Source organism: Nannocystis pusilla (assembly GCF_026626665.1).
In the GTDB taxonomy this organism is placed as follows: domain Bacteria; phylum Myxococcota_A; class Polyangia; order Nannocystales; family Nannocystaceae; genus Nannocystis; species Nannocystis pusilla.
The window spans coordinates 5,144,605-5,201,470 of sequence record NZ_JAPNKE010000002.1 but is presented as its reverse complement, the minus strand read 5'-3'; the positions used below and the strand labels follow the sequence as shown (position 1 = coordinate 5,201,470).

Sequence of the window (56,866 nt, the reverse complement as noted above, 5' to 3'; positions counted from 1 at the left end):
GTCGCGCCCCGCTCCGTCGTCGAGCCGACGTGCGGGGTCGGGAACCTGCTCGTGGCCGCGCTGAAGGCGTTCCCGGACGTGCGGGCGGCCCACGGGATGGAGGTCCACGAGGCGTACGTGGGCGCAGCGAGGAGCAGGATCGCCGCGCTCGGTGCGAGCGAACGAGCCAGGGTCGAGCGCGCGAATTTCTTCGAAAAGGACTGGCCTTCGTTCATCGCCGGCCTGCCGGAGCCGATCCTGCTGGTGGGCAATCCGCCCTGGGTGACGAGCGCCGACCTCGGTACCCTGAAGAGCCACAACATCCCGGAGAAGACCAACTTCCACGGACGCGCGGGGCTCGATGCGATCACCGGCAAGAGCAACTTCGACATCTCCGAGTGGATGCTCGTCAAGCTCATGACGTGGCTCGCGGGACGGCGGGCGACGATCGCCATGCTGTGCAAGACGGCCGTCGCGCGCAAGGTGCTGCTGTTCGGGTGGCAGCGCGGATTCGAGATAGGGACCGCGGCGATGTACCGGATCGACAGCGCGAAGCAATTCGGCGCCGGCGTGGACGCGTGCCTGTTCGTGTGCGAGATCGGGGAGGCGTCGGGGCGGCAGGTCTGCGCCGTGTTCCCGTCGCTTGGGGCGACGAGCCCGTCGGGGTCGTTCGGCTATCGGGATGGCGCACTGGTCGCGGACACTGTGCTGTACGACCGCTGGAAGTCATTGATAGGTGAGTCGCACCACAAGTGGCGATCGGGCGTGAAGCACGACTGCGCCGCGGTGATGGAGCTGGCCCGATCCGGGGACGGGCGGCTCGTCGACGGCGAAGGGGTGCGCGTCGACATCGAGGGGCGGTTCTTGTATCCGATGCTGAAGAGCTCGGACGTGGCCCGCGAGGGGGAGCCGGTGCCGCGGCGCTGGATGATCGTCACGCAGACGTCCGTGGGCGAGGACACGGCTGCGATCGCAACGTCGGCGCCGAAGACCTGGGCGTACCTGAGCCGGCACAGGGCCCGGTTCGAGCGGCGCGCGAGCTCGATCTACAAGGGCAAGCCGGCCTTCTCGGTGTTCGGCGTGGGCGACTACACGTTCTCGCCGTGGAAGGTCGCGATCTCGGGGCTGTACAAGAAGCTGGACTTCAAGGTGATAGGTCCGTTCGCGGGGAAGCCCGTCGTGCTGGACGACACCTGTTACTTCTTGCCCTGCGCCTCCGAGGCCGAGGCGCGGCTGCTGGGTCGACTGCTGGGGTCGTCGCAGGCGCAGGAGTTCTTCTCGGCGTTCGTGTTCTGGGACGCGAAGCGGCCGATCACCACCGATCTGCTGCGACGCCTCGACCTCGCGCGACTCGCCGCGGTCCTGGGGGTCGAGGAGGAATTCCGCGAGCACTGTGGGTCGGGCTCGCGCCCCGCGATGGCCCTGGAGCGGGCGGTCGAGCCCGCTGGGTGACGCGCTGGTCATCGGTGGGCGGGTCCGTCATGCTGGGGCGCGTGAGCTCCGATCTTCACCCTTACGACGACGTGGAGCGGCGGTTCTGCGATGCGGACGAGGACCCCTCGCGGCGCGAGCGCGGGCTGGCGCTGGTCGCAAGGCTGCTCGGTCTGCCGGCGCCGCGCCGGGTCGAGGGTCTGCGTTACGACCTGCGCTATTACAGCGGCGGCACCGGCGTGTTCGATCGGCACCACGTCGCGCTCCCGTGCGACGCCGCCGAGGTCGATGCCATCGTCGCGCGCCTCGGCCTGGCGACGCCCGAGGACGCCGTCGCCGACGCGGGCTGGCGCGAGGAATTCGAGTGGTTCATCGGCGGCGAGGACGAGGAGGTGGTGCAGCCGCTGCGCGCCCGCGTGGTCGCGTTCGTCGCCGAAGAGCGCGCCGACTTCCAGCCGGCTCCCGACGAGCGCGCGCGGGTGTGGTTCTTCCGCGGCAGCGACGTCAACGCGTGGGCCCTGGTGTACGAGCAGGACGGCCGGCTGTGCCTCGTCGCCCAGGAACACGGGTGAGCGCGTCCGGGGGCGTCTCGGCGAATCGGGGTTCGGCGTCCTCCGAGCTTCGCGGGGAATATCGGCGCGCGTGGCCGCGTTCGGCGCGATGATGCGAGCTCGCAGCCTCCTCGTCGGTCCTGCAGTCGCGCTGGCCTGCGCCGTCGCGCCGGGCGGGGCGGCGCAGCGCGTGACGCCGAGCGCGACGACGTCGCCTGCGCCGGCAGCGACGCAGGGCGAGGCGGCGCGAGAGGCTGCGCCGGCGCAGCAGCCGGCGGCGCCGGACGACGCGGCGGCCAGGTTGCTCGCCGAGGTGCAGGCGATGGACCTCGCGGCGCGCTGGGCGTGGGCGGTGAAACTGATGCCCGAGCTCGTCGAGCATCGGGAGGGCAGCGTGGCGGCCGAGCGCTGGGCGGAGTTTCAGCGGCTCGCGGCCGGCCGGACCACGCTGTGGGTCCGGGCCCGCGGCGACCGTTGCTTCGCGGTCCGCGGGGCGTGGGAGGGCGACGGGTTCCTCGGCCGCGCGCGCGAGGTCGCGGAGATCGAAGGCGACGTCAAGACGGTGCGCTACGAGGCGGTCGACATCACGGCGAGCGGGATCTCGAGCTCCGGGCCGCACGGCGATGTGTTCGCCCGTGATGCCCGGGGGCGCTGGCAGACGGACGGCGTCTTCGGCCTCGGCTCCTTCGCCGCGATCGCCGAGCGGCCCGTCTTCGAGGTCACGCGCAAGGCGGCGTACTACGGCGAGGCGGCCTACACGTTGACGATCGAGTGCAGCGAGACGAAGGCGGAGGAGGAGCGCTGCACGGACGGCAGCACGCGCCGCTGCTCGCGCTGCGCGGCTCTGTGGGCGCGTCCGCACGCGCCCGGTCAAACTTGGGCCATGGCGCGGATGTCGGGCACCGGGGCCAGCGGCGGGCAGGTCGATTGCAGCGTGCCGTGTCCGCCGGATCTGCTGACCGAACAGCTGCCGGCGCTCAACCTGGCGGTGCACGGGCGCACGTTCGTTGCTGCGGACGCGGCGGACGCTGCGGTGTATCTCGACGCGGGGGCGTGTCGCGGCGACCGGCGCCTGCGTTGATTCGCCGATTCGCGGGCGACGAAGCCGATCGCCCTGGGGGCGCGGGCGTGCCCGGGCGAACCGCGCCGAGCGCCTCGTCCTGCCCGGGGGCAGGCGCGAGCGCGGCGGTTGCCAGGGGCGGCGGCGCGTGGTCATCTCGAGCGTATGGTCGAGGCAGGCGGTCCTCCGGCGCCATCGGCGGCTGACATCGAGGCTGCTCTGGCGTTCTTGCCGGCGCTCGAGCGCCCGGACTTTCAGGCCAGTCGGTGGACGCGGGAGGGTTCGTGGCTGCCGCGCCTGGTCGACGCGCCCGAGGTCCGGCAGCTGCAGCTGGTGCTCGCGCGGCCGGGCTTCGTCGTCGCGTTCGACCTGCCGGCGTGGCGCGCCGAGGCGGAGCGCTACCACGACGATCCGGAGGCGTTGGCCCGCGCGCCGCTGATCGACGTTTGCAGGTTGATCACGATGCATCTTCGCACCGACCGCTTCGTCGGCGGGCACTTCGCGTCGGCGGTCGCGTCGGGGCAGATCGCGGCGCTGCTGCGGCGCTTGCGGGCGCTCCGCGACGAGGACCGCTCGCGGTGAGCCGCGGCGAGCCCGGCGCTGCGAGAGGGTGTCGGCGCGGGGGAGATCGATCGCGTGTTCACGCGTCGCGCTTTCCGACGCCATGCGTCTGCGGCGCGCGCTCCGCGAACCCGGCCGGGGCGACTTCGGGGCGGTGTGCCGACGACGGGCTCGAGCCCGGCGAAGGCGCGCGTCTTCTTCTTCGATAACTCTATCGATTGGAAGGAGCGGCGCGGTGCATTGTCCGGCCTGTCGCGGCGCCGCGCATTGGCAGCGCACCCAGGTTCAGCCGCGCGGGCTGCTGTGCTGGCGCACGAAGCCGACCACTGCGGCGACGAACCGCGGGGCCGCGCGCTCGAGGTGGGCCGCGTGGTCGTAGCCGGCGAGCACTTCGATCTGGGCGCCGCCGGGGATCTGCGCCAGGCGCTCTCGCAGGCACGACGGCGTGACGACCGGGTCGCGGTCGCCGTGGATCGCCAGCACCGGCGCGTGCAGCCGGGTGAAGTCGGCCCACACGTGGAGGTCGCGCCAGTCGGCCTTGACCGGGTCGGCGGCCAGGGCCGCGGCGACGAAGGCGTCGGCGACCCCGGGCTCGAGCGCGTCGGGGGTGATGAAGTCGGAGCGCGCGGCGGCCTCGGTATTGCTGGCCCTGGCCGGCGGCCCCGGAGGCGCCGCGGGCGGGCTCGGCGGGGCCGTGGGCGGGCACGGCGAGCCGTAGAGGATCACGGGGCCGAAGGCGTCGGCGTGGCGCTCGGCCGCGAGCGCGGCGACGCGGGCCCCGAGCGACCAACCGAGCACTGCGGGCCGGGCCGGGAGGCCGGCGCCGGCGAGGCCGGCCACTGCGGCGAGATCGTCGGCGGCCTGGATCGGGTCGGTGTAGCCGCTGGGGTCGCGGGCGGTGGAACCATAGCCGCGCAGGTCGATTGCGTACACCGCGAGGCCCTCGGCGGCGAGGTTGTCCATCAAGGAGACGCGGGCGCCGGGCACCTGCAGGTCGAAGTCGGGCAGGGCGCTCCAGGTGCGGCCGTGGACGAGGACGATCGCGCCCCACGGCGCAGGCGGGCGCTTGAAGTGCACCGCGATGCTGTGACCGCCGACCGCCACGCTGGCGCGCTCGAGCGCGGGAGGTGGGCTGTCCTCGGGGACAGGTGGCGCGGGCGCGGGCGGTGGAGTCGTCGGTGGTGCGGCGACCTCGGGGGCGACCGGCTTCGCGGCCTCGCCGGCGCAGGCGAGGAGCGAGGCGGCGAGGAGGGCGACGGCGGGGCGGAGCATGCGGGGAGGGTGACAAGAAGCGGGGCGCGGGCGCAACGGGACGGGGCGGGTAGCTGCGCATGGGGCGGAGGTGTGCGGCGTAGGTGGCGAGGAGGAGCCGCGGGCGCGGCGGCGCAGGTAGGCGCCGATGGGCGGAGGATGTGGCGAGGGGGCAAGGCAGGTTGAGGGCCCGACGGGGCGGCGCGTGCGGACGCCCGGGACGGACGTGGGGCCCGGGGGCCTCGTGCTGTCGGCGCGTGCGCGGCTGGGGGAAGACCGCCGGCGTTGGTAAGGTGATCGGCATGCCGACCCGCCGCTTCCGTCGCCTGGTGCTCGTCGGTCTCGCTGCCGCTTGTGGGCCCGCGGCGCATCCTCCGGGGTTCGAGGGCGGGGTGCCGCGCCTGGTCGCGGAGGTCGGGATCGGGCCGTTCGCGGTCGGGATGACGCGCGCGCAGTTCGAGGCGGCGGCGTCGGCTGCCGGGCTGACCGTGCGGCCCGGCTTCTCCGAGAGGAACGCGTACGCGGGCCCGTACTTCGCGGCCTTCACCGACCGGGACGGGGGATGTCGACGGTGCTCGCGCCGTTCTCGGAGATCGGCGGCGTGGTGTTCGAGGGCCAGGTGCTGCCGCCGACGCTGGCTCAGGTGCCGCCGCGGGGCGTCGGCGGGGCGGCAGCCGTGGCCGCGAAGCTGCGCGGCTGCGGTGGGCTGGAGCTCGGCAGCGGCGCCGGCTGGCATGCGTGCGCGGGGCGGATCTCGGTCGAGGTCTCCGGCATGGAGGGCACGGTGTCGATCCGGGTGCTGTCGGACGAGGCGATGCGAGACCGCGAGCCGTGAGCGAGGCTCGCGGCGCCGCTTCTTCTCGAGATGCCGCGAGGGTCGAGAGGCGCGCTTCTCGGCGGCGTGCTGGGGGAGCGCCTCACTCGATCTTCACGGACTCGCAGATCTTCTCGGCCCAGGCGCGGGTGGCCGGGTAGCTGGGGACGGGCGGGTCGTCGGGCTTGCCGGTGCCGGTGCGCTGGATGAGCGTGCAGCGGACCTGTTTGTCGCCGTTGCGGTGGAGCGCGTCGACCTTGAAGAACAGGTGGTCGCTGCGCTCGGTGACGACGATCATGCCGCCGCCGGGCAGCTCCTCCTGGCGCGCCACGACCGGCGGCGGATTGTCCTGCGTCTTCGGGGTGGCGCTGCGGACGAACGCGGGCAGGTCCTTCGGCGCCATCATCGGTTCGACGAATTGATGGTGATCGAAGGATCCATGAAGGGGTTGCCGTCGGCGAAGGTCCAGTTGACGTACTTGTCGCGCTCGTTGGCGTCGCGCTTGAGGCCGGCCGGGATGTCGATCGAGACGGCGAGGCCGCCCACCGTCTCCCGGGTGGTGACGAGCGGGGTCTGGCTGCGGTCCGCGACCTCCTTGGGGGCCGGCGCGGCGGCGGGTTTGTCGGCTGCCGGCTTGTTGTCGGCGGCCGGCGGGGCGCCGCCGTCACAGGCGACGAGCAGGGTGAATGCACAGAGACGGGCGAGTCGGACCATGGGCGTCGCAGGGTGGCACGACGAGGCGCGAAAGCCCAGGCGAAGTGTCGCATGTGTGCAATTGAGGGTCGCAAAAATGCGAGGCTGCCCCCGCGCCACCGTCGCGCGCCGCCGTCCTCGGGAGTCCGTGTCACGAGAGCCAGGGGGCGGGGGCGTAGAACGTCGGCCGTCACCCGAGAGCCGCGGGTCCGGCCGGTCCGCTGGGCGCGTCACCCCGGCTCGAGCACGAAGGGGTAGAGGACGGTGACGGTGCCGCCGCCCTCGGGCGGAGGGATTGCCAGCGGCCGGCGACTGCGGCGATGCAGTCGGCGACCGAGCGCGCCCACCGGGGCAGCGTCGACTCCTGGACCGCGACCTGGGCCACCGTGCCGTCGCGGGCGATCGTGGATTGAATCGCCACGCGGCCGGTGAGCTTGGGGTCGCTGCCGAGACCCGTGTTGTAACAGGCGCGGACGTCGGCGATCCCCGCGCGGACGACCTTGCGGATGTCGTCCTTGTCGAGGGCGCCGTAGGGCTCGCCGGCGCCGGCGGGGGTGCTCTGCGCCCCGGCCTGGGCCTCGCCCTCCGGCGCATCGAGGCCGCCGAGGACGGCGGCGGGCTGGCTCGTCGACGCGCTCGCCGGGGCTGCGGGGGGCGACGTGTTCGCAGCGGGGCGGCAGGCGGCGAGCGACAGGACGAGCGCGGAGCAGAGGGGCGGAGCGACGCGGAGAGCCCGAGATATGGCCACGGAGCCAGGGTAGCAGGCGTGAACCGGCAACGCCACGCGCATTGTGTCGTCTGTCCCGAGAGCCAGGTCATCGTTTCGCTGCTCCGCGGGGGCGATGGCCGAGGTCGCGAGGAGTGGTGTCGCATGGACACGGAGGTGGCCCGAGGAGCAGGCCGCGGACCGGTGGGGCCGACACATGCTCGGGGGCGGCGCCTCCAGTAATGTCCTGAAGGACAGGTCGCCGGGGCGAGCGGCGGCGTACGGCGGGAGCCGCGTTCGCGCCGCGGGACATGACCCGAGGAGCAGGCGTTCGCGCCATGGGACATGCGGTGAGGTGGTGAGCGTTCGGCAGCCTGGCGCTGAGATGCGGGCCGGGCCTCCCCGACAGCGTTTCACGCGGGCTGATGCGAGTGGGCGCTCGCGTCAGAGACCACGCGACCCGAGCGCGCTGCCCTGGAGCCGCCGTCCCGGCTCAAGCCGACCCGCACGTGCTGTGAGAGGGCTCGAGAGGCGCGGGAGGGAGCGTTCAATGGCTCGGCGCCGGCGCCGGCTTGCTCATAAAACATGTCCCGAGAGCCAGGCGTCGAGCTCGCGGCGCAGGGGGCGAAGCCGTCGCTCGGGCCGAGGAGGGCGCGGGCCTCGGTGGCCAGGGCGCGGGCCTCGGCGCGGGCCGGAGGCTCGGGCCACAGCGCCTCGGCGAGGGTCAGGCGCAGGCGCGCGGCCACCTCGGGGCGGGCGGGGGCGTGGTCTCTCGGTTCGGCCGCGAGGGCGCGGCGCAGGGGCTCGCGGGCGGCCATGGGGTCGCCGGCGTCGAGGGCGGTGCGGCCGAGGCCGAGCAGCAGCGGCAGGACCTGCGGGTGGCCGTCGCCGCGGGGCTCGGCGATCGCCAGGGCGCGGCGGAACAGCGCCTGCGCGGCGGCGAAGCGGCGCTCGCGGCGGGCGACCTCGCCGAGGTCGTGCAGCAGGTCGGCGAGCTCGGGGTGGGTCGGGCCGAGGGTGCGCTCGCGGATCGCCAGCGCGCGGCGGAGGATCGCCTGCGCCTCGCCGAGCGCGCCCTGGCGCAGGCGGATCCGGGCGATGTGGCGCAGCGACGCGGCGACCGACAGGTGGTCCGGGCCGAGCGCGCGCTCCTTGATCGCCAGAGCGCGGGCGTGCAGCTCGGCGCCCTCCTCGTCGCGGCCGGTGTCGGTCAGCGCGGCCGCGAGGTTGCCGGTGAGCATGGCGGCCTGCGGGTGGTCGGGGCCGAAGAACTCCTCGGCGAGGGCGACCGCGCGGCGGTGGGTGGCCTCGGCCTCGGCGTGCAGGCCCAGCTCGGTGAGGGTGTTGCCGAGGTTGCTCAGGGTGCCGATCAGCGCCTGCGGATCGGGCCGCTCGGGGCGGTCGAGCAGGGCGAGGGCGCGCTCGTGGAGCTCGCGCGCGGCCGCGAACTCGCCGCGGATCTGGCGGACGATGCCGGTGTGGCCGAGCCGCTTGGCCTCGAGGACATGTCCTTCGGGACCTAGCCTTTGGACCATGGCGCCGGCGAGCTCGGACCAGCGCACGGCCTCGTCGGTGGTGGTCTGGTAGACGCCGACGCAGGCGATGAGCTCGACCATGGCGCGCGCGGCCAGCTCGTCGAGCCGGGCGGCCACGGCGGCGAGGGCGGCGCGGGTGAGGGTGACCTCGGCGGCCCGCGGGTCGCGGGTGCGGTTCTGCAGCAGGCCGAGGATGTAGGCCGCCTCGGCGGCGAGCGGGAGTGGTCGAGGAGGGCGGCGGCGGCGGCGGCCTCCTCGGCGCGGGCGAGGCCGTCGGGCAGGCGGCCGGCGTCGAGCAGGGCCTTGGCGTCGGCAAGCTGCTGGCGGACGGCGTGGATCTGGGCCAGCGCGGCGGGGTCGGCCGGCGGGGCGGCCGGGGCGGCGAGGGCGGCCGGGTCGGAGCAGCGCTGCACCGGGGTGAGGGCGGCGGCCGCCTGGACGGCGCGGCCCTCGACGTCGGGACCTGTCCGAACGAGCAGGTCAGTGAGGGCCGCGAGCTCGCGCCGGCGCTCGTCGAGGCAGGTCATGCGCAGGTCGAGCAGGGCCTGCGACTGCTCGTGGCGGACGTGGGTGGCCCGGCAGGCGTCGGCGTGGGCGGCCAGCCAGGCGGCGGTCCAGGCGTCGAGGGTGGCGACGACGCGGTCGGCGGTGGCGCGGGCGTGGGCGCGGCCGGTGGCGAGCAGCGCCGCGTGGACCTGGGCCCGGCGGGTCGGGTCCCAGGCGCCGGCGAGGGCCAGAGCGCCGCCGCGACACGCCTCGTCGTCGGCCCCGGAGCGGGCGTAGCCCCACACGCCGGCGCCGAGGAGCAGGCCGAGCGCGAGGCCGGCGGCGCCGGCGGCCCGGGCCCGCCGCGAGCGCAGGGCCCGGCGCTCGAGCACGTCGAGCAGGGCGCCGACGTCGGGCCAGCGCGCGCGCGGGTCGACGCTGAGGCCGCGGGCCAGCGCGCGCGGCAGCCAGGCGGGGGTGCGCCTGTCTCTCGGGATAGGTCGCAGCTTGCCGCGAGAGATCGCCTGCAGCAGCGCCATCGCCCCGCCGTCGCCGAACGGGTGGGCGCCGTGGACCGCCTCCCACAGGGCGACGCAGAAGCTGAACTGGTCGGTGCGCGGGCTGGTCGGCAGGCCCATGAACTGCTCGGGGGCCATGTACGCGGGGGTGCCGACGAGGGCGCCGACGCGGGTGAGGCGGCTGTCGACGCTGACCAGCGAGCCGACGTCGAAGTGGGCGCCCGAGGCCTCGGGAAGTAGCTCGCGGAGGCCGGAGGCCTCGAGGGAGGCGCTCGCGGAGGCCGGAGGCCTCGAGGGGGAGGCGCTCGCGCAGGCCGGAGGCCCACGGCGGCGGAGCATCGGCGCTGGCCTTGGGGACATGTCCTTCGGGACCTGGCTCTTCGAGCTCGCTGGTGCGCGCCAGGCCGAAGTCGAGCACGCGCACGCGGCCGTCGTCGCCGACGAGCACGTTCTCGGGCTTGAAGTCGCGGTGGACCAGGCCGGCGGCGTGGGCCGCCTGCAGGCCGCGGCCGGCGGCGACGAACAGGGCGAGGACGGCGCGCCAGGGCAGCTTGTGCTCGGCCAGGTAGTGGCGCAGGGTGACGCCGGGGACGAACTCCATGGCGACGTAGACGCGGCCGTCGACCTCGCCCGCGTCGTGGACGCCGACCACGTTGGGGTGGGCCAGCCGGGCCAGGGCCTTGGCCTCGCGCCGTAGGCGAGCGCCGGGGCCGTGGCTGTCGTCCTCGCGCTTGCCCTCGGGCCGTCCGAGCAGCTTGAGCGCGACCTTGCGATCGAGGCCGGGATCGAAGGCGGCGTAGACGACGCCCATGCCGCCGGCGCCGAGCCGCTCGAGGATGATGTAGCGCCCGAGCAGCTGGCCGCGCTCGAGCGGAGCGTCAGGGTCGAGCGGCTGCGGCGCGACCGGGTCGTCGGCGACCGCGGTGCGCGTCAGCGCGAGCGTATCGGCGTAGGCCCGGTCCTCCACCAGCGAGGCAGTATATCGAGGCGGCCGCCGCTCGGCGCGGGCGGTTTTGCCCGGCCGCGATCGCGTGGGCAGACCCCGTCCGCAGGCGGGGTCAGGCCGCGACGCCCCGGGGTCCGGTGAATTCGTCGGGCAGGCACGGATGAGATCGGCGGGGCGGGCCGGCGCGATCGGCCGGTGAACCGGGTGACGCGAACGCGACGACGCGGCCGGCGAGGGCGACGCGCGGAGGGGACCCGGATCGGCGCAGCTCGGGCGCTGACCGGGATGACCGTGCGGGGCGGGGGAGGCCGCCTATAAGATGGCTTTTGGGGCATGTTTTGAAAGACATGTCGAAGGCCGGGCGCGCCGTTGGGGGCGGGTCGAGCGACGGCACACGCGCCGCGATCACTTGATGCTCAAGGGTGAGGTCGTCGAACAAGATGTCGGAGACGCCGGCGCGGAGGCGGACGGCGATTGCATCCCGAGAAGACACGGCTGATCTGCTCCGGCAGCCTGGCCGCGGCGAATCGTCATGAACGAGGGCAGGGAAGGCCGGAAGTTTTCGACTTCCTCGGATTCACGCATATCTGCGGGAAGACGAGGTCGGGGAAGATCCGGCTTCACCGTCGCACTCGACGGCGGCTGCACAGTCGAGAGCGCGAGCCTGTCGAGCTGGATTCGCTGTTCAGGGTCGAGGCCATGGTCGACGTCCTGGTGGCCTGCTTCGGCCGGGAAGAGCTATCCGATCACGCCGCCGGTGAGCTCGGAGATGCTCTTGCCGGTCACGACAGAGACCAGGCTGAGGCCCCAGAGCACGACCAGCAGCAGCAGCAGCAGCGGCTTGTAGACGATGTACTCGCCGCGACGCTTGCGCATGATGGCGATCTGCAAGCCAAAGCCCAGCAGCATCAACGTGGTGAATCCAAGCAGCAAGTACGAGACATCGGCGGACATGGCTCGGGGAGTAGCACGTTGCAGCGTGCGCGAAGGCATCCGCAGCGGTGATCTTCTTCACGATTCAAATCAGCACAGACAGAGCGACTGAACCCCTCCTGATCCGTCTGGCTATCCCCTCTACCAAGAAGCTGGCCTTCGGTCGGAGGGACGTCCGGCCGTCGGGGTCATGCGGCCGGCCGGAGCTCGACCTCATCGCCCAGGCTGGCCAGGCGTTTGGTGAGTTTGGCGACGGTGTGGGTCTGGTCCTTGCGCTCGAAGAAGTTGTTGCCGAGATCGCGGAACCGGCACCGCGTCGACAGGATGGCGTGTCTGCAGGGCCTCGGCCTGTGCGCCCGCGACGCCATGCTCAAGCTGTGCGACGACCTCCAGCTCAGCGCCCTGCTCCTGTGCGGCAACCCGCCCAAGGAGATCTGCGACGCCATCACCATGATGTGCGGGGACGCCCCGCTGCTGCTCTGCCTGCTGTGATCGTCCATGACATGTCCCATGCAACATGTCTTGAGCAACATGTCCTCGACGACCGCTGCTGCGCTCGTCGGGGACATGCCTTGCAAGCCATGTCTCGGTAGACAGCTCCGCGGTGACAAAGGCCTGTCAGCCCGACGACGGCCCGGCCTCGCGCACGAGCGGGACCCCGAGCCGCGCCGCCAGCGTCTCGGCCGCCTGTTCGGCCGCCGCCTCGCGGGTCGGCTCCGCCGCGGCGTCGAGGTGCAGCGCCCCGAGATCGAGCGTCCCCGCGCCGGTCCGCGCCTGCAGCCGCAGCCAGCGGACATCTCCGTGGCGCGTCGAGGTCGTCGTCGTTCGCGCCTCGATGGCGACCACGTCCGTCGCGCGCCGGCGCCGGCGCAGCAGCGCCCCGCGGGCGTCGAGCACCACCTCGCCGGGGCCGACCGCGATCCGCCGCACCCCGTCGACGTGAAACCCGAGCATCACCAGCTGCAGCACGAACCACGTCAGCGTCAGCAGCACCACCGCGAGGACCACGTCGCCGACGCCCGAGCCGCGCGTCCACGCCGCGTAGGGGATCAACCCCATCAGCACCACCACCAGCGCCAGCAGCCAGTACAGGGCCCCGCGCAGCAGCCAGTCCGCCGCGCTGCGGCGCCGCGTCAGCACCAGCCGCGCGCCGTCGTCGACCGCGACGAACGGCCGAAACGGATCGCGGATCGTCGTCATGCCCGCGATCCTACCGCAACTCCGCCGCGCAACTCCGCGCGCCGCATGGACTCGAGTCCAGGGTCCGGCGACAGCCGTCGCCCGCCGATCGCCGCTGGCGCCCGCTCCGGCCGCTTCCTCGCCCTGGCACGCCGCGTGCTCTTTCGGCCGCGATGGCTTCGACCTTCGCCCCGATCTCCCTCGCGCTCACGACCGCGCTCCTCCTCGCCTGCGGCAACGGCAACGGCGCCGCCACCGACGCCACCACCGCCGAATCGACCACCACCGACGCCGGCACGGCCTCCACCACCACTGGCACCACCGACGTCGAGCCGACCACCGGCGCTCCCGCCGGGCGCCCCAACTGGCACGAGGACGTCGCCCCCGTGGTCGCCGAGCATTGCCAGGGCTGTCACATCGCCGGCGGCATCGCCCCCTTCACCATGGAGACCTACGAGGACACCCGCGACTGGGCCGCGGTCATGGCATTCGACGTCGCCGAGGGCCTCATGCCGCCGTGGCACGCCGTCGAGACCGACGCCTGTCAGCCGCCCCACGGCTTCAAGCACGACGCGCGCCTGTCCGACGAGCTCAAGGCCATGTTCCAGGCCTGGTCCGACAACGGCGCCCCCGAGGGCGATCCGTCGCTCGCCGCGCCGCTCCCGACCCCGCCCTCGCTCGATCTGCCGGACCCCAGCGCCACCGCGATCATGGCTTCCGGCGTCACCGTCGAGAAGCTCGACAACACCCTCGATTTCTTCAATTGCCTGAGCATCGATCCCGGCAACGAGACCGACGTGTTCGTCACCGGTCTGCAGCTCATCCCCGGCAACCGCAAGATCGTGCACCACGTCCTGATCTACGTCGACGAGGCCGCTGAGTCGGCCGGCTGGGCCAACGGTATCAAGCCCGACTGCGGCGGCAGCTCCGGCCTCAGCGGCAAGGCCCCGCTCGTCAGCGGATGGGTCCCCGGCGGCCTGCCGATGGAGGTCCCCGCCGATGTCGGCATCGCCTTGCCCGCCGGCGCGCGGCTGGTCCTCAACGTCCATTATCACGCCACCGGCGCCGGCCCCGAGCAAGATGACGCCACCGGCCTCGCCCTGCGCTGGACCACCGAGCAGCCCGAGTGGGTCTCGATGTTCTCGCTCCTCGGCGCCCCCGGCGACGGCACCCCCTCAGCGGCCCCTTCGTCATCCCCGCCGACACCACCGACCACGTCGAGGAGTTCGAATGGAAGGTCACCGGCCCCGGCAACACCGACTTCCCCGACTCCGTCGAGGCCCGCCTGTGGGCCGTCGCCGCCCACATGCACAAGGTCGGCGTCGACCTGCGCGTGTGGGTCGAAGATCGCGACAGCGGCGCCGAGACCTGCCTGCTCGAGACCCCGCGCTGGGACTTCGACTGGCAGCGCGTCTACGAGGTCGACCGCCCGCTCGGCGACATGGTCCGCCTCAAGTCCGGCGACACCATCCGCGTCCGCTGCGTCTATGACAACACCATCCAGAACCCCGGCGTCCAGGAGGCGCTCGCCGAGGTCGGCCTCGACGCCCCGATCGACGTCCAGCTCGGCGAGGAGACCCTCGACGAGATGTGCATCGGCGCGATCGGCGTGGCCGTGCGCCAGCCCTGAGCCCGCCTGGCCGCCGCGAATCCGCGTGCGACCGGCATCATCTTCTACCCAAGATGGTGGACGACGGTTCTAGGCATCCTGTGGATCGTCGGCCTTACCAGGCTCGTCCGCGCATCCGCTCGGCGCCAGCGGCTGCTCTCGCCTGTCAAAGAGCCGGTGGTGCCTGCGGCGCCTGCGAGGGCTCTCGCTCATGATGCCGGCGCGGCTGCATCTCCGCCGTCTACAAACACCCAGACTTCAGCGCAAGCCGTGGCCAACTTGGCCATGAGGCCCAATCTTCCCAGGTCGGGTACATGAGGCCCCGCCGCGCGGACGCGGTCACCATCACCATCGGAGATGGCGCTGAAGACATGTTCTTGAGGGCATGTGTGAGGCCGGGCGCACGCCCCGCGATCACTTGACGCTCAGGGTGAGGTTGTCGAACCAGATGTCGGAGGCGCCGCCGTCGGCGCCGGAGCCGAGGCGGACTGCGATTCGCTGGCCGACAGCGGCGTGCCCGGGCGGCACCTTGAAGCTCGCGCCCGCGACCTGGGCCCATTCATGCTTCGCGTTGAAGGTCTCGCTGGCGAGCGGCTTGAAGGTCGCCAGGTTGTTGGGGTCGGTGAACCAGCCGATCTGGAGCGGGACCTTGCCGGTGCCGTCGCCGCCGCCGTTGACCCAACCCTTGAAGACGTAGGTCTTGCCGGCCTCGAAGGTGAACGGGGTGTTCTGGCTGACCGACTCGGAGGCGGCGGCGTAGTAGCCGAAGCGCAGGCCGAGGCCGCCGTTGTTGGGGCGCACGTGGTCGCCCTTGTGCTCGGCCCAGGCGCCCTGGGCGACCCAGCCGATGATTCGGTCGCCGGCCTGGCCGCCCGGCTTGATGGCCTCCATGGTGCCGTTGTCGAGCGTCAGGACGTTGTCGGCGGGGTCGTCGTCGACGATGTCGGTGGTCCACCGCGAGGCGCTGAGGAGCTCCATCTGCCCCTGCTTGTTCTTGACCTGGTAGGTGCTGCGCACCCGGTAGGTGTTGCCGGCGTCGGCCGGGAACGGGGTGTGGCACTGCCAGACCTCCTTGCCGACGCGGAAGTAGTTGTCCTTCGTCATCGGCTGCCACGGGGCGGCGTAGTGCGGCTTCCACTCGACCTGGAACTTGGTGCCGAAGGTGCTGGTGTCGATCCACTTGACCATGAGGCCCTGCGCGCAATCCTTGGGCGCGGGGACGGTGGGCAGCGGCAGCGGGGTCGGCAGCGGGTAGACGTCGAGGGCGGCGGAGGGCTTGGACAGGCAGTTGTTGGTCCTGTCGACGCCGACGAGGCGCAGCTTGACGTGCTTGTTCATGAGCGCGCTGACGTCGACGTCGACCGGGCCGGCGGCGGCGGAGGTCTCGTGGAGGACCGTCCACGGCCCGGACTTGGCGACGTCGAAGGACTCGACGCGGGTGACGGCGAACAGGGCGGCCGCGGCGGTGAACTCGAGCTTGCTGCGGCGCGGGTCGTCGACGTTGGTCACGCGCGTGAGCTCGGGCTTGGCGGTGGTCTTCGGGCACTCCGCGAGCTTCTGCCGCAGGTAGGTCACCGGGGCCGCGGCCGGGCCCTCGCTGGTGGTGCGGTCGGCGACGTGCAGGGCCTTGACGTAGTACTGGGCGTCGACGCTCTCCTTGTCGACGTAGGAGAACACGTTGCCGGCGACGCTGGTGAGCTTCTGCCAGGTGGCGTCGGTGAGCCGCTTGCGGTAGAGGTCGAAGCTGGTGGTCTTCTGGACGGCGTCGCCCCAGGTGACGAGGGTGCCGCCGCCCTTGGGGTCGGCCTTGACCGCGAGGTTGATCGGGGCGCGCATGCGCCGGTGTCGATCGGCAGCGAGGAGGTGGTGTCGCTGTCCTTGCAGGCGCCCTTGGAGGCGTAGATCCGGTAGCGATAGGAGGCGCCCTCGTTGGGCAGGACGTTGGGATCGATCGCAAACAGCGAGCCGGTGCCGGCCTTGCCGCCGAGGCGGAACTGCGCCAGCGCGCCGGTCTCGTTGGTGGTCCAGCGCTTGACGAGGAAGCCGGTCTCGTTGACGGCGTGGTCGGTGAACTCCACGGTGGCCCTGTCGACCCGGACCGTGATCTTCTCGATCTCGGGGCTGCGCGGCGGGCTGCTCGGCTGCACGGGAGGGGTCAGCGGCGCCGCCGGCGAGCGCATGGTCTTGCCGGAGGGCGTCTGATAGAGCGCATGCACGGTATAGATGTATTTCTTGTCGGGCAGGGCCTCGATGTCGTTGTAGGCGCGCACTGTCGCCAGCGGGGTGGCGAGCACCCGCCACTTCCTCCGGATCGAGGCGCTTGACCTCGTATTCTTTGAGGTGGGCCGCGGTGGCCGCCGGGTCGGGCGTCCAGGCCAGCTTGACGCCGACGCAGTCGTCGTTGACGAGGGGGCTGAGGATCGGCGGCTCGGCGACGCAGTCGCGGGCGAACGCGAGGGTTTCGGTCCAGAGGCCGGCCTTGGTGCCCTGATACGAGCGCAGGCGCACTTTATAGGTGCCCTCGTCGGGGGCGGGCAGGTTGAAGCTGGTGCCCGTGGTCTTGTGATAGGTCGGGGCGGGGATCTTGCCGGCCTTGGTCGGTCCGGTGATCTCGAGCTCGTAGCTGTCGGCGCCGGTGGCGGCGTTCCAGGTGGCCGCGAGCTGGCCCTCCTGGCAGCGCTCGCTCAGGAGCGGCCTCTGGGGCATCGGCGGCGGGACGGTGTTGTTCTTGCCCTTGGTGGTCTTGGTCACCTCGGCGGCGGTCGCCGACCTGTCGCCGTGATTGAAGGTGCGAAGGGAGAAGAGGTAGTCGGAGGCGTCGAACAGATTGGTGACCTTGTGCTCGCGGTCCTGCACGCCGGCGGCGATGACCGTGCCCGGGTATTGCTTCGGCTGCGAGGCCGCGCCCGCGCCGCGCGAGTAGACGAGCTCGTACTGGGTCGGCTTGGGCCCGACGTAGTTGGGACAGGCGGACTTCCAGCGCAGGACGATCTGGCCGTAGGCGTTGTCGACGTAGTCGGCGGTGAGGTGCGTCGGCGGCTCGAGGTTGACGCCCGTCATCGGCGCGGACTTCGTGACGAGGCCGGCGCCCTGGCCGCTGAGGATCTTGCGCTCGAGGGTGTAGACGAACTCGGAGCAGGGCTCGACGCCGGCGAAGCTGTCCTTGTAGATGTCGAGGACGTCCTTGACCTTCTTCGACCACGAGTGCTGGATGAGCTTCTGGCGCTGGCCGAGGGTGTTCTTGTAGACCTCGCGGTGCAGGGTGAACTCGGCCCGGCTGCACGGCGAGGTGATGATCTCGAGGTCGACCTTGCCGTTGCGGACGTCGGCCGCGTCGGGCTGGATGAGGGCGTGCTTGATCGTCAGCGCCGCGTCGCACTTCTCGCCCCAGGGGGCGAAGGTCTTGCCGTTCGGGCGCAAGAACAGGTACGGGGTGCCGAGGTCCTTGGCCTCGCGGACGTTGATGCAGCGGTCGCCGGAGTAGGCGCCCACGTTGTAATAGTTGTACTCGCTGACCTTGGCCCAGTCGCCGGCGACGCACTCGACGACCGCGACGTGGCCGTAGTCCTTGGCGCCGTTCTCTCCGATCTTGCTGACCACGATCGTGCCGGGCTCGGGGTCGAGCTGGACGCAGGTCACCCCGTCCTTCTCCGGCGTCGCGCTGCATTCGGACTTCGCCGCCCAGGTGTAGGCGTGGCCGCCGTGGCCCAGCCCGGAGCGGTAATTGGCGTACTCGACGCACTGGACGCCCGCGGTCTTTTGCGTCCAGGTCTTGTCCGCCAGCGGGATGTCCGGGCACCGGTCCTGGCAAAACTTGTCCTTGTCGGCTGCAGCGGCGGAGCCCGCGGCGCCGGCGACGAGGCCGGCCAGCGCGGCGGAGCCGCAGCGCGTGATGGTGAGGCGAGAGGTGCTGCGAGTCATGAGGGTGCGATTCGTGAGTGGAGCCCGGATGATTGGCGGCGGATGGTGCGTCGCCGGCGATCGTGAGCACTGCGCGGTGGCGGGCGAATGATGGCAGTGGGGGCGCGGGCGCGGTCTTGTCAGTGGAGGGAGCGCGGGGGCGACATGAGGCGGAGCGGAGGTCGTCCGCGCGCGTGTCGGCTCGCGCGACGCGAGGTCCCGGGAGGGATGACAGGCGCCCGGCTGCGATGTCGCGGCGGTCGATCGAGAAAATCGGCGGCGCTCGTCCGCGCGTCGCGAGGCGTGCGTGCTCGACCGCGGGCTCGGGAATCATCGTGGTCGGCGATCGCAGTCAGGGCGGCGATTGCAGCGTCAGGGCGAGGGTCAAGGCCGCGAGCGCGTGCGGGCGCGCTGCGAGGCGGTGCGCGAGCGCGACGGCGAGGACGGGTGGCGCTGTCGATGCGCGACCCCGTGAGGCGTCGTTCGCAGCGCCCGTTCGCCATGCCGAGGGGGTCCTCGGCGTTGACGGGGCCCGGCCGTTCGCGCCAAAACCGAGGGAGCGTGATCGTCCCCGAAGCTTCCCTGACATCGCTCCGATTCCGGCGGCTGCGGGCCGTCAGTCGCTTGCTGGGGCTCGATGTCGTCGTCGACGGCGACGAGCTCGTGCTGACTCCCGCAGCGGCGGAGCGCTCGATTTCCTGGTCTTCGGGACAGGTTACGAGGTCGGAGACGTTCGACGTCCGCGCGGGCGCGCCGGAGCCGGGCGGCCTGTTCTGCCCGGCGATCTTCGCCGACGAGCCGGGACGCACGGGCCACGTCGAGCTGGCGGCGCCGGTGGTGCCGGGGCCGGCTCGTCCGCTCCTCGCCGCGCTGCTGGGCGTGTCCGAGGTCGACCTCGTGGCCCTCGGCGTCGACGAGCTGGTCGCGCGAGTCGAGCGCGCCGAGGCCGAGGGGCAACGATCGCGGGCTGGCGGCCGCGACAGCTGGTGTGGTGGTCGCTGCTGGCGCGGCGGTCGCTCGGGAGCGGGGTGACAGGGCGAGCGGTCAAGCCGCCGGGTGCGCCAGGTTGCCGCCGCCACCGCACTCCAGTCCTTCGGGACAGCCGCCGCAATCCAGCATACCGCCGCTGCTGCTGTCGATGACGTGGCGGTCGCGCATGTCGTCGGCCAGGAGGCATCGTCGGCCGAGTGTATGCGGCGACGAACCGTGCTCGCTGCCGCCGGCCTGCGCGGTGCGCGAGCAAGGCTGCGCCTCGAGGCGGCGCCCGCCGCGAATACGACGGGTCCGCCGCGACCTTCGATTGCCGAAAGGAGCTCTATCGATTCGACGGCTCGCGGAGGGCGACGGGACCGTCGAGATCATCGTCGCAAGAAATAGCGACGGGGAGCCGATCAGGGGACCACAGGAGGAGGCGGAGGAGCAGCCGGGGGCGGTTGGGCGGCGTCGGTCCGGGCGATGTTGGCGACCCAGCCCTGGGGCGTGCGGATGTAGACGACGCGCTGGTCGCAACCCGAGGCGCCGACCTGGGTGGCCCAGTCGTCGAACCACATGCCGTTGCCGCCGACGGCGAGGACCGTGAGGCCGATCTTGTCGGCGGGGCAATTGAGGTCGAAGCTGGCTCGCTGGGCGATCTTCTGGCGATCCTCCAGCCACGGGTCGGGGTTGAGCGTGAAGCCGTCGACGACGAGCTCCGGGGTGGGGCTGTGGCGGCAGCCGCCGAAGAGGGCGAGGACGAACGGGACGAAGAGGAGCGAACGCGGTAGGTGCATTGGTTCTCCGAGAGCGGCGGTTGGATGCAAAGAGACATCCGCAGTGCTCGTCGGGCGCGAAGGCCCATGACACCGAAGATGTCCGATGAGGCGGCTCGGAGTCTGGCATTCGCCCGCGTTCGCCGACCATGAGGGGCGGATGATGAAGCTCACGCTTCGCGGGGGCGGTAGGGCGTGCGAGCCCCTGACCGTGACGGCTTTTGCCGGCGACCACGAACTTGCGGGACGTCCTGGGAATGAAACTCGCGGCTTGAAACGGGCTCGGGGCAGTCGATGACCGCCGGCGATACGACCGGGATGTCATCCATTGGACGTCGCGCACGCGACGAGAGCTGCGGTCTCCCGCTCGAATTGCGAGCGAGGTGCTCGACCTCGGTCCGGTCCGCCGCGCGCGACTCGAAGGGCGGCCCGCGGCCGTCGCGGGCTCCTACAGGTGAGCGACGCGATGCGCGGCGAGTTGCCGCGCAGTCTCGCAGCGTGGGGCTCGAGCCGGCCGTCGCGGACGAGGCGGCACGGGGCCGGGTGCGTCACGCCGCCGGTCGCTCGAGGCTGGCGATGTCGATGACGAAGCGGTAGCGCACGTCGCCGGCCAGCAGGCGCTCGTAGGCCTGATTGATCTGCTGGATCGGGATGAGCTCGATGTCGCTGACGATGCCGTGCGCGGCGCAGTAATCGAGCATCTCCTGGGTCTCGGCCATGCCGCCGATGCCCGAGCCGGCGAGGCGCTTGTTGCCCCAAATCAGGCCCATCGCGCCCACCGGCGTCGGCTCCGGCGGGACGCCGACGAGCACCATCGTGCCGCCGACGCGCAGGGTGCCGAGGTACTTGTTGTAATCGTGCGGCGCCGAGACGGTGTCGATGATGAGGTCGAATTGGTTGGCGAGCCTGGTGAACGTCGCGTCGTCCTTCGTGACCGCGAAGGCGTGGGCGCCGAGTCGGCGCGCGTCGGCCTCCTTCGACGGCGAGGTGCTGAGCAGCGTGACCTCGGCGCCCATCGACGCCGCGAGCTTGACCGCCATGTGGCCGAGGCCGCCGAGGCCGACGACGGCGACGCGGTCGCCCTTCTTGCAGCCGTATTGCCGCAGCGGCGAGTAGGTGGTGATGCCGGCGCACAGGAGCGGGGCGGCGCCGGCGGGGTCGAGGCCGGCGGGGATCTTGAGGGCGAAGTGCTCGGGGACGACGATCCGCGTCGAGTAGCCGCCATAGGTCGGGGTCTCGCGGTCCATCTCGGTGCCGTTGTAGGTCTGCGCCGAGCCCTTCTCGCAGAACTGCTCGAGGTCGCGGCGGCACACCTCGCACTCGCGGCAGGAGTCGACGATGCAGCCGACGCCGACGAGGTCGCCGACGCCGAGCTTCGTCACCTCGGCGCCGACGCGGCCGACGCGGCCGACGATCTCGTGGCCGGGGACCATCGGGAAGAGGGCGCCGCCCCACTCGTCGCGCGCCTGGTGCAGGTCGGAGTGGCAGACGCCGCAGTAGAGAATGTCGATGAGCACGTCGTGCGGGCCGGGCTCGCGGCGCTCGATGGTGTGAGGGGCGAGCGGGGCGCTCGCGTGGGCAGCGGCGTAGGCGGAGGTCTTCAGCATGGGGTCGTTCCTCTCCTCGGGCTGGGGAGCGTAGGCGCCGGCCCGGACGGAGGAAACGCGTAGAATGCGAACACGCCATGTAGTAAATCTTCACGATGGCCTTCACGCCCCTGAACGCCCTGAACGCTTTCCTCGCGGTGGCGCGGCGCAAGAGCTTCGCGGCCGCGGCGACCGAGCTGGCGATCTCGCCGTCGGCGCTGAGCCAGTCGGTGCGCCAGCTCGAGGAGCGGCTCGGGGTGGCGCTGCTGTCGCGGACCACGCGGAGCGTGGCGCTGACGGAGGCGGGGCGGCGGCTGTTCGAGCAGGCGGGGCCGGGGGTCGAGCAGGCGCTCGAGGCGCTCAAGTCGGCCTCGGCGCAGGCCGACGAGGTCACGGGTCGGGTGCGCCTCACGGTGCCGGCGATCGCGGTGCCGTTCGTGATCACGCCGGTGCTGCCGCGGTTCGTCGCCAGCTACCCGAAGGTCGAGGTGGAGGTGCAGGTCGAGAACCTCCGCCGCGACATCGTCGCCGAGGGCTTCGACGCCGGGGTCCGCCTCGAGGAGTTCATCGAGCGCGACATGGTCCAGGTCCGGCTGACGCAGCCGTCGCGCTTCGTCGTCGCCGGCGCGCCGGCCTACCTCAAGCGGCGCGGGGCGCCCGAGGCCCGAAGGACCTGCTGGCGCACGAGTGCATCAGCTACCGCTCGTCGACCACGCGGGCGCTCTACGCCTGGGAGCTCGAGCGCGGCAAGAAGAGCTGGCGGATCCCCGTGCAGGGCTGCGTCACCACCAACGACGAGCGCGTGATGCTGGCGATGGCCGAGGCCGGGCTGGGGCTCATCTACGCGTTCGAGCCGACGATCCTGCCGCAGCTCCGGCGCGGCAGCCTGCGCCTGGTGCTCGAGCCGTTCGCCGCGGCGGTGCCGGGGCTGTTCTTGTACTTCCCGAGCCGCGCCCAGGTGTCGCCGGCGCTGCGGGCGTTCATCGACACCGCGCGCGAGGTGACCACGGCGCTGCGCAGCAGGAGGGCGAGGGCGCGGCGCCGCGGTGAGCTCCACGCGAGGGTGTGCGGACCCTCGACGCGACTGGAAGCGGCTCGACGCGCTGGCGAAAGAGATCTCGGCGAGCGAGGGACTCGCGCGTCGCGCCCTGCAGATCCGCCGTCGCAATCGCGAGCGCTCGGTCGGGCGGCCAGCGCTCGCGGCCGCGGACGAGGCCGACGTGTCCGGGCGATGCGTGTGGCGCCAGGAGCGCGCCGGCGAATTCCGACGCCGCGAGTTCCGCTGTGGAGGCGCCACGGGTCCGCCGGTTGCGGTACAAACCCGCCCCTCACGATGCCTGCCAGCGCCCCCAGAGTCGGGATCGATTTCGGCACCTCGAGCTCGGCGCTCGCGCTCGTCGACGCCGAGGGCCACGTCCGCTTCGCGCAGCTGCCGACGCTCGGGACGCTCGCGCCGAGCTGGCGCACGCTGCTGTTCTTCGAGCCCGACGAGCAGGAGGTCCAGCGACCGATCCTGTACACGGCCGGCGGCGAGGGGATCGAGGCCTACCTCGAATGCATGGGCGAGGGCCGGCTGCTGCAGTCGTTCAAGACCCACCTGACCACCGAGTCGATGGGGCGCACGCAGGTGGCCCACCACGCGATCGGGCTCGACGACATGATCGCGCTGTTCCTGCAGCGGCTGCGCGAGCGCGCCGAGCAGCACCTCGGGGTCGCGCTCGAGTCGGCGACGATCGGGCGGCCGGTGCACTTCGCCGGCGGGACCACGCCCGAGGCCGACGCGCTGGCGGCCGACCGTCTGCTGGCGGCGGCGCGCCGGGCCGGCTTTCAGGACGCGCGCCTCGAGTTCGAGCCCGTGGCGGCGGCGCATCACTACGAGCGCACGCTGACGCGGCCGGAGCTGGCGCTGGTCGCCGACTTCGGCGCGGGCACCACCGACTTCTGTCTGATGCGCATGGGCCCGACGGGCCGCGGCGACGACCGCGCCCGCGACATCGTCGCCACCGGCGGCGTCGGTGCGGCCGGCGACGACCTCGACGCGGCGCTCATCGAGAACCTCGTGTGCCCGGCGCTCGGCAAGGGCGATTCTTATGTGGAGATGGGGAAGGAGCGGCTGATCCCCAACTCGTATTATTACAAGCTGGCGCGCTGGCATCACCTGCCGTTCCTCGCCGGCACCCGCGTGCGCGCCGAGCTCGAGCGCCTGCGCCGCGGCGCGCGGCACCCCGAGCGGATCGCCAAGCTGATGCACATCATCGAGACGAACGGCGCGTTCCACCTGCACAAGGCGGTCGAGCGCACCAAGGTCGAGCTGTCGAAGAGCAAGCAGGCGAAGTTCGACTTCAGCGACGGCGAGATCGACATCCACGCGGCGGTGACCCGCCGCGACTTCGAACGCTGGATCGCCCCGACCACGGCCTCGATCGCGGCCTGCCTCGACGACACGCTGGCCCGCGCCGGGGTGACCCCGGCCGAGGTCGACTGCGTGTTCATGACCGGCGGCACGGCGTTCGTGCCGGTCATCCGCGCGCTGTTCGAGGACCGCTTCGGCGCGGGCAAGCTGCGCAGCGGCGACGAGCTGATGTCGATCGCGTCGGGCCTGGCCCTGCGCGCGGCGGCCCCCGACCGGGGGTGAGCATCGCCAGCGGTCTGCGAGGAGGGTCGGCCGTGCGACGGACGTCGCGAGCTGCGACCTCCGGAAGATCCGCAGCGGGTTCTCCGGAGAACCTCGGCGAGGGCGCGGCGCGCTGCATTTTCGTGGCCGGCGCGGTCCTGCGGGTTAGGATGGCGGCCACCTCGTGAAGCGGCGTGACATCCTCGTCTCCGCGGGCAAGGGCGCGGGCTGGCTGGTCGCCGGGGCCTCGCTCGGCGCCTGTCGAACCGCTGGCCCCGAGCCGGCACATCCCGCGGCGAGCGAACCGCCGCCGGTGCTCGAAGGGTGGCTGGAGCGCTGGCTGGCGGCGTTCAACGATCCCGACCTGCGCACGTACAAACAATTTGTCGAGGCGCACGCGCCGACGGTGCGGCCGTACGTCGACGACGACCTGGGGGTCCGCGAGATCACCGGAGGCTTCGAGCTGCTTCGTTCGCAGGTGACGGGCCCGCAGGAGATCACCGCGTGGGTGAAGGATCGCGCGTGGGACCGGCGCTCGAAGGTGGTGTTGACCGCGGCCGATCGGGACAGGCTGGACGACATCGCCTTCGCCGGCGCTCCCGCGGAGGAGACGATTCCGCGGCTGGGCGAGGCCGCGGCGCTGGCCGCAGCGGAGGCGAAGCTCGGCGAGGAGGCGCGGGCCGGTCGCTTCAACGGGGCGGTGCTGGTCGCGCGCGGCGAGCAGGTGCTGCTCCGCGTGGGGCACGGCTCGGCGGACGACGCCCGGGCGGTCCCGGTGACGCCGTCGACGCGGTTCTGCATCGGCTCGATGGGCAAGATGTTCACCGCAGTGGCGGTCTTGCAATTGGTGGAGCAGGGGCGGGTGGACCTGGGCGACGCGCTGGCGAAGCACCTGCCCGACCATGCGAACAGGAGCCTGGCCGAGCGCGTGACCGTGGAGATGCTGCTGACGCACACGGGCGGCACCGGCGACATCTTCGGGCCGCAGTACGACGCCCACGCCGAGGCGCTGAAGACGACCGCCGAGCTGGTGCGCTTCTACGGGGCGCGTGAGCCGGTGTTCGAGCCGGGGTCGCGGTGGGGCTACAGCAACTACGGGTTCGTGCTGCTGGGGGCGATCCTCGAGCGCGTGACGGGCAAGCCCTACGATGTCGTGGTGCAGGAGCGGATCTTCGGGCCCGCGGGGATGCCGGCGACGTCGCCGAGCTTCGCGTCCGCGGGCGCGACTGCGATTCCGTACACCGGCGCGGGGGCGACGGGTCGCAAGGCGCTGCCGCCCTACGCGGGGCTGCCCGCCGGCGGCGGTTATTCGACGGTCGAGGACCTGCACGCGTTCGTCGTCGCGCTGCGCCGCGGCGCGCTGCTCGGGGCGTCGACCCTCGCGGCCATGACGGAGCCGCGAGTGGCGGCCGGGACGGCGCACTGGGGCCTCGGCATGGCGGTGCGGACCCGCAACGGCGCGAGCTTCTACGGGCACGGCGGCGGCGCACCCGGGGTCAACGGCGAGCTGGCGATCTACCGCGATTACGCGACGGTGGTGCTGTGCAACCGCGGGCACCCGGCGGCCGTCAACGCAGCCGAGTTCATCGGCGCGCGATTGCCCGCAGGGTGAGCGCCCCGTCCATCGGCCAGAAGACGAATGCGCCGAGTTGCCGCGCCGCGAGATGCGGCGCGCCTGCCCTGGGCGATTGTTTTGACCTCAGCTCGTGCGCGGCGGGGACCAGACCAGGGAGAGGCCGTCCTGCAGGGCGAGGGCGATGGCGAGGTCGCCGGTGGGGCCGGCCGCGTAGCCGCAGGCGTGCTCGCCCTCGCCGAGCGGCAGGCTCGCGGCGCCAAGCTGCAGCACGCCGGCGGCGTCGACGAAGGCGAGGTTGCGGACGGCCCCGTCGGCGGTGAACACCAGGGCGCCGCGGCACCACGGGCCGCTCTCGGACATGAAGTTGAGCTCGACCAGCCAGGCGGGCGCCTCGAAGCCGACCTGCGTGACTTTCGGGTAGTTGCCCGGGCGGTAGTCGGCGGCGGTGAAGGTCGCGGGGAGCGTGAACAGGTCGACGGCGGTCCGGTCGGGCCGGACGAGGCGCAGGCGGCGGTCGGCGGCGACGACCCAGCCGCCGTTTGCGACCGGCTGGACGAGGCCCTCGAGGCCGTGGGCGAGGGCGGTGGCCGGTTCGAGCTCGAGGGTCTTGCCGGGGCGCAGGTGCATGTGGCGCTCCTCGGAAGTGCCGTGGAGCAGGCGCAGGACGTCGCCCGCGCCGCTGCGATCGACGGCGGCGCCGCGCAGGTCGAGGCCCTCGGGCAGGCGGACGCGGGTCTTCTTGCCGGTCGTGAGCTGGACGCCGATCAGGGTGGCCTTGCCGTCGTGGACGATGGCGCGCAAGAACCAATCGTCGCACACGCCGAGAGTCCAGTCGGAGCTCCACAGGCCGCGGCGGGCGGCGTGCCACAGGCCGCGGTGGCCGACGCGCTCCTGCTCGCCGCTGGCGTTCTCGTAGTGGTCGATGCAGACGAGGCCGGCGGCGGTCGTGTACACGCTGGCGTTCATGGCCCGGGTGCGCGCGCCGACGTCGGTCGCGCGCAGGACCTCGCGGGTGGTCATCGGGGTCGTGGTGACGGTGCCGGACGGATCGATGCACGCCCACACGTCGTGGTCGGGCAGGCGCACGACGAGGTGCATGCGGCCGTCGAGGTCGCGGGCGAGCGGGTCGCCGTAGCTCGGGCGAGCGTGGGGCACGACGGGTCGCAGCACCAGCGGGGCCGCGGGTGGAGCGGCGGTGACGACCGGAACGGGGGCGGGCGCAGGCGCAGTCACGACTCGCTTCGCGGCTGCGCGCGGCTTCTTCACGGGGGCGTGCTCGGGCAGCGGCTGGTCGGCGTAGCGACCGACCGGGCCGAGCAGCGAGAGGTGCAGGCGCTGGCCGCCGCGCGTGCCGTAGACCCGCAAGGAGAGGTCGAGCTCGTCGCCCTTGACGCGGCACCACTCGACGATGTCGATGTGGCGGGCGTTCGCTTCGAGCACGCCGCTCACGAGGGTCGCGACGTCGGCGGCGCCGGGGCGACCGGCGATGAGGTCGGCCTCGAGGCGCTGGAGGAAGGCCTTGCCGCCCGAGAGAATGACGGGCTTGCCGCCCTTCACGTCGCGCACGCCGTTGACCAGCCGGACCATGCTGCCCCACGGGGCGCACTGCGAGGCGAAGGTGCGAGGGTAGTCCGGGAGGTCGGTCCAGTCGGTCACCGACGAGACGCTCGCACATGGGAACGGGGCGCGTCTACCGCCCGTGAGCGAGGTCGTCCCGGCGCTCGCGGTGAGCACCGGGGGCCGTGCGAGGTCAATGTCCTGAAAGACAGGTCGATGGGAGTCGGCCGGTGAGCCTGCGAATGTCCTCAAGGACATGTCGATGGAGCAGGTCGGGCGGTCGTGAGTGACTATGTCTCGAAGGACAGGTCGTCGCGGCCGACAGCGAAGCGCGCGAGGACGTCCTCGCAGGCGCGCGTGAGCTCGAGGGTGCACCAGTCGCTCCACGGGGCGCAGCCGACGGTCAGAGTCAGCGCTCCGTCGCGGATGAGGCGGCGCAGCTGCGGCGGATCGTCGGTGCGCAGCGGCATCGCGATCCAGCCGCGCCGCGCAGGGGCCCGAAGCGGCCAGGGGCGAAAACGCGCGGATGCGGCGAACCGTGAGGAACGTTGCCCTGGCGGCGGCGCGGGGCCGGCCGGGAGGACGCGAGGTTCGAGGTGCGCGCGGTCGAGGCATCGTGAATACTGCCGTTCCGCGCCATGAGACGCTCCGGCTGTCTTCTCGCCGTCCTGCTCCTCCTCGCGGTCGGGTGCTCGCGCAGCGGCCTGCGCGACGCCGGCGATCTGACTGCGTCGCAGCTCGAGGCGGCCGGGCAGTCGCGCTGCAGCGTGGTGAAGGACCCGGACAAGCCGCTCATCGTCGAGTGGTCGGGCATGGACGCGGCCGAGCTCGAGGCCAGGCTGCTGCGCGGGGTGGTCGCGGTGCGCTACGAGGATTGCGCGATGGAGGTGCTGCGCGGCTGTACGGCGCCCGGGCATTATTCGTATGCGCAGACCACGACCGGCTCGCAGAGCATTCACATCGGCTCGCTCGACGAACTTCTGATCAATATTCCGCTCGGGCTGGCGCAGCTCGGCGGACGGGTCGAGCGCGGCGAGGCGCTCGAGCTCGACATGGTGGTGGTCGGCCGCTACGAGGCGCCGCGGCCGGCGTACACGGCGGCGGAGCTGAGCGGCGGGCCGGAGTGCGCCCGCGCGACGCACGTGGTCACGGGCGTGAGCCTGGGGGCGTTTCGCCTGTCGTCGGTGGAGGACAGCGCGCGCAACGGCGGCGGGGCCGCGTTCTCGGGGGCGTCGGAGGACACGATCGAGGTGCTCAAGGAGTCGCCGCCGAACATGCTCGAGGCGTGCGCCCAGGTGGCGGCGGCCGACGACCCGCGCCGCAATGTCTGTACCGCGCCGATCCGCCTCGAGGTGGCGCCGATCTCGGCCCACGCGGAGGCGCTGGCAGGACCGCAGCAATTCCTCCGGCCGCCCGACCTGGACAAGCGCGAGGTGCAATCGATGGACCTGTCGGGCAGCCTGGCGGCCCACCAGGCCTACGACGTCGCGGTCAAGGTGCAGGCCGACCGGCGAGCGACGCCGGAGCGCCACACGGAGGCGTGGTGCACGCTGGCGGCGATCGAGCAGGACAATCCGTACCTGACGCAGGCGCGCGAGCAGTGCGACCGCTGGCGCGACCACACGTCGGCGCTGCGCCAGAGCGAGGCGCGGATGATCCTCGACTACGACAACCTGCGGGTGCTGCTCGAGCTGCGCGGGGTGCCGGTCGCGGCCCAGGAGCGCGCGGCGGCCAGCTTCCTGGTGACGCATTCGAGCCTGTCGGCGGACGCGTATCCGCGGATCCGCGCGGTCCAGCGAGCCTCGCGGCGGCTCGGCCGCGGCGACCGCACCAGCCTGCCGTCGTTCTCGACGGCGGCCGCGGGCGAACCACCGCCGGTCGACAGCCAGATCGGCCGGAGCCTGATCGACCGCCGCTCGTATCGCAAGGCCATCAGCGTGGGCTTCCAGCCGCGGTGGATCCCGCAGGGCTACGCGCTCGGCGGGACCGTGCTCGGTCGCGTGAATTACGTGCATGAGGTCGGCTTCGAGGTGGCCTACGCGCAATACGCCGGCTACGGGCCGCGCTGGCGCTATATCCTGGCGATGGCCCGCTACGAGCGGGTCTACCGCCCGCACAAGGTGTTCCGCCCGTACGTCGGGGCGTCGTTCGGGGCGCTGATCCCGATCGGGCCGATGACGTGCGCCCAGGGGCCGCAGCCGTGCGCGGCGCCGGCCGGGGTGATGACGGTGAACGGCGGCGCGCGAGTGTCGTTGACGCCGTGGCTGTCGCTGGTGGCCCAGGGCTTCGCAGGGGCGATGACGGCCCGGCCGTTCTTCGTGGGCGGGGTGTCGGGCGGGATCGAGTTCACGATCCCGACCGGCCGCGATTGGCCGCAGTAGGTCCCACGCGCGTCGACGACGATGAATCGGCCGCGGTCAGCCCCGCGGCGGGCGAGGCGCCGTGACCGACGATCAGGGGCATCCGGCCCCTGATCGCGGGTCGACTCGGGAGCGCGAACCGTCGCGCAGGCGCGACGGTTCGCCGGTCCACGAATGGACGCCGGTCTGCTCACCCGCAGACCACGGCCCCGTCGTCGGTGCCGCCGGGGAAGGTGCAGTCGAGCTCCAGCACGACGTTGCCCTCGGGCTGTTCCACGGTGAGCACGGCGCTGGTGAAGCTGACGTCCTGGATGTCCTCCCTCCATTTCAGATTGGGGCAGTCGGGGGCGCCCGGGATCGGGGTATCGGGCGCCTCGGTCCTGACGTCGAAGGACACGTTGCCGTTCTTGATCTCCGACGCGGGGATCGGCTGGAAACCGGTCAGGACGACTTCGGCGGGGTTCTGGCCCGGCGGCTGCGTGGTGCCCGACGGGTTGGTGCAGGTCGCGGTCACGTCCCCGGTGGCCACCAGCCGGATCACGAGGTCCTCGTTGCCGAGCCCCGCGAGAGCCCCGCTGGCGCGCAGCGTCAGGCCGGTGTCACGAAAGCTCGGCCCGGCGTTGGGGCCGCCCTTGAAGTGCACGCTGGCCGCCAGGGCCACCGAGGTCGCCAGCACGCCGGTGAGCGAAAGGGTGGAGGCGAGCGCAATGAGCTTGTTCCGAATGTCATGTACCATCACGCCGAACACTGTGTCCGAGGTTCGCGGCGGGTCCGGGTGATCCGGCCGGCAGTTCGATGCCAGTCACCGGCGACGCTCCGCCGATTGGAAGCCCATGCGGTGTGTTCGACGAGCGGCCGCGGTGGGGAACGGACGCTGCGTGAGCATCCCGATCGAGCCGCGACGCCGACGGCCCTACCATGAACACGTCGACGCCGGCGCTGCGCCCGTGTCGTCGTCCCTCCTCCCCGCCCGCGAACTCGAGTTCGTAGGTCTTTTCTCTTTAAAAGAATGAAAATCCATCGACTGCTCGCGCGGCTGCGGCGCGGCAGTCGCCGGCGCGCCGTCCTGACCGCGCGTCAGCGGTGACCGGCACGACAAGAGCGGCGAGCTGCCATGCGCTCGGTGTGCATATTCGGCCGAGTCTTGGCGAATGATGAGTGCGCAGTGCGGCGGGAATGGCCATTCGGCGGGCCCGTCGTCAATCACGATTGTCCAGCGCGGGACCGGTAGGCACGTGGTCACCCGAATCGGTGTCCTCAAGCTCGGCTTCGCTGCCTCGGTGAGCGTGCCGGGGTCGAAGTGATGGCCGACGCGCGCCGGCTCGCGGTCGCTCAGGACGATCTCCGCGGCGGTCGTCAGGAGCCGTGGGGGGCCGTGGGAGAGGTCCGGTGAAAGGGCCGTCCGGGTGCTCCTGCGCCGACTCGGCCGGGGTCGCGTCTGCGGCCTCGCCGGGAAGACGCGCTTGCCTGCGGCGGGCGGGCGTGCGAGCACGGAGGCCGCACGGAGTCGACGCGATGGGCCGCGATGTCTCGACGAAAATCATCATCTTCAGCGCGGCCGACGGCCGGGTCCGTCTGACGACCAAGAGCGGGGTGACGTTCGACGCGCGGTTGCTCCGCTGGGAGCACAAGCCGAAGCACGTGGCGGTGATCGAGCCGATCGGGTGCGCGGTGCGCTTCGGCGAGTTCGTGCCCGAGGTGCTGCGCGTGGCGATGGCCCAAATCGTCGATGCCGGGCGGGTCGAGGGTCCGCGGCCGCGCCGGACGTCGAGAAGTTACGCAAGGCGATCGAGTGGCCGGTCGAGCTGGGGCCGAAGGCGACGGCGGCGGCGGTGAAGCGCGCCGAGGCGGCGCTCGTGGCGGCCGACTCGTGTGAGTCGGCGTCGGCCGCGGTGCAACTGGCGATCGAGGCGGGGGCCACGAAGGGGCTGGCAGCCGCGGTCCAGCGCCTCACCGCCGAGGCTCGCAAGCAGCTCGCGCTGGCGGCCGCGGAGGCGGGGGCCGGCGAGGTGCTGGCGGCGCTGCTGCCCGACGCGGAGGTCGACCGGGACTGGCTGCTCGTGCGCGCGGCGGCGAGGGGCAGGCTACACAGCGTGGCGGCGCTGCTGGCCGCGGGGGTGGAAGTCGACGCCGCGGCGGCGCTCGAGCCGGGCGCCCGGTACTCGTCGGGCGAGGTGCGCTCGGTGCTCCATCATGCGGTGGCGCAGGGGCACCGCAGCGTGGTCCGCCAGCTGCTCGCGGCGGGGGCCCGCGTGACGGACAGCGCCGCGCTGACGTGGGCGGTCGTCGGCGCGCCGGACGACGTCGTCTTCGAGCTCCTGATCGCGTCGGGGCTCGACGTGAACGCGCGCGACCGCCACGGCGAGCCGCTGCTCCTGGCGCTCGGCCGCAACCGGCAGTACGCGATGCTGGCAGCCGCCATCGCGGCGGGGGCCGACGTGAACGCTCGCTATCCCGACGGGTCGACGTTGCTGCTGCACGCGATCGCCCTGGCGATGGAGCGCGACGCGTCGACGTTCTTCATCAAGGACCTGCTGCGCGCGGGGGCCGACGCGAACGCGGGTCGCCTGAACGGGCGCAATCCGCTGGCGCTCGCGCGCGTGGTGACCAGCGATCCGGGAGCGGACCGCGGCGAGCGCTGGATCGCCCAGTGGCTGGAGGTGGCCGGCGCCGTGGCGGTCGAGGACGCGGACGCCGTCGTCGTCGTCGCGTCGGAGAAGGCGCCGGCGCTGGCGATGTGGCAGGCGCGGATCGACGAGACGCAGGCGCGCGCGAGCCATTACGAGGTGGCGGGGATCCGCTTCACGCCGCAGCCGGGCGGGGTCCGGGCCGAGATGACGCAGGTGCCCGGACCGGAGTGGGGCGGGCTCGGCAGCGACACGATCGCGGCGGTCCGCGCGAAGCTCGAGCACCTGGTCGGGCCGCCGCACGACCGCGGGGACGAGTACAAGTCGACGTTCGAATATTGGTTCGTGGGGACGGTCGACGGCGCGAGCCTGGCGCTGCACGTGTGCGACTGGAAGGCGCGCGAGGTCGCGGTGGCGCTCGCGGTGCATTCGGACGCGGGGCTCCGTGAGCGCGTGGCGGCGGGGTTCCGCGAGCTGCTCACGATCTCGCCGCTGGCGCGGTTCCGCGACCGCTTTCGCTACGACGACGAGGCCGGCCGGGTGTACCGCAGCGACGGGCGCACGGCCCTCGCCGAGCTGACGAAGTCGCGGTGAGCGAGGTGAGGCGCCGTCGACGAGCGCAGCGTCGTCTGCCGGCAACCAGTCCCTGGCTGCTCACCGACGAGGCGGTCGCGCTCGACCCAGTGCGGACTCTGCGGAGCGCGGCGCGGCGAGCGAGGCGAAGCGTCGTCGGTCCGGCGACTTGTCTTTTGCTGCGGCGCGCGGAGCGATCCGGCGCCGGCTCGTGAATCGCGGCGCGTCGAAGCAATGTCGAATCGATGGCGCTGCCCTCCGCCGCTGGTCACCCGGCCGGGCGCAGGGCGAGGGTGCCGACGCGGGCGCCGTAGCGGCGGCTGTGGGCGTACCAGTCGATGTGGCCGTTGACGCTGTTGACGATCGTCTCGACGTACTCGGCGATGGCGGGCTCGTCGGGGTAGGCGGCCAGCAGCGCGCGGGCGACGTGGGCGAGGTCGACGGCGAGGGCGTTGACCTCGCGCAGGAGCGCGTGGAAGCGGGCGCGCAGGCTGGATTCGCGGCGCTCGGCCAGCAGCAGCACGTTGTCGAGCTCGGCGCAGGCCAGCTCCTTGGCCAGAGAGAAGATGTCGTTGACGAGGATGACGTGGCGGCAGGCGCCGGTCCGCAGCAGGCCGACGGGGTGGCGCTCGCGCTGCGCGGCGGTGAGGTCGACGCGCTTGAGCAGGAGGAACGACTCGAGCGACTGCAAATAGGAGATCGTCTGCTCGCGGTTGCACAAATAGGTGGAGATGGTGCCGCGATACGCGGCGTCGCAATGAGCCGAGTGCTCCCAGGTCATGGCCTCGAAGTAGTCGCGCATGCTGGCGACGAACCACCGCAGGTCGCCGCCTCCCTGCAGGGCCTCGGCGCGGATGTCGACGAGGGCGGCGCGGAAGGCGGAGAAGCGCGGAAATTCGGCCGCCTTGCGATCGAGGGCCGGATCGACGGGCAGGCCGGCGAGGGCCCGCTGGAAGGCGGCGAGGACGGGGGCGAGCTGCGCGTGCGAGAGGTAGTCGGCGCCGACGCGGATGTCGCCGAGGTTGTCGAGGGCGTCGTCGAGGGTGAAGATGAAGGCCTGCAGGCGGATGAACCACCGCGCCCGGCCAGGACGGACGTCGGGCAGGGTGTGGGCCGCCAGGGCCGCGAGCTGCGACAGGCGGAACTTGGCGGCGTAGCGCCCGGCGGCGTCGATGAGGCCGATCCGCTCGGCCCAGCGGACACACTCGTCCTCGCTGGCGTCGATCTCGGCGGGCGTGCCGAGCGGCGCGGGGCGCCCGTGGCCGGGCACCTCCATGCGCACGAGCGTGCCGGTCAAGCGATTGCCACGAACGGTCCCCAGGTCGAAGTCGATGCCAGTCATGATGCCGAATCAGCGACCGCGAGGACGGCAACGGATCAGCGGCGTATGCTCGCAGGAGCTGGCACGAGATTCCGTGAGCGAGGTGAAACCGCCGGCGGCGGAAGGCGGTCGGCGTCGGCGAACGCGGGCCGGGGTAGAGCCGCGGCGAACCTGCGAGCTCGAGGTTCGCCCGCAGCGTGATCGCGACCGCGATGTCCTCCCCTTGCTGGCGTGAGCCGTCGAGAGGGTGACACCGATCGCTCGGAGCTCGGGCGACTCGCGGTGCTGAGGGCGCACGCCGATGGACTGCATGACGCCGGCACGCAGCGCGAATGCTTCACTGGCGCTTCGGCCGGCCGGCCTCGCACACGCTCGCCGGGTCGGCGCGGGTGAAGTCGGCGGTCCAATTGGTCTCCCAGGCGCCGCCGTCGTACGAGAAGGCCTGCTCCCAGCGGGCGTGGTCGGCGTCGATCTTGGTCCAGCGGTAGCGGACCGCGACGGGGCGGCCGGCGTCCTCGTCGGGGCCGTAGAACTCGGCGCCACCACCCACACGCGCTCGCGCGCGGTCAAGCGCGGGGCGGCGAGGCGCGCCGACGATAGCGCAGGGTGAGGCCGCCGATCGGGCGCGACAGGCCGCCGGTGAGCAGGGTGAACCATCGCCGCGGCCGGGCGACGACCTCCCATTCGTAGTCGCGCAGCAGGGGCACGAGGATCGCGGCCAGCATGGCGTAGGCGAGCGGCCGGCCCGAGCACAGGTTGCGGCCGGTGCCGAAGGCGCCGAATTGCAGCGGCGTCGAGCCGACCGAGGGGCTCTGGTAATTGTCGGTGGCCATCGCCTCGAAGCGCGCGGGTCGATACTCGTGCGAGCCGTCGTAGCGGGCGGGGTCGAGGTTGACGAGGCCCATGCTGGCGCCGACGACGGTGCCCTTCGGCAGCTTGTAGCCGCCGAGGTCGAGGTCGCACATGGCCATGCGCCACAGGCCGCCGTTGCTGCGCAGGCGCATGCTCTCGTTGATCGCGCGGTGCAGGTGGACCAGAGTGCGCATGGCCGCGAGGTCCATCGGCGCGTCGGCGGGGAGCGCCGCGATCTCGGCGCGCACGCGGGCGAGGGCCTCGGGGTGCTCGACCAGGTCGGACAGCGTCGAGGCGACCGACATCGCGGTGTTGGTGTGGGCGCCGAAGATGGTGCCGAGGACGCGCAGGCCGAGCCAGCGGATGTCGTCCTTCTCGGCGCCCTCGCCCGAGGACATGTGATCGATGGCGAATTGCAGGAAATCGTCGTGCTCGCCGCGGTCGGCCAGGCGCGCGCACCTCGGCCTCGATGAGGCCCATCATGCGGTCGAAGGCGGCGCGACGGCGCCGCGCCGAGGCGGTCTCGATCGGGAGCATCATGCCGAGGATGCTAAAGTCGCTCTCGAGCACGTGCATCGCCTCGGCCAATTCGTCGGCGTGCCGCTCGGCGCCGCCGTGGCCGAGGACGTAGTGGGCGACGACGTGGAGCACGACGTCGTTGGCCATGCGCAGGCCGTCGAGGGTGCCGTGATCGCCCGGCAGCCGGCGCGCGAGCACCTGCGGCACGAAGGCGACCGTGGGCGCGACGTGCTTGCCGATGTACTTGACCGAGAGGCCCTCGCGCATCGACTTGTCGATCTCGGTGAACAGCTCGGGCTCGAGGATCCGCCCGACCAGATGCTTGTAGGCGGCGACGAGGCTGAGCTGATCGGGGGGCGTGCGAATGACCTGCTCGAACAGCTGGGGCGCGCCGACCGGGTCGACGAAGGTCAGGGTGGTGCCGAAGATCCGCGCGGAGAAGACGGGGCCGTGGCGGCGATGCCCGCGGCGCTGAAAGTCGATCGGGTCGCGCATGATCCCGAGAGTGTTGCCGACGAGCGGCAGGCCGAAAGTGCGGGGCGGGAGGGCGTCGGGCTGCGGCACGCGAGCAACGTAGCAGGCTGCACGAGGGGCCGCGCGCGCGGCGAGCCAGCCCCACGAGGGCGCGTCGGGCCTCGTCGGCGCGGGGACGGTGTCCTGTCAATGACCGTGCGTTTCGTCAAGCGATGCGGGGTGAGCCGGATCCGCAGGGCTCGCCCGCTGCCGAGGCGGGAGCGGGCTCCGATCGCCTCCGCGCGCCCGGGTGCGGTCAGCGGGGGTCGATGCGTGCTGCCCGGAGTGAGATGTCCCCGGGGACAGGCTTCACGAGGCGCGGCGCTCGGACGGCGGGGCGGTCGCGGAGGACATGTCTTCTCGGACATGGTCCGAGAGCCATGCCGGCAGCAGCGGCGACCTCGGGCCGGCGCTGGCCAGCCACAGGCGGTGGAGCGGGCGGGTGGTGGCGACGTAGAGGGCGCGGCGGGCGTCGGGGCGGTCGGGGTAGGTGGCGGCGTCGAGGTCGGGGACGACGACGACGTCGAACTCGAGGCCCTTGACGTCCTGGACGGTGGTGACCTCGATACCGGGGGCGAAGCGGAACTCGCCGTCGTCGACGACCAGGCGGGCCGGGAGGGCGCGGGCGAGGGCGCCGTGGAGGGCCAGGGCGGTCTCGACGTGGCGGCAGACGACGGCGACGTGGACGTGCGGGTCGTCGCGCGTGAGGGCCAGGAGGGCGTCGGTGAGGGCGGCGACCTGGTGGCAGGGGCTGTCGTGGCGGGTGACGAGGAGGTGGTCGCGGTGGGCGATGTCGCGGGGGCGCCGGGTCGGGTCGAGCACGGCGCGGGCGACGTCCTCGATGGCCGGCGGGCAGCGATAGCTGACGGTGAGCGCGGCGGTGGTGGCATCATCGCGGCCGAGCTCGGCGAGGACCGCGGGCCAGCCGGCGAAGGCGGTCGAGGCGTCGACCTGCTGCCGCTCGTCGCCGGCGACGGTGACGGTGCCGTCGGGGGCGACCGCGCGGGCCAGCAGCTCGAGCTCGATCGGCGCCAGCTCCTGCGCCTCGTCGAGGAGGATGTGTTGATAATGCGAGAGGGCGCCGTGCGGGGTGCGGTCGCCGCCGGTGAATCGACGGTGCAGGGCGAACAGGACCGCGAAGTCCTCGACGTCGATGCTGTCGGCGTCGGCGAGCGGGGTGCCGGCGTCGATCGGGCGGCCGTCGAGGGTCTGCAGGCGCTCGGCGTCGACGTGGCTCATGGCCCGCTCGGTGGTGGCGCTGAACTGGATCTTGGTGTGGGCGAGGACGTCGCTCAAAACGGCGGGGCCGAGCTCGTCGGGGGCGGCGGCGGCGGCCTCGGCCAGCAATTCGCGGTCGCCGTAGAGGTGCAGCAGGAGGTCGCGCAGGCCGGTGGCGTGCTCGCGGTAGCCGGCCTGGGCCTCGCGCATGGCGGCGGTGCCGGCGACGATCCGGGGGAGGATGTCGCGCAATGCGGGGTGACGCTTGAATGTGCGGACCCCGGGGCCGGCGTGCTCGCTGAGGCGGCGCGGCAATTGCGGGAACAGGCGCCGGGCCTGGGCGGTGACCCATCGCTCGAAGGTGTCGACCTGGACGCGCGGGACGCCGAGCTCGGCGAGCATGCGCACGGCCAGGCGCTGCAGGCCAGGGGTCGGCACGAGCATGAGGGCGCGGAACGGCCGGCGGGCCTCGTGGGCGGCGCGGGCGAGGAAGGCGAGGCGGTGCAGGGCGACGGTGGTCTTGCCGAAGCCGGCCTCGCCGAGGACGAGCAGCGAGCGCCGGGCCGCGAGCTCGACGGCGGCGCGCTGGTTGGGGTCGAGCTCGACGCGCGCGGGCGAGAGCGGGCGGGTGCGGCTCGCGGGCGGGCGCGGGGCGAGGCGCGGGCCGGGGCGGTCGTCGGCGAGCCAGCGGTCGGCGTCGTCGCGGCGGAGGCGGCGATCGGCGAGGTCGATGCCGACGAGCTCGCCGCCGCGGAGGTGGACGAGGTGGCGGCGGACGACGACGCCGCGGAGCAGGCGATCGTCGCGCTCGAGCTCGTAGTCGTCGCCGACGTCGCAGGTGAAGAAGACCTCGGCGAGCGGGGCGGTGCGCCAGTCGATCAGCGCCAGCTCGTCGCCGAGCCACGACCGATCGGCGAGGAGGACGTCGCGCTCGCCGGCGGAGGTGCGCACCCGCAGACGGCCGAAGTAGCGGGCCTCCGGCAGGGCGGCGGCGAGGGTGCGAAGGACGCGGCGCTCCTCGGCGAGCAGGTCGGACTCCGGCGGCGCGAGCGATCGAGTCATGGGCGAAACATGACACCGCGGTCGGTCCGCGCGAGCGAGGGCCCGGGCAGGGCAGGTGCGGATCCTCCGCGGCGCCGCGGCGGGCAGGACGATGCGCGGGCTGGTCGGCGGGAGGGAATGTGATATCGTTCGAATGATGGGTGAGCGAGGCGGCGTATTGGCCGGATTCGCGGCGCGCTGTCGCGGGTGAGCGAGCAGGGGGCCGGAGATCGCGGCAGGGCGGGGTTGCTCGGCGAGGCGGATGGTTCGGAGATCGCGTCGCTCGTGGCAAAGCGTGACGCGAGCGGCCGCTCGTCGCGGGGCGAGTCGAGCGGCCTGCTCGGAGCTGCCGACGTGAAGGGCGATGCGAGCGGTCTGCTCGAAGCTGCCGACATGAAAAGTGATGCGAGCGGCCTGCTCGGGGCTCGACGCTCCCGGTGGTTCGGCGACTCGTGGTTCGCGGGACCGGGGCGATGATGCGGGGAGCGGCTGCGCGCGTCGCCGCGGCGTCGTGGGGCTCTGGTACCCTGGCCGCGTGCTGTTGACGATCCGCAACACCCAGGCGCCGGCGGACGAGCTCGGGTGGCTGCTGCACAAGCACCCCGCGAAGATGCAGAGCTTCGAGGTCGGCTTCGGGCAGGTGCACGTGTTCTACCCGGAGGTGAGCGAGGCGGCCTGCACGGCGGCGATGTTGCTCGACATCGATCCGGTGCGGCTGGTGCGAGGCGGGTCGGAGCAGGCCGAGGGGTTGCTGGCGCAGTACGTCAACGACCGGCCGTACGCGGCGTCGTCGTTCATGAGCGTGGCGATCGCCCAGGTGCTGCGCAGCGCGCTGACGGGGCAGGCGAAGGCGCGGCCGAAGCTGGTCGACAAGCCGCTGGCGCTGACGGCCGCGCTGCCGGTGCTGGCGTGCCGCGGCGGCGAGGGGCTGCTGCGGGCGCTGTTCGAGCCGCTCGGCTACGAGGTGCGGGCCGAGCCGCTGCCGTTGGAGGGTGAGGACGCGGCGTGGGGGCGGACGCCGTACTTCGCGGTCGAGCTGCGCCGCACCGCGCCGCTGCGCGAGCTGCTGACGCACCTGTACGTGCTGATCCCGGTGCTCGACGACGACAAGCACTATTACATCGGCGACGACGAGGTCGAGAAGCTGCTGCGCTTCGGCGAGGGCTGGCTCGCGGGCCACCCGGAGCGCGAGTCGATCGCCCGCCGCTACCTCAAGCACCGCGCCAGCCTGACCCGCCGCGCGCTCGAGCGGCTGGCCGAGGGTGAGGCCGACGCGGCGGCGGAGGAGGCGGCGCTGGCCAGCCGCGACCGCGCCGAGGAGGCGCTCGAGCGGCCGCTGTCGCTCGACGAGGAGCGCATGCGTGCGGTCACCGAGGTGCTGGTCGAGAGCGGGGCGGCGCAGGTGCTCGACCTCGGGTGCGGCAGCGGCAAGCTGCTGGCCCGGCTGCTCAAGCTGCGCCAGTTCACGCGGCTGGTCGGGGTCGACGTGGCGCACACGGTGCTCGAGCGGGCGGCGCAGCGGCTGCACCTCGAGGACATGTCCGAAAGGACACGCGATCGGGTGGCGCTGCTGCACGGCTCGCTGGTGTACCGCGACGCGCGGCTCGACGGGTTCGACGCGGCGGCGGCGGTCGAGGTGATCGAGCACGTCGAGCCGTCGCGGCTCCCGAGCTTCGAGCGGGCGCTGTTCGCCGGGGCGCGGCCGCGGGTGGTGGTGATCACGACGCCGAACGCGGAGTACAACGCGAAGTTCGCCGGGCTGGCGGCGGGGCAGCTCCGCCACGCGGATCACCGCTTCGAGTGGACGCGGGCCGAGTTCGCGGCGTGGGCCGGCGCGGTCGGCGAGCGCCACGGCTACGCGGTCGAGCTGCGGCCGGTAGGTCCGGTCGATCCGGAGCTGGGGGCGCCGACGCAGATGGGAGTGTTCCGGCGATGACTTCGCTCGTGATCCCGGAGCTCGCGGTGGTGGCGATGATCGGGGCCAGCGGCTCGGGCAAGACCACATTCGCGCGCAAGCACTTCAAGCCGACCGAGGTGCTGTCGTCCGACTTCTGCCGCGGCCTGGTGTCCGACGACGAGAACGATCAACAGGCGACCGGCGACGCGTTCGAGCTGCTGTTCACGATCGCCCGCAAGCGGCTCGACCGCCGGCTGCTGACGGTGATCGACGCGACCAACGTGAAGACCGAGGCGCGCAAGTCGGTGCTGGCGCTGGCGCGCGAGAAGCACGCGATGCCGGTGGCGATCGTGCTCGACGTGCCGACGAAGGTGTGCCTCGAGCGGTCGCAGCAGCGCAGCGATCGTTCGCTCGGAGCGCCGTTGATCCGCCAGCAGTGCAGCCTGCTGCGCCAGTCGCTGCGCGAGCTGAAGCGCGAGGGTTTTCGTTACGTGTACGTGCTGCGCGGCGAGGAGATCGAGGCGGCGACGGTCGAGCGGGCGCGGCTGTGGAGCGACCGCCGCGAGGACCGCGGGCCGTTCGACATCATCGGCGACATCCACGGCTGCTTCGACGAGCTGCTGGCGCTGCTCGGCCGGCTGGGCTACGCGATCGAGGGCGAGGGCGAGGCGCTGCGGGTGACGCACCCGCAAGGCCGACGGGTCGTCTTCCTCGGCGACCTGGTCGACCGCGGGCCGAAGATCGTGGAGGTGCTGCGGCTGGTGATGGACATGGTCGCGGCGGGGGCGGCGTTGTGCGTGCCCGGCAACCACGAGATGAAGCTGCACCGGTACCTGCGCGGCTCGGACGTGAAGCCGAACCACGGGTTCGCGGAGACGGCGGCGCAATTGGCCGCGGCGCCGCCGGAGTTCGGCCGCAGGGTCGAGCGCTTCATCGATTCGCTGGTCAGCCACTACACGCTCGACGGCGAGCGCCTGGTGGTGGCGCACGCGGGGCTGAAGGAGTCGCTGCAGGGGCGGGCGTCGGGGGCGGTGCGGCAATTCGCGCTGTTCGGCGAGACGACCGGGGAGACCGACGAATTCGGACTGCCGGTCCGCCACGACTGGGCCCGCGAGTACCGCGGGCGGGCGATCGTGGTCTACGGCCATACGCCGGTGCCGGTCGCCGAGTGGCTCAATCGCACGATCTGCGTCGACACCGGCTGCGTCTACGGCGGGGCACTGACCGCGCTGCGCTACCCCGGATGGGATGGTGGCAGAGCCGGCGCGGCGGGTCTACTGCGAATCGGTGAAGCCGCTGCAGCCGCCGCCGGACCGCTCGGCCCAGCAGGAGCACGACGCATTGCTCGACCTGGCCGACCTGCTCGGCAAGCGCAACCTGTCGACGCGGCTGCGGCCGAGCCTGACGATCTCCGCGGAGCACAGCGCGGCCGCGCTCGAGGTGATGAGCCGGTTCGCGGTCGACCCGCGGTGGCTGATCTATCTGCCGCCGACGATGTCGCCGAGCGAGACGTCGCAGCGCGAGGGGCTGCTCGAGCACCCGGCCGAGGCGCTGGCGTACTACCGCGAGGCGGGCGTCGGCGCGGTGGTGTGCGAGCAGAAGCACATGGGCTCGCGGGCGGTGATGATCGTGGGCCGCTCGCCGGGGGCGCTGGCGCGGCGCTTCGGGGCGCAGACCGCCGCGCACGGGGTGATCTACAGCCGCACGGGCCGGCCGTTCTTCGCCGAGGCGGCGCTCGAGGCGGCGCTGCTGGAGCGCGTGGCGAGCAGCGCGACGGCGATCGATCTGTGGGGCGAGCTCGACACGGATTGGTTGTGCCTCGACTGCGAGATCTTGCCGTGGTCGGCCAAGGCGCAGGCGCTGCTGCGCGAGCAGTACGCGCCGACGGGGGCGGCCGGCGAGGCGGGGCTCCAGGCGAGCGTGGCGGCGCTGCGGGCGGCGGCGGCGCGCGGGGTCGAGGCGGCGGGGCTGCTGGCGGCGCACGAGCGGCGGCTCGAAGATGTCCGCAAGTACAGGCAGGCGTACCGCCGCTATTGCTGGCCGGTCCAGGGGCCGGGCGACTACAAGATCGCGCCGTTCCACCTGCTGGCGAGCGAGGGCCGGGTCCACGTCGACCGCGATCACGTGTGGCACATGGAGACGCTGGCCCGGCTGTGCGCGGCGGCGCCGGAGATGCTGCTGGCGACGCCGTATCGGGTGGTGGATACGGAGGACGAGGAGGGCTGCGCGGCGGTGATCGAATGGTGGGAGCAGCTCACCGCGGCGGGCGGCGAGGGGATGGTGGTCAAGCCGTTCGACTTCGTGGCGAAGGGGCCGAAGGGGTTGATGCAGCCGGCGATCAAGTGCCGCGGGCCGGAGTACCTGCGCATCATCTACGGGCCCGAGTACACGGCGCCGGAGCACCTCGGGCGCCTGCGCGCCCGCGGGCTCGGGAGCAAGCGCTCGCTGGCGATCCGCGAGTTCGCGCTGGGGATCGAGGCGCTCGAGCGGTTCGTCCGCCGCGAGCCGCTGCGCCGCGTGCACGAGTGCGTGTTCGCGGTGCTGGCGCTCGAGAGCGAGCCGGTCGATCCGCGGCTGTGATGATTTGGCGATCACGCGGGCTGCGGTGATTCGCGCCGGCTTTGCTCGTTGACGGGGCGGGGCGATCGCTGGCAGCGTGCGGCATGCCGTCGGGGATGGAGCGCGAATTCGAACTGGTGCGCGGGGAGGCGAGCGAGGCGGCGTGGGACGAGCTCACCGCGGCGCTGGAGGCCCGGCGGGCGGCCGGCGAGGACCTCGCGGCGTGGGCCGAGGCGCTGGCCCCCGCGCTGGCGCGCTGGCCCGATTCGGTGCCGCGGCTGTTGCCTTTGCAATGGACGTATCGCCTGGCGGCGCGCGGCAGCCTGCCGGAGGCGGCGCTGGTGAACGCGCTGCTGCTCAGCGATCGCTGGGCGATGACTCATTTCGAGGAGTTCCGGCCGCTGACGCAGCGCAAAGACGACGCGCACGACATCCTCGGCGACGAATACGACGACGTGGTCCCCGACGCGCGCACGGAGCAGGAGCGGGTGTTTCAGGCGCGGGAGCTCGGCGCGCTCCGCAGCCTCGACGTGGCGTTCTTCTCCGACGACAACCCCTATTCGCCGGGGCCGATGGTCTGGCTCGAGAGCCCGGCGCTGCTGCTGGCGGCGCCGTTCCTCGCGGGGCTGCACGCGCTGAACCTGTCGCACGCGCTGGCGAGCTGGGACGATCCGGCGGCGGCGCTGATCGAGCTGCTGCGCCGCGCGCCGGCGCTGCGGCGCATCGATCTGTCGCACAACGAGCTCGGGGAAGCGGTGCTGATCAAGCTGGCGGGGTGTCCGGAGGCGCGGCAGCTGCGGCGGATCGTCCTCACCGGCAACGGGTCGGGGGAGGCGTCGCGCCAGGCGTTCGCCGCGGCGGGGCTGCGGGGGGCGGTCGAGGACCTCGACGACGACGACTGCGACGTGAGTGAGGATGGCATGGGCTGACGCGCACCCACGAGGGATGAAACTGGGTCGCGGGCGCGGGTATAATTGCCCGCACATCGGCACCGAGGACGCCGTGCGCCATGGTGCAGGGTAAGCCCGTGAGTGAGTCTGTCCCCGAGATCTCGAGAGCACCCTTGAGTGTCGCAAGGCGCCCGTTTTGGGGCGCTGAAGCACGTTTGGTAGATTTCTACCGTCCGAGATCTCACGCCGATGCCTCATGGAGGAGGTTGTCATGCAGGTCCTTCACATCAGTTGTGCGGGTCTCGACGTCCACAAGGACATCATCGTCGCTTGCCGCCGCGTCGCTCGCGGCAAGAACACCACCAAGGAGGTAGAGAGCTTCGGCTCCACGACCCGCGAGTTGCTCAGGCTCTCCGCGTGGCTCGAGGAGACGGGGACGACACACGTCGTGATGGAGTCGACGGGCGTGTTCTGGAAGCCGGTCTGGAACATCCTCGGCGACCAGTTCGAGCTCATCCTGGCGAACCCGCGCCACGTCAAGAACGTGCCGGGGCGCAAGACGGACGTGAAAGACGCGGAGTGGCTCGCCGACCTGCTCGCGCATGGGCTCGTCGAGGCGAGCTTCGTCCCGGACGCCCCGATCGCCGGGCTGCGGGATCTGACGCGGACGGCCAAGCAGCTGACCCGTGAGCGAGTTCAACACGTGCAGCGGATCCAGAAGCACCTCCAGGCCGCCAACGTCCGCCTCGACTCGGTGCTCTCCGACATCATGGGCAAGAGCGGCCGGCGGATCATCGACGCGATCGTCGGCGGACAGACCGAGCCTCGCAAACTCGCGGCCCTCGCCAGGGGGGTCAAGGCGACGCCAGAGCAGCTCGCGGAGGCTCTCGAGGGGCGAGTCAGTCTTGCGACCCGGAAGCTGATCCGTACTCACCTCAGCATCATCGATGCCCTCGAGCGGACGCTGGCGGACCTCGAGAAAGATATCGACGAGGCGTTGCTCCCTTTCGCTGAGGCTGTCGCGCTCCTGAAGACCATCCCGGGTCTGGGCGACGGCACCGCGCGGGTCGTCGTCGCGGAGGTCGGCGCCGACATGAGCCGCTTCAAGACGCCGGGTCACCTCGTGTCATGGGCGGGCTTGTGCCCGCGCATGGACGAGCGCCGGCAAGCGGCGCTCGACGAAGATCCGCGACGGCAACAAGTGGCTCAAGTCGGCGCTGTGCCAGGCCGCCTGGGCGGGGGTCCGGTGCAAGAAGCGCGGCTACCTCCACGCCCAGTTCTGGCGGCTTCGTGCCCGACGTGGACCAGGAAAGGCCATCATCGCAGTCGCCGCGTCCATCCTCACGGCCGTCCACGCCATCCTGTCGACGCGGTGCCGGTTCCGCGACCTCGGCAACAACTTCTTCGAGCGCAAGGACCAGACCCACACCGTCGCCAAACTCACCAAACGCCTGGCCAGCCTGGGTTATGAGGTCGAGCTCCGGCCGGCCGCATGACCCCGACGACCGGACGTCCCTCCGAGCGAAGGCCAGTTTCTTGGTAGGATGGCGAGGACGATGCGTGATCGAAGCGCCTCGGCGTGAGGATGCGCTGATGCGCGAGGCGGCGACGATGATCACGGGCGTCAGGACGAGGCCCGGGACCCGAGCTGCAGAAGACCGTCGCCGCCGAGACGCCGCTCGGCCGCCTCGGCGAGCGGGAGGACGTCGCGGGCGCGGTGGTGCTGCTGCTCGCGCCCGAGAGCCGCTGGATCACCGGCCAGCGCGCCGAGGTCACCGGCAGCTATCGGCTGTGAGCGCAGCGGGGCGGCGGGCTCGTGCGACGATCGCTGCCCGGCGCGAGTCGAGAGGTCTTCGTGGTCGGTCCGATCGGGGCGTCGCTCGGGGTCGCCATCACGCAGTCGCGAGCTCGGCGCGCACGCGCATCAGCGCTTCGCCGAGCAGGTTCTTGCCGCGCCACTGGCCGGGGTCGTGGATCCGCGGGTCGTCGGCGCGCAGACCGACGCCCCACAAGCGGTCGAGCGGGCTGGCCTCGACGAGCAGCTTGTCGCCGGTGGCCAGCAGAGCGGCGCGCAGGTCCGGGTTCTGCGTGAACTTCGCCCGATTGCCGCGCACCACGATCTCGAGGCACTCGCGGTCCCACACCGCCTGCACGAAGCCGGCGACCTCGCGCCCGAGAGCCTTGTGCTGTTTGGGCGAGTCGGTGGCGAGGATCTTGGCGCGGGTGGCCTCGTCGCCGAACAGCCGCGCTTTCTCGGCCATCATGAACTGCTCGGCGCAGCCGTAGGTCACGTCGTCGACCTCGAACCGCGACGGAGTCCACTGGCCGAACGCGGACGGCGGCTGCCAGAACAGCACCATCGTCCGGGTCTCGATCACCTGCGAGCCGTCGAAGTCGTCGTGTCGCATGCGCGGCGACCATAGCAGCGACGTTCGCGCGAGGTCGAGGTCACGGCGTGGTGCCGCGAGCTACGGGAGGAAGCTCATCTCGCTCGCCGCCGCTCGTGATGCGCGGCGAAGGGTGCTGCCACGGGCGTTGCGTCCTCGCTTTCGCTCGCGCGAAGGACGCCGCAATTTTTCTCGCGGGTCCGGCTACTCCGCCCGGCATGAACACAGCCTTCCTTTCTTGCGCTCGCGCTTCCTGATCGCCGGAGTGTTCGCACTCACGGCGTGCCCCGCCGGAGAGCCGATGAGCACCGACACCGACGCCACGGCGGGCACCGACGCCACGGCGGGCAGCGACGCCACGACCGATGCGACGAACGCTGGACCGACGTCGACCACGGAGATGACTGCGCCGACCTCGACGGACGGAGCTACCGAGGCCACGACCGACGGCGACACCGACGCGACCACCGAGGATACCGACTCCGCCACCGGCGACCTGCCGCCCGAGCTCGACGCGGCGTGCGAGTCGCTGTGCGAGAAGTTCATCGAGTGTGATTGGGAGCCGCAGTACCGCGACGTCGCCTCCTGCAAGCTCGACTGCGCGAGCAACACCCCCGGCGGCATGTGCATCGCGCCGTCGGTCGCGCTCTACCAGTGCGTCGGCGGGCTGACGTGCGAGGAGCTGGAGGCCGAGGAGTGGCCCTCCTGCGCCGCGGAGGAGGACGCGCTCCCGGAGGCGTGCGGGGAGCCGGACTGCCAGAACCTCGGCTCGAGCGCGGGCCCGGACTCGTGCTCGTACGGCTACGCGTGCCCGAACGCGCCGGCGCAGGAGATCGCGTGCGAGGGCGACACGTGCACCTGCCTCGTCGACGGCGAGGCGATGGGCACGTGCGGCGCGCCCGAAGGGTTCTGCGACCTCGAGCCGTACGAGAAGGCGGACATCGCGTTCGAGTGCTGCGGCTTCGAGTTCTGAAGCCCGACCGCTTCGAGGCGGGCGATTCGCGTGACGGCGTGCGTCCGCCGTGCCCTATACGAGACCTGCCGAGCGAGAGCTCTGCAGCGCTGTTCGAGATCGAGCATCGTGGTTCGCGCGGGCCCTGCGGCCCGGAGCAGCGATGACATGGGCCGCTGATCCACGTCGTCAGCGGGCCCTTGTCATGCGGTGCGGCTCAGGTCTCGGCCATGGTGCGGATGTGCTGCACGAGACCGGGGTGGGCGGCGGCCGCGGCCTGCAGGGTCTCTTCGGCGGTGCCGAAGGTGCGGCTCGCGTCGAGGGTGCGCACCCACGCCTGCATCGCCGCGGAGGCCTCGAAGGGGCCGCGCAATTGCCGTTGTCGCCGACGCCGATCGGCTCGACGCCGGAGGCGATGAGCCAGGCGAAGTCGATCAGGTCGCGACCGAGCACGGCCACCTCGCCGTCGCGGCCGAGCTTGACGACGGGAGCGCGGTCGACGTCGACGTCTCCCACCAGGTGCAGCGCATACTGACCGCCGGCGCCGTCTTGCACGAAGGTGAAGAACTCCTCGTCGGCGATGGGCTTTCGCATCCAGTCCGACGGCCGGTACTCCTGGTTGTACTGCTCGTAGAACTCGAGGTCGCTCACGGTGCAGCGCCCGTTCATGACCCAGTCGGTGAGCTGTTCGACGAGAGAGGGAAAGGCTTTCATGCTTCGCCGATAGCACGGCCCGTGACGCCGTCGTTGGGTCACGGGTATCTTTTTCGGGGACAGCCGTGCGTGCGTCTGGCTGGATCGGGACGGTCGACGAGGTGTGTCCATGGAACACATGGCGATCGTACCGACGGAAGCGGCAATGAGGACCACGTCGACATCGGCCCGAACCGGACCTGACGTGATTGCCGATCAAGAGCGCCTGGGTCGTGACCGTGCCCGCGCAGATCGATGATGCCGCCCTCGTAGCAACCGAAGATGGTAGTGCTGCGGCTTCGAGTTCCGAGACGCCGCGCGCGGGCTATCGGGCCTCGCGCAGCTCGGCGCGGAGCTGCATGAGCAATTGACCGAGGCGGTTCTTGCCGCTGCCGTCGCCGCCGTCGCCCCAATAGGCGTCGTTGGCAGTGTGCTCGACGAGGCGTGCGTCGCCGGTGCCGAGCAGGAGCTCGCGCAGATCGGCGTGCTGGGTGAACTTGGCGCGCAGGGCGTCGAGCATGACCCGCTCCTTGACCGACTCCCAGTCGCGCCGCAGCGGTCGCTTGCGATCGCGGCCCATCTCGGCCGCGAGCTTGGGCTTCTTGGCGCGACGGATGTCCTCCTCGTGCGACGTGCCGGCGAACTTCTGCGCCTGAAAGTAGTGCTCGCTGGTCGGCCACTTCTTGCCGCCGAGCTTGATCGGGAACGGGGCGAAGTTGGACAGCTCGCCGTACGGATCGGCGGGCAGGTAGAACTCGATCGCGTCGGGCATGGCGTGGTGGAAGGATCGCCGAGACCGAGGCGCGGCGCCAGGCCGGAGCGTGAGCGGTCGTGAGCTGGCCGGAGGGACATGTAACCGATGCCGGTCGCCGTCGGCGGCACCGAGGGTGACCTGTCCCGAGAGGCATGCGCCGTGACCCGGCTTGGCGGGCGGGACGAGCCGGCGTATCCTCGCGGTCGTCATGCCCGAATTGACGCCGAGGGACATCGCCGCGCTCGAGGAGCGCCGGCAGGCCGAATGCACCGTGGCGGCCGCGCTCGTGTCGGAGCCGATCGCCGGCGGCTTCATGTCGGTCAGCGGGGTGGGCTCGTGGACCAATCAGGCCTGCGGGCTCGGCCTGGCCGGGCCGGTCGAGGCGGCGGAGGTCGATCGACTGGTCGAGTTCTACGCGAGCCGCCGCATCGAGCCGAAGATCGAGGTGAGCGCGTTCGCCGACGAGACGCTGCTCGCCGGGCTGGCGGCGCGAGGGTTCGTGCTGCGCGAGTTCGAGGCGGTGCTGGCCCGGCCGCTGGCCCCTGGCGAGGAATTCGCGCCGTCGCAGGGCTGGCCGCCCGGCATTACCTTCGTCCGCGTCGATCCGCGGGACGCGGCCCAGGTCGAGGTCTTCATCGACGCGTCGACCTGCGGGTTCCGCCCCGAGGACTCGCCGGTGCCGCCGGAGCTGGCGGACGCGTCGCGCCGGATGATCGCGCAGGCGCGCACGGAGTGCTTCCTGGCGCTCGACGGCGAGGTCGCGGTCGGCGGCGGCACGCTCGACGTCGGCGAGGGAGTGGCGGCGCTGCTCGGGACGTCGGTGCGCGCGAGCCACCGCGGGCGCGGCATCCAGCAGGCGCTGATCGCCCTGCGGCTGCGCGCGGCCCAGGACCGCGGCTGCGCGGTGGTGTGCATCCATTCGCGCCCGGGCATCCCGACCGAGCGCAACGCGGCGCGCATGGGGTTCGCGCTGGTCTATCACAAGGTGGCGCTGGTGCGGCCGGGGCCGGGGCTGGCGGCGTCGCCGTGAGCGCGCGGGAGTTCGAGAGCCTGCTGGGCGACCGGATCCGCCTGACCCGCGGGTTCTTCGCGCCGGCGCGCGCGGCGGAGCTGATGGCGACGCTGCTGCGCGAGACGCCGTGGCTGGCGGTGCGCTACGAGAACGAGGGGCGTCCGCGCGAGCTGCCGCGGCTGACCGTCAACTACGGCGAGCGGTCCTATGATTATTCAGGGCTGGTGTTCACGCCGCTGCCGTGGACGCCGCTGCTGGCCGAGCTGCGCGCGCAGGCGGAGGCGCAGGCGGAGACGCGCTTCAACGCGCTGATCGTGCAGCTGTACCGCGACGGCGAGGACGCGGTGAACTGGCACGCCGACGACAGCCCGGGCGTGGGCCAGGACCCGATCATCGCGTCGCTGTCGTTCGGGGCGACGCGCACGTTCCTGGTCCGGCCGAAGGGCGGCTCCGAGCCGAGCCTGACGCTGGAGCTGCAGGCGGGCGACCTGCTGGTGATGCGCGGGGACCTGCAGCACACGCACCAGCACAAGGTGCCGCGCGAGCCGGAGGTGACGGGGCCGCGGATCAACCTGACCTTTCGGACATTGTCGGGTCCGGCGCCGCAACCGGCGGTGGCGCACGCGAGCCGGGTGGTGCGCTGGCCCGACGACGGCGACAAGTGAGCGCTGCGTTCGGCCTGGCCTTTCGGACATTGTCCGGTCCGGCGCCGCAGCCGGCGGTGGCGCACGCGAGCCGGGTGGTGCGCTGGCCGGACGACGACGGGTGAGCGCGGCGTTCGGCCTGGCCTTTCGGACATGATATGAACCGTTGCCAGCGGTGGCCCACGCAGGCCGGGTGGTGCGCTGGGCGACGGCGCCGTGACCATCTTTTCATGTCGGAAGAGGCTCGGGGCCCGACGAGGGCGTCATCCAGGCCGCGGGCCTGGCGGTCCTCGGCTGCCGAGCGCGGCGAGGATCATGGCATGTCCCCGGGGACATGTTTTTTCATGCGCCCCGTGGCCGAGCGGATCACGATAATCGGGGTCACCTCGGGGCATGTCCCTCGGGACAGGCTCATATCGCGATCGGCGCGGCGAGCGGCAAGGAGATGACGAGGGCGGCGCCGCGGCCCGGGAGGCGCCGACGTGGATCGTGCCGCCGTGGGCGTCGACGATCCGGCGGGCGATCGCCAGGCCGAGGCCGGAGCCGCCGCGGCGGCGGGCCGGGTCGGCGGTGTAGAACTGCTCGAACACGTGGGGCCGGTCGGTGTCGGCGATGCCGGGGCCCTGGTCGCGGACGACGACCTCGACGCGATGGCCGCGGCGCCGGGCGACGACCTCGATGACGCCGCCGCGCGGGGAGAACTTGAGGGCGTTGTCGAGGACGCACAGCAGGGCCTGGGCGATCCGCTCGGGGTCGATGGAGACGGTGAGCTCCTCGTCGAGGTCGACGACGAGCGAGACGCCGCGGTCGAGCGCGCGGCCCTCGACGGCCCGGGTGGCCCGCTCGAGGACCGCGCGCAGCGGGGAGTCGACGCACGCCAGCCGGGTCGAGCCGGCCTCGAGGTGCCCGAGGTCGAGGAGGTCCTGGATCAGGGTGCGCAGGCGCGTGGTCTCGTCGACGGCGGTGCGCAAGAACCGGGTGCGCAGCTCGGGGTCGTCGCCGGCGCCGCCGTCGAGCGCCTGCAAGGTGACGTGGAGGTTGGAGACCGGGGTGCGCAGCTCGTGCGAGGCGTTGGCGAGGAAGGACCGCCGCTCGCCCTCGAGCGCGGTGAGCCGCTCGGCCATGCGGTTGAGCTCGGCCGCGAGGTCGCCGAGCTCGTCGGGGCGGGCGATCGCCAGCCGGGTGCCGAACTCGCCGCGGCCGAGCGCGACCGCGAAGTCGCGCATCTGCTGGATGGGCCACGCCAGGCCGCGCGCGAACCAGGCGACGAAGCCGGCGCCGACGGCGAGGATGACGGCCAGCGCGGCCAGCACGCTGACGACGGTCGCCCGCGTGTGCGCCTGCAGCTGGGCGAGCGAGCGCGACATGCGGACGACGCCGAGCTGGCGGTCGCCGCGGACGATCGGGACCGCGTGGTAGATGCGGTCCTGGACGTCGACGAGGCCGGGCGCGATGCCGGTGACGGCCCGCCCGGCGAGCGCCTCGGCCATGCCGGGGACGGCCGGCCAGACGATGGCGTGCTCGGCCGGCTCGTGCTGCGAGGTGGCGAGCAGGCGGCCGTCCGGGGCGATCACCCGCAAGGCGATGTCGTCGGGCGCGCCGTAGCGCTCGACGAGGACGCGCAGGCGCACGAGGTCGCCCTGCTCGAGCAGGTCGCCGGCGGTCTGGGCGATCGCGTGGGTGCGCGCGCCGAGGTCGGTGTCGGCCGAGGCGAGGTAGAAGCGCTCGAACGACCACAACACGACCGACACCAGCGCGCCGGCGCACAGCACCAGCAGGCCTAGCGTGGTGACGAACAGGCGCTGGCGGACGTTGAGCCGCCCGAAGCGGTGCTGCGCGCGGGGAGTGGCGGGCATGCGTGCTCGCGGGCTCAGGACGGCAGGTCGTAGCGGAAGCCGATGCCGGGGACGGTGATGACGAGGCGCGGCTGCGAGGGGTCCTCCTCGATCTTCTCGCGCAGGCAACGGATGTGCACCGCGAGCAAGGTGTGGCCGTCGGGCGCGCCGGGGCCCCAGGTGCGCTCGATGAGCTCGGTGCGCGTGACGACGCGGCCGGGGTAGGAGAGGAGGATCCGCAGCAGCGCGTACTCGGCGGCGGAGGTGGTGATCGGCCGGCCGCGCACCAGGACGGTGGCGCTGTCGAGGTCGACGACGACGCGGCCGCCGTCGAGGCGCCCGCGCGCCTGCGGCCGCTCGTGCGCGGCGATCCGCGGGATCGGGGCCTGGCGCAGCAGCTCCTCCATGCGCTGGACGAGCATGCGATCCTCGTCGAGGAGCCGCTGGGCGCTGGCCCGCCGCCGCAGCACGGCGCCGACCCGCGCGATCAGCTCGGGGGTGTCGAAGGGCTTGGTGACGTAGTCGTCGGCGCCGACGGTGAGGCCGTCGACCTTGTCCTGGCCGCGGTCGCGGGCGGTGAGCATGACGACGGGGACGTCCGAGACGGCCCGCAGGCGGCGGCAGACCTCCATGCCGTCGATCCCGGGCAGCATGAGGTCGAGGATGACGACGTCGGGGAGGCGGTCGCGCGTCTGCTCGAGCGCGCTGGCGCCGTCCTCGGCGGTCGTGACGCTGTAGCCCTCGCGCGTGAGCGCATAGCTGAGGCTGGCGCGCAGCGGCTCTTCGTCGTCGACTATGAGGACTCGCGGCATATGAGGGGCATAGGCGGCTCGCGCACCCGCGCAAGGTGAGGTATGCGCGTTCGGCCGGGCTCGGCGCGGAGAGACGGCCGTTCGGGGCCATTTCGGTCGAGGTCGACGCCGTGTGCGAACTGCGCGGGGGCTTGGCGTTAGAAGCGCACCGGTCACTCGACCGGCTCGTCGAAGTGGACGGCCCAGTTGTGGAGGGCGTAGCCGTGGCGGCTGACCGTGGCGTCGGAGTCGCGCAGGTTGCCGCGCGCGCCGGTGGTGGGGCCGCCCCACACGCCGGGGGTGCCGGTGGCGGCGTAGCGGACGCGCTGGTTGCCGCCGACCGGCTCGGCGGCGAGGGTGAGCTGGACCGTGGCGGGCCCGACCAGCGCGACCGCGGCGATCGCCGGCGGGGCGCCGCTGGTGTCGGTGAACTCGAAGCCGTAGTTGCCGGGGTTGGTGACGAGGACCTCGTCGAGCACGAGCGGCGGGACGGGCACGTCGAACTCGACGGTGACGACGGCGCCTTCGCGGGTGATCGAGCGCGGGGCCAGCGGTCGCCACGGCAGGCCGTCGATCAGCACGCTGCGATAGGCCTTGGCGTAGTACTCGCCGAGCCAGCGCGAGCCGTCGCCGGTGAGGTGGACGCCGTCGACGTAGGGCAGCATGTACTTGGGGCCGACGACGAAGATCCGGTCGGGCCGGGCCCGCGCGGCCGCCGCTGCTCGCCGGGGATCCGCGAGACGCTGCTGCCGTACATGGTCCAGCTCGACATCTGGCACAGGAACATCGGCACCGGGAGGGATTGGCCGGTGATCGCCTGCACGTCGGCCTCGTAGTCGCTCTGCCAGGCCAGCAGGTCCTCGGCGTAGGCCAGGTTGCCGCCGAGGTGGTCGCTCTCGCCGTGGATGATGGCGACCGCCCGCACCGCGTAGGCCTCGCCGCTCATGGCGGCCAGGACCGCGCCGGCGGTCACCTGGGCCAGGCCGTTGGCGTACGGCCCGGTGCCCTTCTTGAGCGCGCTGTAGGGCTGACCGCCGACGCCGTGGGCCGAGGCGAGGATCTCGTGGGCGGCGCCGCGATCCTGCTCGAGCTGGCTGACGAGGTTGGCGAGGCCGGAGGCGATGGTCTCGCCCTCGCCGCCGTTCCAGGTCTCGACCAGCGGGATGAAGCTGGTGAGGCCGACGCCGCCGGCCCGCACGCCGGTGTTGAAGGAGACGTTGGTGAACGGCTGCTCCGTGCTGACGACCACCGAGCCGGAGCCAGTCGACAGGCTCTGGCCGCTGATGAGCAGGTGGTGCAGGCCGACGCCGACGCACTGGCCGTAGACGCACGGCTGTCCCGAAGGACAGGGAGTGTCGCAGCCGCCGCAGTGGGCCTCGTCGTTGCCGGCGTCGACGCAGACCTCGCCGCACAGGGTCTGGGCGGCGCCGCAGTCGGGGGCGCACGCGCCGGCGACGCAGGCGACGTTGTCGGGGCAGGCGTGGCCGCACTCGCCGCAGTGGGCCGGGTCGACTTCGACGTCGACGCAGGCGCCGTCGCAGACCTGCGAGCCGGCGCCGCAGGCGACGCTGCACTGGCCTTCGAGACAGGCGAGGCCCGGGTCGCACGGCTGGTCGCAGCCGCCGCAGTGGGCCGGGTCGTGGGCCAGGTCGACGCAGGCGTCGCCGCAGACCGCCAGCGGCGCGGTGCAGCCGCCCGCGCCGGTCGGATCGTCGGAGCTCGTCGCGGCCTGTGTCGGCTCGCCGGTGGCCGCCGCGGTGGCGCTGCCGGTCGAGCCGGTGCCGTCTTCGCTGGTGGCGCCGGGGGCGGAGGAGCAGGCGCACAGGAGCGCGAACAGGAGCAGTGGGCGGGCGGGCACGGCCCACGATCGATCAGGTCGGCCGGCGGGCGCAAGCCGAGCGCGGGCGGGCGCGGGCGCGCGACGGTGTATGTCTCAAGGGACATGTCATGGGGGCCATCCGGACCGCGGGCCCCGGGACCCCGGAGCGCGCGCGCGGAGGCGTGCGCGGGGTTGCAGTTTGCAGACGCTCCTCGAGGTCTCGGCACGAGTTGACAAAAGATGATCCAAGTGTCAAAGTGTCTGCATGGCGCCGACCATGACGGAGGACGAGGCGGCCGCGCGCCGGTCGAAGGTCCTGCTCGCCGCGCGGTGGTGCTTCCTCAACTTCGGCTTCGCCAAGACGTCGTTCGAGGACATCGCCAGGCGCGCGAACCTGTCGCGCACGCTGCTCTACCGGATCTTCAAGGACAAGGAAGACATCTACCGGGCCGTGTTCGTCGACTGGCTGGTGTCGCGGCACCCCGCGGCGAGGCAGGCGACGAAGGGACCGGGCGGCGCGTACGAACGCCTGCTCGCGGTGTGCAAGGTGATGGTGCTGGAGCCCTGGTCCGACATGGTCGGCGCGCCGATGGGCGGCGAGTTCTTCGACGTGTGCGAGCGACTGGACCCGGCCACCGACGCGGAGCACCGCAAGGTGGCGCTGGAGTGCGTGGCGGCGATCCTGGGCGACGAGGAGAGCGCCGAGGTGTTCCTGCTCTCCCTCGACGGGCTGCTCGCCGATCAGCCGACGAGCGCGGCGCTCGAACGACGGTTGCAGATCCTCGCGGGGCGATTCGTACCGCCGGCGAAGGCGAAGGGCAGGCGGACGTGAACGAGTTCGAGCGAGAGGAGGGCTCCGTACGAGCCGCCCGGCCTCGATTGTCGTTCGCGGAGATCGAGCGCATCTCAGGGGTCCGCGACGCGCCGTAATCTCCGGTCGACAGGGCTCACGATCGAAGAAGAGTCGCTGCAAATGCGGTGACGACGACGATTGACTCATCGCATCGGTGATGACCACACATTGAAGAGAGGTCTTTCGATGAAGCTCATCGTTTTTGGCGCGTCCGGCATGGTCGGCGCGGGTGTCCTGCGCGAGGCGCTCGCGGACCCCGAGGTGGAGTCGGTGCTCAGCATCGGACGGCGATCGTGCGGCGTCGAGCACCCGAAGCTGCGCGAGCTGCTGATGCCCGATCTGTTCGACCTCGCCGCAGTCGAGGATCGACTCGTCGGCTACGACGCCTGCATCTGGGCCGTCGGTGTCAGCTCGGTGGGCATGAGCGAGGCGGCCTATGCCAGGGTGACCGAGGCGCTGACGCTGGTGTGGGCGCGCGCTGCTGCGGCTGAACCCGGAGCTCTCCTTCTGCTACTGCTCGGCAGGCGGGGCCGGCGGGCGTTCGATGTGGGCGCGCGTTCGCCAGCGCGTCGAGGGGTCGCTGCAGTCGATGCCGTTTCGCCACGCCGGCGCAGTCCGCCCGGGCTTCATCCGGCCCGGCCCAGGCATTCGCAGCCGCACGCGCCTCTATCAGGCGGGGCTCGTCCTCCTGAGGCCGGTCTTCCCGCTCTTCTCGTGGCTCGTGCGGGTCTTCCCGTTCCTGTTCACGACCTCCGAGGTCCTCGGCCGGGCGATGCTTCGCGTGGTCGAAGGACGGGCCGATCGGTTCATCCTCGAGATGGTCGACATCAACAGGGTCGGGGCGTGAGTCCGGTGAATCGCTCGTCGCGCGTCGCCAAGCTCGGCGTCGTCGCGCTGGTGCTCGTCGCGCTGGTCGGCGCCTGGCACTTCGGGGTCTTCGCGCGGGTGGCCGAACCGAAGGTCCTGGCCGCGACGCTGGTCGAGATGGGAGCGTGGGGCTACCTCGCGTTCGTCCTCGCGTACACGCTGCTGCAGCCGTTCGGCGTGCCGGGGACGATCTTCATCGTCGCGGCGCCGCTGATCTGGCCGTGGCGGACGGCCTTCGCGCTGTCGATGCTCGGGACGATGGGCGCGAGCGTCGTCGGCTTCTCGTTCGCGCGCTTCGTCGCAAGGGACTGGGTCGCGGCGCGTCCCGGCCCGGCTCCGCAAGTACGAAGGATCGCTCGAGCGGAGCGCGTTCCAGACGGTCGTGTTCCTGCGGCTGATCCTGTGGATGCCGCAGGCGCTCCACTTCTTCCTCGGCGTGTCGAAGGTGGGGTTCTGGACCCACTTCTGGGGCTCGCTCGTCGGTTACGTGCCGCCGCTGCTCCTGGTGAGCTACCTCGGCGGCGAGATGTTCGACGCGTCGGGGCGGATCCTGCCCGCCGCGTGGCCGATCCTCGCCGGCCTGCTTTTGGCTTCGCTGCTCGTCACGGCGTTCGTCCGAGTCCGCGCGCGCCGTCGTTCCCGGGCGGGCCCCGCGA

The 56,866-nt window shown here is 72.3% G+C and carries 46 protein-coding genes and 7 pseudogenes (2 of these 53 running past the window's edge); 27 read left to right on the top strand and 26 right to left on the bottom strand.

Annotation, left to right across the window (positions count from 1 at the left end; genetic code table 11):
• The 4 genes from OV079_RS23000 to OV079_RS22985 form a co-directional block, all read left to right on the top strand.
• A protein-coding gene (locus tag OV079_RS23000; RefSeq protein ID WP_267771003.1) for a DNA methyltransferase family protein crosses the window boundary here: on the top strand, positions 1-1,431 show its 3' portion. 102 nt of this gene lie to the left of the window's left edge; the window shows 1,431 of its 1,533 coding nt (coding positions 103-1,533); the start codon falls outside the window, past its left edge; it ends in the stop codon at positions 1,429-1,431.
• Positions 1,432-1,472: 41 nt separating this feature from the next.
• The gene (locus OV079_RS22995; RefSeq protein WP_267771002.1) at positions 1,473-1,982 is read left to right on the top strand and encodes a hypothetical protein; all 510 of its coding nucleotides are present in this window, start codon (positions 1,473-1,475) and stop codon (positions 1,980-1,982) included.
• Positions 1,983-2,052: 70 nt separating this feature from the next.
• A complete protein-coding gene (locus tag OV079_RS22990) occupies positions 2,053-3,042 on the top strand; it encodes a hypothetical protein (RefSeq protein WP_267771001.1) in 990 nt (329 codons plus the stop codon).
• Between the two features lie 144 nt (positions 3,043-3,186).
• Entirely contained in the window at positions 3,187-3,603 is a 417-nt protein-coding gene (locus tag OV079_RS22985; RefSeq protein ID WP_267771000.1) for a DUF6508 domain-containing protein, read from the top strand.
• Positions 3,604-3,867: 264 nt separating this feature from the next.
• Here OV079_RS22985 and OV079_RS22980 read toward each other — a convergent pair whose 3' ends face one another.
• Positions 3,868-4,854, bottom strand: a complete 987-nt coding sequence (locus OV079_RS22980; protein ID WP_267770999.1) for an alpha/beta hydrolase — start codon at positions 4,852-4,854, stop codon at positions 3,868-3,870.
• Positions 4,855-5,395: 541 nt separating this feature from the next.
• Here OV079_RS22980 and OV079_RS22975 point away from each other — a divergent pair.
• Entirely contained in the window at positions 5,396-5,668 is a 273-nt protein-coding gene (locus tag OV079_RS22975) for a hypothetical protein (RefSeq protein ID WP_267770998.1), read from the top strand.
• Between the two features lie 82 nt (positions 5,669-5,750).
• On the opposite strand, the gene OV079_RS22970 is transcribed toward OV079_RS22975, so the two are convergent.
• The 6 genes and pseudogenes from OV079_RS22970 to OV079_RS22945 all read right to left on the bottom strand — a co-directional run.
• Complete coding sequence (locus tag OV079_RS22970; RefSeq protein ID WP_267770997.1) at positions 5,751-6,053, bottom strand: hypothetical protein; 303 nt, start codon at positions 6,051-6,053, stop codon at positions 5,751-5,753.
• On the bottom strand, positions 6,050-6,361 hold the full coding sequence (locus OV079_RS22965; RefSeq protein ID WP_267770996.1) for a hypothetical protein: 312 nt from the start codon (positions 6,359-6,361) through the stop codon (positions 6,050-6,052). Before OV079_RS22965 ends, OV079_RS22970 begins: the two co-directional genes overlap by 4 nt.
• 169 nt (positions 6,362-6,530) lie before the next feature.
• Complete coding sequence (locus OV079_RS22960) at positions 6,531-7,088, bottom strand: AgmX/PglI C-terminal domain-containing protein (RefSeq protein WP_267770995.1); 558 nt, start codon at positions 7,086-7,088, stop codon at positions 6,531-6,533.
• A gap of 371 nt (positions 7,089-7,459) precedes the next feature.
• Entirely contained in the window at positions 7,460-8,662 is a 1,203-nt protein-coding gene (locus OV079_RS22955; protein ID WP_267770994.1) for a tetratricopeptide repeat protein, read from the bottom strand.
• Positions 8,566-9,924 (bottom strand): protein kinase family protein, encoded by a 1,359-nt coding sequence (locus OV079_RS22950; protein WP_267770993.1) that lies wholly within the window; start codon positions 9,922-9,924, stop codon positions 8,566-8,568. The genes OV079_RS22955 and OV079_RS22950 overlap by 97 nt, the downstream gene beginning before the upstream one ends.
• Before the next feature lie 100 nt (positions 9,925-10,024).
• Positions 10,025-10,396: pseudogene (locus OV079_RS22945) on the bottom strand (serine/threonine-protein kinase); the annotation flags it as partial.
• Between OV079_RS22945 and OV079_RS54310 the strand changes: the two are divergent.
• Positions 10,298-10,672: a hypothetical protein gene (locus tag OV079_RS54310; RefSeq protein WP_276602776.1), complete on the top strand. Its 375-nt coding sequence runs from the start codon at positions 10,298-10,300 to the stop codon at positions 10,670-10,672. The pseudogene OV079_RS22945 and the gene OV079_RS54310 sit on opposite strands and share 99 nt — an antisense overlap.
• A gap of 597 nt (positions 10,673-11,269) precedes the next feature.
• Here the strand turns inward: OV079_RS54310 and OV079_RS22940 are convergent.
• Positions 11,270-11,485, bottom strand: a complete 216-nt coding sequence (locus OV079_RS22940) for a hypothetical protein (RefSeq protein ID WP_267770992.1) — start codon at positions 11,483-11,485, stop codon at positions 11,270-11,272.
• A 234-nt stretch (positions 11,486-11,719) separates the two neighbouring features.
• Between OV079_RS22940 and OV079_RS22935 the strand changes: the two genes are divergently transcribed.
• A complete protein-coding gene (locus OV079_RS22935) occupies positions 11,720-11,956 on the top strand; it encodes a hypothetical protein (protein WP_267770991.1) in 237 nt (78 codons plus the stop codon).
• A gap of 126 nt (positions 11,957-12,082) precedes the next feature.
• Here OV079_RS22935 and OV079_RS22930 read toward each other — a convergent pair whose 3' ends face one another.
• Positions 12,083-12,664 (bottom strand): hypothetical protein, encoded by a 582-nt coding sequence (locus tag OV079_RS22930; RefSeq protein WP_267770990.1) that lies wholly within the window; start codon positions 12,662-12,664, stop codon positions 12,083-12,085.
• Between the two features lie 152 nt (positions 12,665-12,816).
• Here OV079_RS22930 and OV079_RS22925 point away from each other — a divergent pair, with 152 nt between their 5' ends.
• Positions 12,817-14,346: a hypothetical protein gene (locus OV079_RS22925; protein WP_267770989.1), complete on the top strand. Its 1,530-nt coding sequence runs from the start codon at positions 12,817-12,819 to the stop codon at positions 14,344-14,346.
• A 320-nt stretch (positions 14,347-14,666) separates the two neighbouring features.
• Here the strand turns inward: OV079_RS22925 and OV079_RS22920 are convergent, their stop codons facing one another.
• A complete protein-coding gene (locus OV079_RS22920) occupies positions 14,667-18,173 on the bottom strand; it encodes a CHAP domain-containing protein (RefSeq protein ID WP_267770988.1) in 3,507 nt (1,168 codons plus the stop codon).
• A 603-nt stretch (positions 18,174-18,776) separates the two neighbouring features.
• Here OV079_RS22920 and OV079_RS22915 point away from each other — a divergent pair.
• A complete protein-coding gene (locus OV079_RS22915; protein ID WP_267770987.1) occupies positions 18,777-19,184 on the top strand; it encodes a hypothetical protein in 408 nt (135 codons plus the stop codon).
• A 359-nt stretch (positions 19,185-19,543) separates the two neighbouring features.
• Here the strand turns inward: OV079_RS22915 and OV079_RS22910 are convergent, their stop codons facing one another.
• Together OV079_RS22910 and OV079_RS22905 are read right to left on the bottom strand one after the other, a co-directional pair.
• A complete protein-coding gene (locus tag OV079_RS22910) occupies positions 19,544-19,921 on the bottom strand; it encodes a hypothetical protein (RefSeq protein ID WP_267770986.1) in 378 nt (125 codons plus the stop codon).
• A 527-nt stretch (positions 19,922-20,448) separates the two neighbouring features.
• Positions 20,449-21,507, bottom strand: coding sequence for an NAD(P)-dependent alcohol dehydrogenase (locus OV079_RS22905; protein ID WP_267770985.1), 1,059 nt, complete (start codon positions 21,505-21,507; stop codon positions 20,449-20,451).
• A gap of 95 nt (positions 21,508-21,602) precedes the next feature.
• On the opposite strand from OV079_RS22905, the pseudogene OV079_RS22900 reads away from it, so the two are divergent.
• From OV079_RS22900 to OV079_RS22890, 3 genes and pseudogenes are all read left to right on the top strand, one after another.
• A pseudogene (locus tag OV079_RS22900) lies at positions 21,603-22,510 on the top strand (LysR family transcriptional regulator); the annotation flags it as partial.
• Positions 22,511-22,819: 309 nt separating this feature from the next.
• A complete protein-coding gene (locus OV079_RS22895; RefSeq protein WP_267778619.1) occupies positions 22,820-24,121 on the top strand; it encodes an Hsp70 family protein in 1,302 nt (433 codons plus the stop codon).
• A 163-nt stretch (positions 24,122-24,284) separates the two neighbouring features.
• Entirely contained in the window at positions 24,285-25,712 is a 1,428-nt protein-coding gene (locus OV079_RS22890) for a serine hydrolase domain-containing protein (RefSeq protein ID WP_267770984.1), read from the top strand.
• An 87-nt stretch (positions 25,713-25,799) separates the two neighbouring features.
• Here the strand turns inward: OV079_RS22890 and OV079_RS22885 are convergent, their stop codons facing one another.
• Together OV079_RS22885 and OV079_RS22880 are read right to left on the bottom strand one after the other, a co-directional pair.
• Positions 25,800-27,332 carry a hypothetical protein gene (locus OV079_RS22885; RefSeq protein ID WP_267770983.1) on the bottom strand — a complete coding sequence of 511 codons (1,533 nt, stop codon included), beginning with the start codon at positions 27,330-27,332 and terminating at the stop codon, positions 25,800-25,802.
• Between the two features lie 191 nt (positions 27,333-27,523).
• Positions 27,524-27,703, bottom strand: a complete 180-nt coding sequence (locus tag OV079_RS22880) for a hypothetical protein (protein WP_267770982.1) — start codon at positions 27,701-27,703, stop codon at positions 27,524-27,526.
• Positions 27,704-27,871: 168 nt separating this feature from the next.
• Between OV079_RS22880 and OV079_RS22875 the strand changes: the two genes are divergently transcribed.
• Positions 27,872-29,614, top strand: a complete 1,743-nt coding sequence (locus OV079_RS22875) for a hypothetical protein (RefSeq protein ID WP_267770980.1) — start codon at positions 27,872-27,874, stop codon at positions 29,612-29,614.
• Between the two features lie 169 nt (positions 29,615-29,783).
• Here the strand turns inward: OV079_RS22875 and OV079_RS22870 are convergent, their stop codons facing one another.
• Entirely contained in the window at positions 29,784-30,269 is a 486-nt protein-coding gene (locus OV079_RS22870) for a hypothetical protein (RefSeq protein ID WP_267770979.1), read from the bottom strand.
• 839 nt (positions 30,270-31,108) lie between these two features.
• Here OV079_RS22870 and OV079_RS22865 point away from each other — a divergent pair.
• Positions 31,109-31,429 (top strand): hypothetical protein, encoded by a 321-nt coding sequence (locus tag OV079_RS22865; RefSeq protein ID WP_267770978.1) that lies wholly within the window; start codon positions 31,109-31,111, stop codon positions 31,427-31,429.
• The gene (locus OV079_RS22860) at positions 31,426-32,814 is read left to right on the top strand and encodes an ankyrin repeat domain-containing protein (protein WP_267770977.1); all 1,389 of its coding nucleotides are present in this window, start codon (positions 31,426-31,428) and stop codon (positions 32,812-32,814) included. Before OV079_RS22865 ends, OV079_RS22860 begins: the two co-directional genes overlap by 4 nt.
• A 247-nt stretch (positions 32,815-33,061) precedes the next feature.
• Here OV079_RS22860 and OV079_RS22855 read toward each other — a convergent pair whose 3' ends face one another.
• From OV079_RS22855 to OV079_RS22840, 4 genes are all read right to left on the bottom strand, one after another.
• Positions 33,062-34,135, bottom strand: coding sequence for a terpene synthase family protein (locus OV079_RS22855; protein WP_267770976.1), 1,074 nt, complete (start codon positions 34,133-34,135; stop codon positions 33,062-33,064).
• A gap of 316 nt (positions 34,136-34,451) precedes the next feature.
• Positions 34,452-34,664, bottom strand: a complete 213-nt coding sequence (locus OV079_RS22850) for a hypothetical protein (protein ID WP_267770975.1) — start codon at positions 34,662-34,664, stop codon at positions 34,452-34,454.
• A gap of 16 nt (positions 34,665-34,680) precedes the next feature.
• Positions 34,681-35,415 carry a cytochrome P450 gene (locus OV079_RS22845; protein ID WP_267778618.1) on the bottom strand — a complete coding sequence of 245 codons (735 nt, stop codon included), beginning with the start codon at positions 35,413-35,415 and terminating at the stop codon, positions 34,681-34,683.
• An 892-nt stretch (positions 35,416-36,307) separates the two neighbouring features.
• Positions 36,308-38,278, bottom strand: coding sequence for an ATP-binding domain-containing protein (locus OV079_RS22840; RefSeq protein ID WP_267770974.1), 1,971 nt, complete (start codon positions 38,276-38,278; stop codon positions 36,308-36,310).
• Positions 38,279-38,464: 186 nt separating this feature from the next.
• Between OV079_RS22840 and OV079_RS22835 the strand changes: the two genes are divergently transcribed.
• The 6 genes and pseudogenes from OV079_RS22835 to OV079_RS58390 form a co-directional block, all read left to right on the top strand.
• Positions 38,465-38,734, top strand: a complete 270-nt coding sequence (locus OV079_RS22835; protein WP_267770973.1) for a hypothetical protein — start codon at positions 38,465-38,467, stop codon at positions 38,732-38,734.
• Between the two features lie 58 nt (positions 38,735-38,792).
• Positions 38,793-40,193, top strand: coding sequence for a 3' terminal RNA ribose 2'-O-methyltransferase Hen1 (locus OV079_RS22830; protein ID WP_267770972.1), 1,401 nt, complete (start codon positions 38,793-38,795; stop codon positions 40,191-40,193).
• Positions 40,190-42,734: pseudogene (locus OV079_RS58395) on the top strand (polynucleotide kinase-phosphatase). The gene OV079_RS22830 and the pseudogene OV079_RS58395 overlap by 4 nt, the downstream one beginning before the upstream one ends.
• Before the next feature lie 95 nt (positions 42,735-42,829).
• Positions 42,830-43,642, top strand: a complete 813-nt coding sequence (locus OV079_RS22815) for a hypothetical protein (RefSeq protein WP_267770970.1) — start codon at positions 42,830-42,832, stop codon at positions 43,640-43,642.
• 232 nt (positions 43,643-43,874) lie between these two features.
• Positions 43,875-45,099: pseudogene (locus OV079_RS22810) on the top strand (IS110 family RNA-guided transposase).
• 149 nt (positions 45,100-45,248) lie between these two features.
• Positions 45,249-45,398 (top strand): annotated as a pseudogene (locus tag OV079_RS58390) (SDR family oxidoreductase); the annotation flags it as partial.
• Between the two features lie 97 nt (positions 45,399-45,495).
• Here OV079_RS58390 and OV079_RS22805 read toward each other — a convergent pair.
• On the bottom strand, positions 45,496-46,011 hold the full coding sequence (locus OV079_RS22805; protein ID WP_267770969.1) for an NADAR family protein: 516 nt from the start codon (positions 46,009-46,011) through the stop codon (positions 45,496-45,498).
• Positions 46,012-46,291: 280 nt separating this feature from the next.
• Between OV079_RS22805 and OV079_RS22800 the strand changes: the two genes are divergently transcribed.
• Positions 46,292-46,963 carry a hypothetical protein gene (locus OV079_RS22800; protein ID WP_267770968.1) on the top strand — a complete coding sequence of 224 codons (672 nt, stop codon included), beginning with the start codon at positions 46,292-46,294 and terminating at the stop codon, positions 46,961-46,963.
• A gap of 168 nt (positions 46,964-47,131) precedes the next feature.
• On the opposite strand, the gene OV079_RS22795 is transcribed toward OV079_RS22800, so the two are convergent.
• Positions 47,132-47,656 (bottom strand): hypothetical protein, encoded by a 525-nt coding sequence (locus tag OV079_RS22795; RefSeq protein ID WP_267770967.1) that lies wholly within the window; start codon positions 47,654-47,656, stop codon positions 47,132-47,134.
• 304 nt (positions 47,657-47,960) lie between these two features.
• On the bottom strand, positions 47,961-48,407 hold the full coding sequence (locus tag OV079_RS22790; RefSeq protein WP_267770966.1) for an NADAR family protein: 447 nt from the start codon (positions 48,405-48,407) through the stop codon (positions 47,961-47,963).
• A gap of 190 nt (positions 48,408-48,597) precedes the next feature.
• Here OV079_RS22790 and OV079_RS22785 point away from each other — a divergent pair, with 190 nt between their 5' ends.
• A complete protein-coding gene (locus OV079_RS22785) occupies positions 48,598-49,419 on the top strand; it encodes a GNAT family N-acetyltransferase (RefSeq protein ID WP_267770965.1) in 822 nt (273 codons plus the stop codon).
• Entirely contained in the window at positions 49,416-50,066 is a 651-nt protein-coding gene (locus OV079_RS22780) for an alpha-ketoglutarate-dependent dioxygenase AlkB family protein (RefSeq protein ID WP_267770964.1), read from the top strand. The genes OV079_RS22785 and OV079_RS22780 overlap by 4 nt, the downstream gene beginning before the upstream one ends.
• A 242-nt stretch (positions 50,067-50,308) precedes the next feature.
• Here OV079_RS22780 and OV079_RS22775 read toward each other — a convergent pair whose 3' ends face one another.
• From OV079_RS22775 to OV079_RS22760, 4 genes are all read right to left on the bottom strand, one after another.
• The gene (locus tag OV079_RS22775; protein ID WP_267770963.1) at positions 50,309-51,901 is read right to left on the bottom strand and encodes a sensor histidine kinase; all 1,593 of its coding nucleotides are present in this window, start codon (positions 51,899-51,901) and stop codon (positions 50,309-50,311) included.
• Positions 51,902-51,915: 14 nt separating this feature from the next.
• A complete protein-coding gene (locus tag OV079_RS22770; RefSeq protein ID WP_267770962.1) occupies positions 51,916-52,692 on the bottom strand; it encodes a response regulator transcription factor in 777 nt (258 codons plus the stop codon).
• Positions 52,693-52,844: 152 nt separating this feature from the next.
• A complete protein-coding gene (locus tag OV079_RS22765) occupies positions 52,845-53,336 on the bottom strand; it encodes a hypothetical protein (protein WP_267770961.1) in 492 nt (163 codons plus the stop codon).
• Positions 53,246-54,529 carry an MXAN_6577-like cysteine-rich protein gene (locus tag OV079_RS22760; protein WP_267770960.1) on the bottom strand — a complete coding sequence of 428 codons (1,284 nt, stop codon included), beginning with the start codon at positions 54,527-54,529 and terminating at the stop codon, positions 53,246-53,248. Before OV079_RS22760 ends, OV079_RS22765 begins: the two co-directional genes overlap by 91 nt.
• A gap of 226 nt (positions 54,530-54,755) precedes the next feature.
• Between OV079_RS22760 and OV079_RS22755 the strand changes: the two genes are divergently transcribed.
• The 3 genes and pseudogenes from OV079_RS22755 to OV079_RS58380 form a co-directional block, all read left to right on the top strand.
• Positions 54,756-55,322 (top strand): TetR/AcrR family transcriptional regulator, encoded by a 567-nt coding sequence (locus OV079_RS22755; protein WP_267770959.1) that lies wholly within the window; start codon positions 54,756-54,758, stop codon positions 55,320-55,322.
• Between the two features lie 207 nt (positions 55,323-55,529).
• Positions 55,530-56,190: pseudogene (locus tag OV079_RS58385) on the top strand (NAD-dependent epimerase/dehydratase family protein).
• A gap of 393 nt (positions 56,191-56,583) precedes the next feature.
• A pseudogene (locus OV079_RS58380) lies at positions 56,584-56,866 on the top strand (hypothetical protein); its annotated part runs 191 nt beyond the window's last position; the annotation flags it as partial.

Excerpts from the sequence above, each read along its gene's own strand:
- OV079_RS22875 (WP_267770980.1), top strand. The coding sequence starts at position 27,872 with ATGAGACGCTCCGGCTGTCTTCTCGCCGTCCTGCTCCTCCTCGCGGTC.
- OV079_RS22770 (WP_267770962.1), bottom strand. The coding sequence starts at position 52,692 with ATGCCGCGAGTCCTCATAGTCGACGACGAAGAGCCGCTGCGCGCCAGC.
- OV079_RS22940 (WP_267770992.1), bottom strand. The coding sequence starts at position 11,485 with ATGTCCGCCGATGTCTCGTACTTGCTGCTTGGATTCACCACGTTGATG.
- OV079_RS22965 (WP_267770996.1), bottom strand. The coding sequence starts at position 6,361 with ATGGTCCGACTCGCCCGTCTCTGTGCATTCACCCTGCTCGTCGCCTGT.
- OV079_RS22985 (WP_267771000.1), top strand. The coding sequence starts at position 3,187 with ATGGTCGAGGCAGGCGGTCCTCCGGCGCCATCGGCGGCTGACATCGAG.
- OV079_RS22910 (WP_267770986.1), bottom strand. The coding sequence starts at position 19,921 with ATGCACCTACCGCGTTCGCTCCTCTTCGTCCCGTTCGTCCTCGCCCTC.
- OV079_RS22855 (WP_267770976.1), bottom strand. The coding sequence starts at position 34,135 with ATGACTGGCATCGACTTCGACCTGGGGACCGTTCGTGGCAATCGCTTG.
- OV079_RS22755 (WP_267770959.1), top strand. The coding sequence starts at position 54,756 with ATGGCGCCGACCATGACGGAGGACGAGGCGGCCGCGCGCCGGTCGAAG.
- OV079_RS22950 (WP_267770993.1), bottom strand. The coding sequence starts at position 9,924 with ATGCTCCGCCGCCGTGGGCCTCCGGCCTGCGCGAGCGCCTCCCCCTCG.
- OV079_RS22970 (WP_267770997.1), bottom strand. The coding sequence starts at position 6,053 with ATGATGGCGCCGAAGGACCTGCCCGCGTTCGTCCGCAGCGCCACCCCG.
- OV079_RS22795 (WP_267770967.1), bottom strand. The coding sequence starts at position 47,656 with ATGAAAGCCTTTCCCTCTCTCGTCGAACAGCTCACCGACTGGGTCATG.
- OV079_RS22980 (WP_267770999.1), bottom strand. The coding sequence starts at position 4,854 with ATGCTCCGCCCCGCCGTCGCCCTCCTCGCCGCCTCGCTCCTCGCCTGC.
- OV079_RS22955 (WP_267770994.1), bottom strand. The coding sequence starts at position 8,662 with ATGGTCGAGCTCATCGCCTGCGTCGGCGTCTACCAGACCACCACCGAC.
- OV079_RS22775 (WP_267770963.1), bottom strand. The coding sequence starts at position 51,901 with ATGCCCGCCACTCCCCGCGCGCAGCACCGCTTCGGGCGGCTCAACGTC.
- OV079_RS22815 (WP_267770970.1), top strand. The coding sequence starts at position 42,830 with ATGGAGCGCGAATTCGAACTGGTGCGCGGGGAGGCGAGCGAGGCGGCG.
- OV079_RS22920 (WP_267770988.1), bottom strand. The coding sequence starts at position 18,173 with ATGACTCGCAGCACCTCTCGCCTCACCATCACGCGCTGCGGCTCCGCC.
- OV079_RS22785 (WP_267770965.1), top strand. The coding sequence starts at position 48,598 with ATGCCCGAATTGACGCCGAGGGACATCGCCGCGCTCGAGGAGCGCCGG.
- OV079_RS22930 (WP_267770990.1), bottom strand. The coding sequence starts at position 12,664 with ATGACGACGATCCGCGATCCGTTTCGGCCGTTCGTCGCGGTCGACGAC.
- OV079_RS22805 (WP_267770969.1), bottom strand. The coding sequence starts at position 46,011 with ATGCGACACGACGACTTCGACGGCTCGCAGGTGATCGAGACCCGGACG.
- OV079_RS22880 (WP_267770982.1), bottom strand. The coding sequence starts at position 27,703 with ATGCCGCTGCGCACCGACGATCCGCCGCAGCTGCGCCGCCTCATCCGC.
- OV079_RS22800 (WP_267770968.1), top strand. The coding sequence starts at position 46,292 with ATGAGCACCGACACCGACGCCACGGCGGGCACCGACGCCACGGCGGGC.
- OV079_RS22865 (WP_267770978.1), top strand. The coding sequence starts at position 31,109 with ATGGGCCGCGATGTCTCGACGAAAATCATCATCTTCAGCGCGGCCGAC.
- OV079_RS22765 (WP_267770961.1), bottom strand. The coding sequence starts at position 53,336 with ATGCTGCCCTACGTCGACGGCGTCCACCTCACCGGCGACGGCTCGCGC.
- OV079_RS22790 (WP_267770966.1), bottom strand. The coding sequence starts at position 48,407 with ATGCCCGACGCGATCGAGTTCTACCTGCCCGCCGATCCGTACGGCGAG.
- OV079_RS22925 (WP_267770989.1), top strand. The coding sequence starts at position 12,817 with ATGGCTTCGACCTTCGCCCCGATCTCCCTCGCGCTCACGACCGCGCTC.
- OV079_RS22840 (WP_267770974.1), bottom strand. The coding sequence starts at position 38,278 with ATGACTCGATCGCTCGCGCCGCCGGAGTCCGACCTGCTCGCCGAGGAG.
- OV079_RS22895 (WP_267778619.1), top strand. The coding sequence starts at position 22,820 with ATGCCTGCCAGCGCCCCCAGAGTCGGGATCGATTTCGGCACCTCGAGC.
- OV079_RS22975 (WP_267770998.1), top strand. The coding sequence starts at position 5,396 with ATGTCGACGGTGCTCGCGCCGTTCTCGGAGATCGGCGGCGTGGTGTTC.
- OV079_RS22905 (WP_267770985.1), bottom strand. The coding sequence starts at position 21,507 with ATGCTGAAGACCTCCGCCTACGCCGCTGCCCACGCGAGCGCCCCGCTC.